At 27.3% G+C, this 57,671-nt stretch carries 56 protein-coding genes, 4 tRNA genes and 1 pseudogene (2 of these 61 cut by a window edge); 32 read left to right on the top strand and 29 right to left on the bottom strand.

The window, feature by feature from the left end:
* Nucleotides 1–1,559, top strand: partial view of a P83/100 family protein gene (locus HNR35_RS00510; RefSeq protein ID WP_183223239.1) — the 3' portion only. It extends 430 nt beyond the left edge of the window; only the last 1,559 of its 1,989 coding nucleotides appear in the window; the start codon falls outside the window, past its left edge; its stop codon occupies nucleotides 1,557–1,559.
* 74 nt (nucleotides 1,560–1,633) lie between these two features.
* On the opposite strand, the gene HNR35_RS00505 is transcribed toward HNR35_RS00510, so the two are convergent.
* Together HNR35_RS00505 and HNR35_RS00500 are read right to left on the bottom strand one after the other, a co-directional pair.
* Nucleotides 1,634–1,706 (bottom strand) — tRNA-Pro (locus HNR35_RS00505).
* Nucleotides 1,707–1,713: 7 nt separating this feature from the next.
* Nucleotides 1,714–1,787, bottom strand: a tRNA-Arg gene (locus HNR35_RS00500).
* Between the two features lie 97 nt (nucleotides 1,788–1,884).
* Between HNR35_RS00500 and HNR35_RS00495 the strand changes: the two genes are divergently transcribed.
* The gene (locus HNR35_RS00495; protein WP_183223238.1) at nucleotides 1,885–2,520 is read left to right on the top strand and encodes an endonuclease III domain-containing protein; all 636 of its coding nucleotides are present in this window, start codon (nucleotides 1,885–1,887) and stop codon (nucleotides 2,518–2,520) included.
* An 8-nt stretch (nucleotides 2,521–2,528) separates the two neighbouring features.
* Here the strand turns inward: HNR35_RS00495 and HNR35_RS00490 are convergent, their stop codons facing one another.
* Genes HNR35_RS00490 through HNR35_RS00480 form a run of 3 tightly spaced genes read right to left on the bottom strand, consistent with a single transcriptional unit; the run spans nucleotide 2,529 to nucleotide 4,834 of the window.
* Nucleotides 2,529–3,389 carry an ABC transporter permease gene (locus HNR35_RS00490; protein WP_183223236.1) on the bottom strand — a complete coding sequence of 287 codons (861 nt, stop codon included), beginning with the start codon at nucleotides 3,387–3,389 and terminating at the stop codon, nucleotides 2,529–2,531.
* A complete protein-coding gene (locus tag HNR35_RS00485; RefSeq protein WP_006433742.1) occupies nucleotides 3,389–4,369 on the bottom strand; it encodes an ABC transporter permease subunit in 981 nt (326 codons plus the stop codon). The genes HNR35_RS00490 and HNR35_RS00485 overlap by 1 nt, the downstream gene beginning before the upstream one ends.
* 6 nt (nucleotides 4,370–4,375) lie before the next feature.
* Nucleotides 4,376–4,834, bottom strand: coding sequence for a septum formation initiator family protein (locus HNR35_RS00480; RefSeq protein ID WP_183223234.1), 459 nt, complete (start codon nucleotides 4,832–4,834; stop codon nucleotides 4,376–4,378).
* Nucleotides 4,835–4,932: 98 nt separating this feature from the next.
* Here HNR35_RS00480 and HNR35_RS00475 point away from each other — a divergent pair, with 98 nt between their 5' ends.
* Complete coding sequence (locus HNR35_RS00475; RefSeq protein ID WP_183223232.1) at nucleotides 4,933–6,066, top strand: hypothetical protein; 1,134 nt, start codon at nucleotides 4,933–4,935, stop codon at nucleotides 6,064–6,066.
* A 256-nt stretch (nucleotides 6,067–6,322) separates the two neighbouring features.
* Here HNR35_RS00475 and HNR35_RS00470 read toward each other — a convergent pair whose 3' ends face one another.
* From HNR35_RS00470 to HNR35_RS00445, 6 genes are all read right to left on the bottom strand, one after another.
* Entirely contained in the window at nucleotides 6,323–7,342 is a 1,020-nt protein-coding gene (locus HNR35_RS00470) for a DUF4340 domain-containing protein (RefSeq protein ID WP_183223230.1), read from the bottom strand.
* 16 nt (nucleotides 7,343–7,358) lie between these two features.
* A complete protein-coding gene (locus HNR35_RS00465) occupies nucleotides 7,359–8,867 on the bottom strand; it encodes a GldG family protein (protein ID WP_183223228.1) in 1,509 nt (502 codons plus the stop codon).
* Between the two features lie 4 nt (nucleotides 8,868–8,871).
* Nucleotides 8,872–9,606, bottom strand: a complete 735-nt coding sequence (locus HNR35_RS00460) for an ABC transporter permease (RefSeq protein ID WP_006433723.1) — start codon at nucleotides 9,604–9,606, stop codon at nucleotides 8,872–8,874.
* A complete protein-coding gene (locus HNR35_RS00455) occupies nucleotides 9,603–10,532 on the bottom strand; it encodes an ABC transporter ATP-binding protein (RefSeq protein ID WP_006433657.1) in 930 nt (309 codons plus the stop codon). The genes HNR35_RS00460 and HNR35_RS00455 overlap by 4 nt, the downstream gene beginning before the upstream one ends.
* A gap of 12 nt (nucleotides 10,533–10,544) precedes the next feature.
* Entirely contained in the window at nucleotides 10,545–11,504 is a 960-nt protein-coding gene (locus HNR35_RS00450; RefSeq protein WP_006433661.1) for a ribonuclease Z, read from the bottom strand.
* Between the two features lie 189 nt (nucleotides 11,505–11,693).
* Nucleotides 11,694–12,761, bottom strand: coding sequence for an NAD(P)/FAD-dependent oxidoreductase (locus tag HNR35_RS00445; protein WP_183223226.1), 1,068 nt, complete (start codon nucleotides 12,759–12,761; stop codon nucleotides 11,694–11,696).
* Nucleotides 12,762–12,960: 199 nt separating this feature from the next.
* Here HNR35_RS00445 and HNR35_RS00440 point away from each other — a divergent pair, with 199 nt between their 5' ends.
* The 3 genes from HNR35_RS00440 (at nucleotide 12,961) to HNR35_RS00430 (ending at nucleotide 14,414) form a co-directional block, all read left to right on the top strand.
* Nucleotides 12,961–13,557 carry an ATP-dependent Clp protease proteolytic subunit gene (locus HNR35_RS00440; protein ID WP_006433705.1) on the top strand — a complete coding sequence of 199 codons (597 nt, stop codon included), beginning with the start codon at nucleotides 12,961–12,963 and terminating at the stop codon, nucleotides 13,555–13,557.
* Between the two features lie 46 nt (nucleotides 13,558–13,603).
* Nucleotides 13,604–14,263, top strand: a complete 660-nt coding sequence (locus HNR35_RS00435) for a hypothetical protein (protein ID WP_183223599.1) — start codon at nucleotides 13,604–13,606, stop codon at nucleotides 14,261–14,263.
* 67 nt (nucleotides 14,264–14,330) lie between these two features.
* A tRNA-Leu gene (locus tag HNR35_RS00430) sits at nucleotides 14,331–14,414 on the top strand.
* A gap of 4 nt (nucleotides 14,415–14,418) precedes the next feature.
* Here the strand turns inward: HNR35_RS00430 and HNR35_RS00425 are convergent.
* Both HNR35_RS00425 and HNR35_RS00420 read right to left on the bottom strand, forming a co-directional pair.
* Nucleotides 14,419–15,276, bottom strand: coding sequence for a DUF368 domain-containing protein (locus HNR35_RS00425; RefSeq protein WP_183223224.1), 858 nt, complete (start codon nucleotides 15,274–15,276; stop codon nucleotides 14,419–14,421).
* Between the two features lie 39 nt (nucleotides 15,277–15,315).
* A complete protein-coding gene (locus HNR35_RS00420) occupies nucleotides 15,316–15,645 on the bottom strand; it encodes a nucleoside triphosphate pyrophosphohydrolase family protein (RefSeq protein ID WP_006433675.1) in 330 nt (109 codons plus the stop codon).
* A gap of 110 nt (nucleotides 15,646–15,755) precedes the next feature.
* Here HNR35_RS00420 and HNR35_RS00415 point away from each other — a divergent pair, with 110 nt between their 5' ends.
* Nucleotides 15,756–16,643: a LysM peptidoglycan-binding domain-containing M23 family metallopeptidase gene (locus HNR35_RS00415; protein ID WP_183223222.1), complete on the top strand. Its 888-nt coding sequence runs from the start codon at nucleotides 15,756–15,758 to the stop codon at nucleotides 16,641–16,643.
* Between the two features lie 245 nt (nucleotides 16,644–16,888).
* On the opposite strand, the gene HNR35_RS00410 is transcribed toward HNR35_RS00415, so the two are convergent.
* The 14 genes and pseudogenes from HNR35_RS00410 to flgF all read right to left on the bottom strand — a co-directional run bounded on the left by HNR35_RS00410 (nucleotide 16,889) and on the right by flgF (nucleotide 29,240).
* The gene (locus HNR35_RS00410) at nucleotides 16,889–18,247 is read right to left on the bottom strand and encodes a sigma-54-dependent transcriptional regulator (RefSeq protein WP_006433691.1); all 1,359 of its coding nucleotides are present in this window, start codon (nucleotides 18,245–18,247) and stop codon (nucleotides 16,889–16,891) included.
* Nucleotides 18,248–18,249: 2 nt separating this feature from the next.
* Nucleotides 18,250–19,398: a two-component system sensor histidine kinase NtrB gene (locus tag HNR35_RS00405; protein WP_183223219.1), complete on the bottom strand. Its 1,149-nt coding sequence runs from the start codon at nucleotides 19,396–19,398 to the stop codon at nucleotides 18,250–18,252.
* Nucleotides 19,395–20,441 (bottom strand): hypothetical protein, encoded by a 1,047-nt coding sequence (locus tag HNR35_RS00400; protein ID WP_183223217.1) that lies wholly within the window; start codon nucleotides 20,439–20,441, stop codon nucleotides 19,395–19,397. Before HNR35_RS00400 ends, HNR35_RS00405 begins: the two co-directional genes overlap by 4 nt.
* 10 nt (nucleotides 20,442–20,451) lie before the next feature.
* The gene (locus HNR35_RS00395; protein WP_183223215.1) at nucleotides 20,452–20,940 is read right to left on the bottom strand and encodes a CvpA family protein; all 489 of its coding nucleotides are present in this window, start codon (nucleotides 20,938–20,940) and stop codon (nucleotides 20,452–20,454) included.
* Nucleotides 20,937–22,028: an undecaprenyldiphospho-muramoylpentapeptide beta-N-acetylglucosaminyltransferase gene (gene murG / locus HNR35_RS00390; protein ID WP_006433787.1), complete on the bottom strand. Its 1,092-nt coding sequence runs from the start codon at nucleotides 22,026–22,028 to the stop codon at nucleotides 20,937–20,939. The genes HNR35_RS00395 and murG overlap by 4 nt, the downstream gene beginning before the upstream one ends.
* Before the next feature lie 146 nt (nucleotides 22,029–22,174).
* Nucleotides 22,175–22,969 carry a PfkB family carbohydrate kinase gene (locus tag HNR35_RS00385; RefSeq protein ID WP_006433800.1) on the bottom strand — a complete coding sequence of 265 codons (795 nt, stop codon included), beginning with the start codon at nucleotides 22,967–22,969 and terminating at the stop codon, nucleotides 22,175–22,177.
* On the bottom strand, nucleotides 22,944–23,984 hold the full coding sequence (gene tsaD / locus HNR35_RS00380) for a tRNA (adenosine(37)-N6)-threonylcarbamoyltransferase complex transferase subunit TsaD (RefSeq protein WP_006433695.1): 1,041 nt from the start codon (nucleotides 23,982–23,984) through the stop codon (nucleotides 22,944–22,946). The genes HNR35_RS00385 and tsaD overlap by 26 nt, the downstream gene beginning before the upstream one ends.
* On the bottom strand, nucleotides 23,981–24,847 hold the full coding sequence (locus tag HNR35_RS00375; protein WP_006433802.1) for a divergent polysaccharide deacetylase family protein: 867 nt from the start codon (nucleotides 24,845–24,847) through the stop codon (nucleotides 23,981–23,983). Before HNR35_RS00375 ends, tsaD begins: the two co-directional genes overlap by 4 nt.
* A gap of 50 nt (nucleotides 24,848–24,897) precedes the next feature.
* A complete protein-coding gene (gene rpoS / locus HNR35_RS00370; RefSeq protein ID WP_183223213.1) occupies nucleotides 24,898–25,698 on the bottom strand; it encodes an RNA polymerase sigma factor RpoS in 801 nt (266 codons plus the stop codon).
* Between the two features lie 149 nt (nucleotides 25,699–25,847).
* The gene (locus HNR35_RS00365; protein WP_183223205.1) at nucleotides 25,848–26,168 is read right to left on the bottom strand and encodes a rod-binding protein; all 321 of its coding nucleotides are present in this window, start codon (nucleotides 26,166–26,168) and stop codon (nucleotides 25,848–25,850) included.
* Nucleotides 26,169–26,187: 19 nt separating this feature from the next.
* Nucleotides 26,188–26,844 (bottom strand): annotated as a pseudogene (locus HNR35_RS00360) (flagellar basal body P-ring protein FlgI); the annotation flags it as partial.
* 103 nt (nucleotides 26,845–26,947) lie between these two features.
* Nucleotides 26,948–27,529: a hypothetical protein gene (locus HNR35_RS00355; protein ID WP_419465730.1), complete on the bottom strand. Its 582-nt coding sequence runs from the start codon at nucleotides 27,527–27,529 to the stop codon at nucleotides 26,948–26,950.
* Nucleotides 27,530–27,581: 52 nt separating this feature from the next.
* Complete coding sequence (gene flgG, locus HNR35_RS00350; protein ID WP_006433786.1) at nucleotides 27,582–28,379, bottom strand: flagellar basal-body rod protein FlgG; 798 nt, start codon at nucleotides 28,377–28,379, stop codon at nucleotides 27,582–27,584.
* Between the two features lie 12 nt (nucleotides 28,380–28,391).
* The gene (gene flgF, locus HNR35_RS00345; protein ID WP_006433700.1) at nucleotides 28,392–29,240 is read right to left on the bottom strand and encodes a flagellar basal-body rod protein FlgF; all 849 of its coding nucleotides are present in this window, start codon (nucleotides 29,238–29,240) and stop codon (nucleotides 28,392–28,394) included.
* Between the two features lie 251 nt (nucleotides 29,241–29,491).
* On the opposite strand from flgF, the gene HNR35_RS00340 reads away from it, so the two are divergent.
* From HNR35_RS00340 to HNR35_RS00260, 17 genes are all read left to right on the top strand, one after another.
* Entirely contained in the window at nucleotides 29,492–30,052 is a 561-nt protein-coding gene (locus HNR35_RS00340) for a DUF2147 domain-containing protein (protein WP_183223202.1), read from the top strand.
* A 64-nt stretch (nucleotides 30,053–30,116) separates the two neighbouring features.
* Nucleotides 30,117–30,647 carry an adenine phosphoribosyltransferase gene (locus HNR35_RS00335; RefSeq protein ID WP_183223200.1) on the top strand — a complete coding sequence of 177 codons (531 nt, stop codon included), beginning with the start codon at nucleotides 30,117–30,119 and terminating at the stop codon, nucleotides 30,645–30,647.
* Nucleotides 30,648–30,705: 58 nt separating this feature from the next.
* The gene (gene rplU, locus HNR35_RS00330) at nucleotides 30,706–31,017 is read left to right on the top strand and encodes a 50S ribosomal protein L21 (protein WP_006433713.1); all 312 of its coding nucleotides are present in this window, start codon (nucleotides 30,706–30,708) and stop codon (nucleotides 31,015–31,017) included.
* A 5-nt stretch (nucleotides 31,018–31,022) separates the two neighbouring features.
* Nucleotides 31,023–31,343 carry a ribosomal-processing cysteine protease Prp gene (locus HNR35_RS00325; RefSeq protein WP_006433753.1) on the top strand — a complete coding sequence of 107 codons (321 nt, stop codon included), beginning with the start codon at nucleotides 31,023–31,025 and terminating at the stop codon, nucleotides 31,341–31,343.
* Nucleotides 31,343–31,588, top strand: coding sequence for a 50S ribosomal protein L27 (gene rpmA, locus HNR35_RS00320; RefSeq protein WP_002557368.1), 246 nt, complete (start codon nucleotides 31,343–31,345; stop codon nucleotides 31,586–31,588). The genes HNR35_RS00325 and rpmA overlap by 1 nt, the downstream gene beginning before the upstream one ends.
* 42 nt (nucleotides 31,589–31,630) lie before the next feature.
* On the top strand, nucleotides 31,631–32,617 hold the full coding sequence (gene obgE, locus HNR35_RS00315; protein ID WP_183223198.1) for a GTPase ObgE: 987 nt from the start codon (nucleotides 31,631–31,633) through the stop codon (nucleotides 32,615–32,617).
* Nucleotides 32,618–32,699: 82 nt separating this feature from the next.
* On the top strand, nucleotides 32,700–33,281 hold the full coding sequence (gene nadD, locus HNR35_RS00310; protein ID WP_183223196.1) for a nicotinate (nicotinamide) nucleotide adenylyltransferase: 582 nt from the start codon (nucleotides 32,700–32,702) through the stop codon (nucleotides 33,279–33,281).
* Nucleotides 33,278–34,462: an LCP family protein gene (locus HNR35_RS00305; RefSeq protein WP_183223194.1), complete on the top strand. Its 1,185-nt coding sequence runs from the start codon at nucleotides 33,278–33,280 to the stop codon at nucleotides 34,460–34,462. Before nadD ends, HNR35_RS00305 begins: the two co-directional genes overlap by 4 nt.
* Nucleotides 34,437–34,787 (top strand): ribosome silencing factor, encoded by a 351-nt coding sequence (gene rsfS / locus HNR35_RS00300; RefSeq protein ID WP_183223192.1) that lies wholly within the window; start codon nucleotides 34,437–34,439, stop codon nucleotides 34,785–34,787. Before HNR35_RS00305 ends, rsfS begins: the two co-directional genes overlap by 26 nt.
* Before the next feature lie 103 nt (nucleotides 34,788–34,890).
* The gene (gene spoVG / locus HNR35_RS00295) at nucleotides 34,891–35,184 is read left to right on the top strand and encodes a DNA-binding protein SpoVG (protein ID WP_183223190.1); all 294 of its coding nucleotides are present in this window, start codon (nucleotides 34,891–34,893) and stop codon (nucleotides 35,182–35,184) included.
* Nucleotides 35,185–35,245: 61 nt separating this feature from the next.
* Nucleotides 35,246–35,317: transfer RNA gene (locus HNR35_RS00290), tRNA-Gln, on the top strand.
* Between the two features lie 23 nt (nucleotides 35,318–35,340).
* Nucleotides 35,341–35,889, top strand: a complete 549-nt coding sequence (locus HNR35_RS00285; protein WP_183223188.1) for a 50S ribosomal protein L25/general stress protein Ctc — start codon at nucleotides 35,341–35,343, stop codon at nucleotides 35,887–35,889.
* 4 nt (nucleotides 35,890–35,893) lie between these two features.
* A complete protein-coding gene (gene pth / locus HNR35_RS00280) occupies nucleotides 35,894–36,460 on the top strand; it encodes an aminoacyl-tRNA hydrolase (RefSeq protein WP_006433344.1) in 567 nt (188 codons plus the stop codon).
* Nucleotides 36,460–37,782 (top strand): tRNA lysidine(34) synthetase TilS, encoded by a 1,323-nt coding sequence (tilS, locus tag HNR35_RS00275; protein ID WP_183223186.1) that lies wholly within the window; start codon nucleotides 36,460–36,462, stop codon nucleotides 37,780–37,782. The genes pth and tilS overlap by 1 nt, the downstream gene beginning before the upstream one ends.
* Nucleotides 37,779–39,698: an ATP-dependent zinc metalloprotease FtsH gene (gene ftsH / locus HNR35_RS00270; protein WP_006433363.1), complete on the top strand. Its 1,920-nt coding sequence runs from the start codon at nucleotides 37,779–37,781 to the stop codon at nucleotides 39,696–39,698. The genes tilS and ftsH overlap by 4 nt, the downstream gene beginning before the upstream one ends.
* Nucleotides 39,699–39,709: 11 nt before the next feature.
* Nucleotides 39,710–41,188, top strand: coding sequence for a hypothetical protein (locus HNR35_RS00265; RefSeq protein WP_183223184.1), 1,479 nt, complete (start codon nucleotides 39,710–39,712; stop codon nucleotides 41,186–41,188).
* A gap of 109 nt (nucleotides 41,189–41,297) precedes the next feature.
* Nucleotides 41,298–42,401 (top strand): thymidine kinase, encoded by a 1,104-nt coding sequence (locus HNR35_RS00260; protein WP_183223182.1) that lies wholly within the window; start codon nucleotides 41,298–41,300, stop codon nucleotides 42,399–42,401.
* Here HNR35_RS00260 and HNR35_RS00255 read toward each other — a convergent pair.
* Nucleotides 42,398–43,027: a hypothetical protein gene (locus HNR35_RS00255; RefSeq protein WP_183223180.1), complete on the bottom strand. Its 630-nt coding sequence runs from the start codon at nucleotides 43,025–43,027 to the stop codon at nucleotides 42,398–42,400. The genes HNR35_RS00260 and HNR35_RS00255 overlap by 4 nt on opposite strands.
* 13 nt (nucleotides 43,028–43,040) lie before the next feature.
* Nucleotides 43,041–43,649 (bottom strand): dTMP kinase, encoded by a 609-nt coding sequence (gene tmk / locus HNR35_RS00250; RefSeq protein WP_183223178.1) that lies wholly within the window; start codon nucleotides 43,647–43,649, stop codon nucleotides 43,041–43,043.
* Nucleotides 43,650–43,769: 120 nt separating this feature from the next.
* Between tmk and HNR35_RS00245 the strand changes: the two genes are divergently transcribed.
* From HNR35_RS00245 to infB, 8 genes are all read left to right on the top strand, one after another.
* Complete coding sequence (locus HNR35_RS00245) at nucleotides 43,770–48,134, top strand: translocation/assembly module TamB domain-containing protein (RefSeq protein ID WP_183223595.1); 4,365 nt, start codon at nucleotides 43,770–43,772, stop codon at nucleotides 48,132–48,134.
* A 17-nt stretch (nucleotides 48,135–48,151) separates the two neighbouring features.
* Nucleotides 48,152–50,617: an outer membrane protein assembly factor BamA gene (gene bamA, locus HNR35_RS00240; protein ID WP_183223176.1), complete on the top strand. Its 2,466-nt coding sequence runs from the start codon at nucleotides 48,152–48,154 to the stop codon at nucleotides 50,615–50,617.
* 23 nt (nucleotides 50,618–50,640) lie between these two features.
* Complete coding sequence (locus HNR35_RS00235) at nucleotides 50,641–51,174, top strand: OmpH family outer membrane protein (protein ID WP_006433353.1); 534 nt, start codon at nucleotides 50,641–50,643, stop codon at nucleotides 51,172–51,174.
* 138 nt (nucleotides 51,175–51,312) lie between these two features.
* Entirely contained in the window at nucleotides 51,313–53,901 is a 2,589-nt protein-coding gene (gene mutS, locus HNR35_RS00230; protein WP_183223174.1) for a DNA mismatch repair protein MutS, read from the top strand.
* A gap of 1 nt (nucleotide 53,902) precedes the next feature.
* Nucleotides 53,903–54,520, top strand: coding sequence for a ComF family protein (locus HNR35_RS00225; protein ID WP_183223172.1), 618 nt, complete (start codon nucleotides 53,903–53,905; stop codon nucleotides 54,518–54,520).
* 101 nt (nucleotides 54,521–54,621) lie between these two features.
* Nucleotides 54,622–55,059, top strand: a complete 438-nt coding sequence (gene rimP, locus HNR35_RS00220; RefSeq protein ID WP_006433366.1) for a ribosome maturation factor RimP — start codon at nucleotides 54,622–54,624, stop codon at nucleotides 55,057–55,059.
* Between the two features lie 13 nt (nucleotides 55,060–55,072).
* A complete protein-coding gene (nusA, locus tag HNR35_RS00215; protein WP_006433339.1) occupies nucleotides 55,073–56,521 on the top strand; it encodes a transcription termination factor NusA in 1,449 nt (482 codons plus the stop codon).
* Between the two features lie 2 nt (nucleotides 56,522–56,523).
* Nucleotides 56,524–57,671: the 5' end (the start) of a translation initiation factor IF-2 gene (gene infB, locus HNR35_RS00210; RefSeq protein ID WP_183223170.1), read on the top strand. Its footprint extends 1,384 nt past the window's final position; 1,148 of the gene's 2,532 nt are visible here — the first part of the coding sequence; its start codon is at nucleotides 56,524–56,526; the stop codon falls past the right edge of the window.

Genomic DNA, 57,671 nt, shown 5'->3' with positions numbered 1-57,671 from the left:
TTTATAGAGGGGATTTGGATTATTACAAAGGGTTTTATATTGATCCTGCTTTAAAGTCTTTGACTAAAGAAAATGCGGGTCTTTCTAGGGTGTACAGTCAATGGGCTGGGAAGACACAAATATTTATTCCTCTTAAAAAGAATATTTTATCTGGAAATGTTGAGTCCGACATTGATATTGATAGTTTAGTTACAGATAAGGTAGTGAAAGCTCTTTTAAGTGAAAATGAAGCGGGTGTTAACTTTGCAAGAGATATTACAGACATTCAAGGCGAAACTCATAAAGCAGATCAAGATAAAATTGATATTGAATTAGATAATGTTCATGAAAGTGATTCCAATATAACAGAAACTATTGAGAATTTAAGAGATCAGCTTGAAAAAGCTACAGATGAAGAGCATAGGAGAGAGATTGAAAGTCAGGTTGACGCTAAAAAGAAACAAAAGGAAGAATTAGATAAAAAAGCACTCAATCTTGATAAAGCTCAACAAAAATTAGATTTTGCTGAAGATAATTTAGATATTCAAAGGGATACCGTTAGAGAGAAGATCCAAGAGGATATTAACGAGGTTAATAAGGAAAAGAATTTGCCAAAGCCTGGCGATGTAAGCTCTCCTAAAGTTGATAAGCAGTTACAGATAAAAGAAAGCCTAGAAGATTTGCAGGATCAGCTTAAAGAAGCTCGTGATGAAAATCAAAAAAGAGAAATTGAAAAGCAAATTGAAATCAAAAAAAGTGAAGAAGAAATAATCAAAGGTAAATCACAGGCAAGTTCAAGTGATTTAAATAACGATAAAAATCTTATGATAATGGAGGAATCTCAAAAATTATCTGAGGATAAAAAATTAAATAGTAAAGAAAATTTAAAGCCTGTTTCTCAGGTTGAAAAAGCAGATAAAATTTCAAAGTCTAGCAATAATGAGTTTGCTAAATTATCACCGTTAGATGATTCTTCTTATAGCGACATTGATTCAAAAGAAGGCATAGATAATAAAGACGTTAATTTACAACAAACTAAGCCTCAAGTTAAAAGTCAACCTACTTCTTTAAATGAAGATTTGATCGATGTGTCTGTAGATTTTAGTAATCCTGTATTTTTAGAGGTTATCGACCCGATTACAAATTTAGGAACGCTTCAACTTATTGATTTGAATACCGGTGTTAGACTTAAAGAAAGTACTCAGCAAGGTATTCAGAGGTATGGAATTTATGAACGTGAAAAAGATTTGGTTGTTATTAAAATAGATTCAGGAAAAGCTAAGCTTCAGATACTTAATAAATTTGAGAATTTAAAAGTGATATCAGAGTCTAATTTTGAGATTAATAAAAATTCATCTCTTTATGTTGATCCCAGAATGATTTTAGTGGTTGTTAAGGATGAGAGTAATTCTTGGAGATTGGCTAAATTTTCTCCTGAAAATTTAGAGGAATTTATCCTTTCAGAGGATAAAATTTTGCCTTTTACTAGCTTTTCTGTGAGAAAGAATTTTATTTATCTACAAGATGAGCTTAAAAGTTTAATTACTTTAGATGTAAATACTTTAAAAAGAGTTAAATAATTTTTCAGTTTGATTAAATTTGTGTAAATTATTAAGAAGCTAAAAACAAAGTTTTTAGCTTCTTGAATATTTTTTCGGGATGGTGGGATTCGAACTCACGATCCCCTGCTCCCAAAGCAGGTGCCTTAGCCACTAGGCCACATCCCGAATAAAGCGCACCAATTAGGACTCGAACCTAAAACCTACAGATTAGAAGTCTGTTGCTCTATCCAATTGAGCTATTGGTGCATTTTAAATGCTAATGATGAGTATATCATTTTGGAAAATTCTTGTCAATAAAGTCTAGAAGCCTTTACTTTGTATATTTTTTTGTTTTGTGGTTATAATGTTTTATAATTTTTTTATGATTAATCTTGATTTGATTGTTGATGAAACTTTGTTTAGATATCCGGATGTTAAACCTTTTTTAAATTATAAAAATAATTATGAACTTTTAATAATGGTGATTTTAAGTGCAAGAACGACAGATAATTTGGTGAATAAAATTTCCCCATACCTTTTTGAAAGGTATGGCAATTTTGAAAGTTTATCAAGAGCAAATGTGAGAGATGTTGAAAAATTAATTTATAAGACTGGTTTTTATTCAAGGAAGGCTAAAAATATTATAAATTGTTCTATTGATATTTTGGAAAAATTTAATGGCGTTGTTCCAAACAATATTTTTGATCTTGTTAAGCTACCCGGAGTGGGTCGAAAAACAGCAAATGTTATTCTTGGATCTGTTTACAATAAGCCTGCAATTATTGTAGACACCCATTTTAGTAGAGTTATTACAAGACATGCGCTTTCTTTGGAAAATTCTCCTATTAAGATTGAGCTAGATCTTAAAAAAAGAATAGAGCCTTGCAAGCAGTATAGATTTTCTATGGCTATCAATAAGCATGGAAGAGAAATTTGCACCTCTAGAAATGTAAATTGTTCTGATTGTTTTTTAGAAAAATTTGCTCCAAGAGTTTGTTAATTTTTTAGTTAAGATGATATTAAATGTTTCATTTTTTTTCTCAGCTGTAAATTTATTATTGCCAGTATTATGTTTATACCTATTAATATGAGTAGGGGATTAATCCATATCCACAGATATTTATTGCCCATTTTCATATAATTAAGTAGTTCTCCAAGGCTGGGGTATAGAGTTTTATCTTGTTTTTGTAAAAAGCTTACTACTTCAAAAGTAGTAAGACTTCTTGCCATTTGTAATGGGATTATGGACGATATTGATGAGAATACTTCTGGAAAGATATGGCGCAATATTATTCTAATTTTGCTTGCACCCATAGCTTCACTGGCTTTAATGTAATCTAAATTTTTTATTATCAATGTATTGTTTCTTGCAATAAAAGCAAACCTAATCCACCCATGAATCAATGCCAATAGTGTTGCTGTTTGAAGCATGTTGTAAGTTTTTTGTTTTAAAAAGTAGTAAAAAACTAAAGACACAATATAAAAAAAGGGTAACGTTTGCAATGCTTCGATTGGTTTTGAAATTAGCATGCAAATTTCAAATCTAAACATACCTATTATTGTCCCAACAAAGATTCCAATTACTGCAGAGATTGTAGCATAGCTTAGTGAAAGTAAAATAGAATTTCTGGTTGCAATTATTAGTCTTGCCATAATATCTCGACCCATTTTATCGATTCCTAGTGGATTGTCTTTCGTGGGTGGCATAGGTATGTTTTTGATAGATTTTAAATAAATTTTATTTGGATCTTTTTTATAGATTGCAATTTTTGAATTTTCATTAACTAGTGCTGGTGTAATGAGCAATATTACAATAAATATATTAAAGAGTACGATATAAATTTTTTTTATTACTATATCTAGATTCATTATCTTAGCGTATCCTTATATGGGTTGATTTTGTAAATTAGTATGTCTGTTATTATATTTGGAATAAGCATAATGAAAACGCCAATAAAAATTAAATCTTTAGAAATAGCATAATCACTGAATTTTAAAGCATTTAAATATAAGGCTCCAATTCCATCGATTTCAAACATTGATTCAATCATTGATGCCCCAAAAAAAGCAGTTGTAAGAATAGGTCTCATGTTTGTAAGCAATGGTGTTATTGATGGAATTAGTGCATGTCTTAGTATTATTTGTAATTTATTTATTCCTCTTGATTTTGCAGCTTTTATGTAAAATTCTGATAAAGTTTTATCAAGAGATTGTTTAAAAATTACAGAATTAAATATGAAGAATGAAAAAAACCATGCAAATCCACCCATTATTAAATTTTTTGGATTTAAATTTAAATAGTATATTAAAGACAGTATTAAAAATACTGTTAAGTTTCTTGGCATAGAGTGGAGTAATAGCATTAAATATTCTAGAAAATTATTTATTAGGTTGTTTTTTATGTAAATTTTCCAAATTATAATAAGCACTATTGCTGCAACATAAGAGAGTAGGGCGCCTGGAATTGAGATTTTTAAAGTATTGAATAATTTTTTAAAAATTATTTTAGTTATTGGTTTTCCTTTGCTTAGCAGAGAGTATCTATAATCACCCCATAGTATTCCTTTGTTTTTTGTTTCATATATTATATATGAATTTCCAGCTATATGCTTTAAAAAGCAACTTTTTTCTAATTTTGATTTAGGATTGAAGTCATGTATGAGGGTATATCTTTCTATACTTTTGTATATTCCAATGTATTGCAAGTATCCTTTTAAGATATTTGGTTTAATAAAAGGAGTGTACTGCTGTTCATTTGAAAAAAAATTTACTAACGATATGCAAAAAAATGATGCACAAATTAAATTAATTAATAAATATATTGTATTTTTAAAAATAAATATTTTCAATAAAAACTAATCCTTAGAATTATTGGAAGTAAGTTTGCTATTTTTTGAAATTATTTTGGTTTGGATAATGCAACTTGATAAAAAATAATAAATCAAACCTATTGCTATTGATATAAAATAAAAATTTTGATTCTTGGAAAGGGGTTTTTGTAGGGTTAATATTTGCCCTTGGTTGTATTGATCTTTATTATTGTTGGTTTTTATTACTGTTGAGTTTTTTGGGTAGTAGCCTAGCTTGTTGGCTTCTTTTAGAATTTCAGATTTAGATACTTGTAAATTAATATACCTTGCTTTTAATTCTTTTTGATTTTTTTTTAGTTTTTCGATGTGATTTTTTATTAATGTTAAGTTGTTATCCAATTTTTGATAATTAACAAATCCCCTCTCTCCAAATATAGGAGCTATTATAAAGTAGCTTAGTATTCCTGAGTAAAAAGACATTGCAATTTTTTTATAAATAGTCATACAGCTTGTAATTATATTCTTAATATACTATATTTACAAGTAGTTAAAGTTGATTTAGATCGTAGTTATATTGAGTAGTTTTGGAGAGCAAGTTTGACATGAAGAAAAGTGTTTTTTTTATCAAAGAAGGTCCTAAGGAAGTTGATTTTGATATGGAAAAGGTCTTTTTAAGAAATGAGTCTATTGATATTGTTTCTACAACCGCAGATAATCTTAAAATTTTTTTAGATGAAAAGTTATTAAAACTCGATAATATCTTAAAAGAAAGACATGGCGAGTTGATTAATTGTTTAAAGGATGTTGAGCTTCGTGTTGAGAGAGTTGAAAAAGAAATGCTAGATAATGGGTCTAAGCTTGTTCAAAGAGATTTTATTACGTCTGATTCGAAAGATTTTGAAAAAAAGTTGCCTGATATTGATGATGCATTTTCTAAAAAAGAAGACAATTTACCTAATATTTCTATTGGTCAAGAAGAATTAGATGCTCTACTTGAAGGTATCAGTTATGCTCCAAAAGAAGGTGAAGGAGTTCAGAGCAATGTTGAATTTAATAGGGATAAAGATTTGAATTTAACTAGTAATTTGCATGTGGTCGATAATTTTTCTAATAGTTTTACCAAAAAAGAAGGTAGTGATAATGTGCCTGTAGAAAATATGGAATTAAATAATAATAATGATCATAATGAAAAATTAGAAAGTGTTACAGATAATAAACAGCATTTAGATTTAATTAGTAAGAATGGAAACATTGAGCCTGAGAATAGTGCTGATTCTGCAATTCTTAAGACTTCTGATAAACATCTTGAGTTAAAAGAATTTGATGACTTTGAAAACGTTTTAAAAGAGGATTTAGATTCTCAAGTTATTGAAGGCAATTTTTTAAATAATAACGAGAAGAATTTGAACAATAATTTAAGAGATGTAGCAGTTCAAGAACAACAAGACCAAAATAGTGATATTACTAATTATGAAAAGCCCAATTCTCAAAATATAACTGAGGATCATTCTTCTTCTAATATTAATTTTAATGATGTTGAAAAGGTTGTGAGTAAATTTAATGCTGAAGAATCTTTAAGTAATGTTGTGCTAAATAATGATGAAAAAAACGCATTAATAAATTTTATTGATAGGGTAGAAAATGAGCTTGAGCTAAATCCTAATAGGAATATTTTTAAAATCAAACAAGAGTATGAAGTTTTAAAAAAAGTTAAATTTTTACTTACTAAAGGTTAAAGAATCTATTTTTTAAGTTCTATTTTATTTAAGTTTTATTTTATTTTTTATAAAAATTTTTGAATTAATTTGTGGTATCTGGACAATTTTTTTAAGCTAAAAAGCTAATATTAATTTTAATTTAAAAGTAAACTATTATTAGTAAAGCTAGACAACATCTTATCTTTTGATAAAATGTTGTCTGTTAGCATGTTTATATTTTAATTATATTTATATTTATATTTATATTTATTATTCTTTTTAATACATAGTAAGCTTAATCTGTGTTGTTGTTATGCTCATGCCGACGATCTTCTTGATTATCATTGCTAGAAAGATTATCTTTTTCTTCTATGGATTTTTTTTCCAAGTTAAATACGTCAAAAAAGGTCCATTTGCTAGTCATATAGTAATATTCATCTTTATCTTTTTTGATTAATATGTCTTTGTCATTTTCTTCATTTTTGTTAAAGTAAATTTCAAGATTATTAACACTTTTATTGCTCCACTTGACTTCAATCTTGTATTGAAGTTTGTATTCATCTATTTTGGATTTATCAATTTCAAGTCCATCAGCTCTAAACTCAGCAATAATATTTAAAGGCCTTTCTTTTATTATTTTTTGATTATTTAAAAAATAAAGACCATCTTTAGTGGTAATCTCATAGTTATTATTTATATTATTTTCATTTTCTTTGTTTAATTTTCTTATTATTTTAAATGATAAATTTTCTAATTTTGTGTTTTTTTCTTGAAATAATTTAGTATCGGAAAATGTATTATAAGAATTTCCCTTATATGATAAGAAAATATTTTTTGTTAAGTAAACATTTTCGTCACTACCTTTAATGTATGCTAATCTTGAATCGCCTTCTCCTGATTTTCCAACAAAAATTTCTGTTAACAGCTTGTTATTATTATCAAATAATTTAAAGCTTGGATTTTCTTCAATTCCCAGTTCTTTGTGTTTTTTTTTATCTCTACTTACAAGTTTATTTTTTTGCAGCTCGTCTAGTGCTTTGATTAGAGAGTTGACTTTATTATTGTCAACGGGAATATTTTGTTTATTATATGTTAACACCCAATCTTTTTCAAGTTTTGTTAGTGTTCCTTCAAATTCTGTTTCAATTTTAGAAATTAAATTTAAGTCAAAGTCGAAAAATTTTTCTTCCAGAATTCTTGCTACTTTGTTTTCATTTGAAAAAATTATTCCCAATAAGAATGTAGATGTTAGCACTATTATTATTAATATTTTTATTTTTTCTTTATTGATTGAGAATATTTTTGGTTTTGTCATAAATACTCCTTTAATTTTAATTTGCTTTTCTTTTTCTGGTAAATCTAATAAGTCCAAATATTAATATTATCGTTGGAAGAATAATTAAGTTAACAATTATTAATGAAAATTTTGCATTGACCATTTCGTTTGAAGAGCTTGTAAATTTTAATTTAGCTCGTACTTCTCTAGATTTAATATTAAAAAATTCTTCCTTTTGCATTAAATAATCTGAAATTCTTCCTGACAGTTCAAAGTTTGATGGAGATCCGTTGTACATATAATCACTAAATATCATGCTTGATCCTGTTAGGATTATTTTAGAATTTTTAGAATGTTGTTCTTTATAAGGACTTTTAATTTTTCCTTCAATTGCATATCCTAGCATTTTGAGTGTATTCTCTTCAAAGTTATTTGGAACTTCAAATGCATTTAAAGATATGTTTGAAAGATTGGGTTCTTTAACTTGCCAAGATTGTTTGGAGCTTGCAAATAGAGGTAGAAATTTTACTTCAGCTTCATCTTTTTTTACAAGTTCTAATGAACTGCTCCAAGGAATTGTAGCAGCATAAAAATTTTTCAGTAATGGTATGTCTTTTTTTACAATATTACTATTGTCTATTAAGATCCATGGATAGTAAGTTTGGAAATTGCCACCTAAAAAGATTGTGGGTGCTCTTTTATCAAGAATAATATTATCGTTATATTTTATGCCATAACTTTCAAATAGATCAAATAGTTTAGATTTAATAGGAGCTATGCCATATGGATTTTGAGGATTGTAGTCAATTGTGCTTGTTGCAATAAATATTTTTCCATCATTAACAATAAAATCGTCAATTTTTTTTACAATCTCTTCATCAATTTCTTTAGCACCAATAATGAATAATCCATTTATTTCTTTTCTTATGTCTTCTAATTTTTCAGTTTTTAAATCTATTTCTTTTATTTCAATACCAAATGCTTTTTTCATTATTTCGGAAAAGTTTTTGTGTGCTTCTTTTAAAGTGTTGTCTCCAAAAGCAAGTCCTAAAACTTTTTTTGTATTGTTTATTAGCTTATCAAGTCCATTTGCAAGGTCATATTCTAAATTGCTGATTTCTGTTACAACCGGTATTATTTCTCTTTTTCCTTCGTAAATCATTTCAATTCCTGAGTATATTTTAAGTATTGATAGTTGATTAATATCTCTTAAGTCGATTTGCTGAGAAGGAATGCCAATATGCTCTAATGGTGTTGAAATTTTATCAGCATCAACTTCTTTATAAATTACCTTGCCTTTTGAAGCATCAGAAAAACTTATTAAAAAATTTTTTATTTGATTTGGAAAAGCAAAATAGTTTTCAAGGCTTCCTGAATTGTAATATGTTATATATATTGTTTCATTTGCACTTGAAAATAAATTTTTTGTAACTTTAGAGATTGTAAAAGCTTTGTGTTTTGTAAAGTCTATTTTAAAAATGAAAATAGATATATTGCAAAAAATTAAAAATATTATTGTAAGGGTTAAGGTTAGATTAAAAACTTCATTTTCTTTGCTTTTCATAATTTTATCTCCATTTTTTTAGTGTTATGCTGTATGTGCTTAGTATTAGAAATGTGATTGTGAATGTAATAAAATAAATAAAGTCTGATGAGTTTAGTATGCCCATATTAAAATAGCCAAAGTGATTAGTTATTGAAATAAAGTTAAGCATTTCTCCTATTATATTTTCTTTTCCAAAGATCATAACCAATTTTCCAGAAAATAGTATTAATATTAGTATAAATACGGTTAGAATATACGATACTATTTGACTTTTTGTAATAGATGAGATAAATGTTCCCATACTTAGCACGGAGAGAGAATAAAGAATTATTCCTAGGTATTGAAGTAATATTATCCCAAGATCAAATTCGCCCATGAAAATTGTCATTATTGTAAGAGGCAAGGTGAGTGAGAATAGTATTAAGGTAAATATTTTAAGCGTAATAAATTTACCTAAGACTATCTCTTGAGGGCTTATTGGTAGAGCATAAAGAAGTTCAATGCTTCCTGTTTTATGTTCTTCTGAGAATACTCCCATGCTAAGTGCTGGCAGTACTAACATTAAAATAATAGGCATTGAAGAGAAATAAGAGGTAAGAGATGCATTGTCTTTAATAAAAAATCCTGATAAAAAAATAAATGAAAAGTTTATAAATATTAAAAAAAATAGCATCACAACGTATGCAGTTGGAGTTCCAAATAATATTTTTAGTTCTTTTTTAGAAAGCGATAAGGATTGCTTTAAATCTATTTTCATTTTTCTCTCTCCTTGGTTAATTTACTAAATATCTTTTCAAGGCTTTCATGTTTTGGGATCATTGCTTTTAAGATTATATTATTTTTTACTATATAGCTAAAGAGATCTTCTTCTGTTTTACCTTGAGATAGTTTTAATGAAATGTTTAAGTCTTTTTCATGTTCTTCAAGTTGTATTAATGTAAAAATATCATTTTTATTATTGAAAATCTTTTTTTCATTTTCAGATCTTTTTAAGACTATTAGTTCTATTTCAATCTCTTTAAGTTTATTTTTAATAATATTTTCTTTTGTATCATCAGCAACAATTACTCCGTTGTTGACAATAATTATTCTTTTACAAATAGATTCTACTTCGCTTAATATGTGTGAAGAGAATAATATTGTACTTTCTTTTGCGAGTTCTTTTAAGAATTCTTTAAATTCAATTATTTGATTTGGATCAAGACCATTTGTTGGTTCATCGAGTATTACAAGTTTAGGATTATTTATTAAAGCACCAGCTATTCCTACTCTTTGCTTAAATCCTTTTGAAAGTTGAGAAATTAGCTTATCTTCAACTTCTTTTAATTTAAATATGCTTATTACTTTGTCAATTTCTTTTTTTAATTTTTTAACACCTTTTATTTCTGATATGAACTTTAAATATTCTTTAACAGAAAGCTCTGGATAAAGAGCTAGTTTTTCAGGAACATATCCTATTTGTTGTAGTATTTCTTTTGAATGCTCTACAATATCTTTTCCAAAAATTTTTACATTACCTTTGCTTGGATAATGAAACGATGTTAAAATTTTGATTAATGTTGACTTTCCCGCCCCGTTTGGGCCAAGTATTCCAAGTACTTCGCCTTCTTCAACTTTAAAGCTAACATTAAATAGCGCTGTAAATGAACCATACATTTTAGTAACTTTTTCTACATTTATCATATACCCATCCTCCTATTTAATAATAAAGTTATTTTTGGTTGCTTCAAGTCTCATTCCATCTTTTGTTAAAAAAATTTCTCCATCTGGATATTCCAATTTTGCCTCCTTTAGTAAGTTTTCAAGATCTTTTCTTAATGTATATCTTTCGCTAAAGTGAATAAGTCCTGTTTGTAAAACTTTTGCTTGCTTTGCAATATTTGCAGCTCCACCAGCTGTTAAGTGAAGTTTTTTATCTGCTTCTTTTTTAAGCTCATTTTTAAATGTGCTCTCAATTATTACAAGGTTGAAATTTTTGATTTGCTGTATGAGCTCTTTAAAATAGCCAGTATCTGTAATGTACGCAACTTTTAATCCTTTTTTAGATTTTCCAAGTATTTCTGATGGCTTTATAATTTTTCCGTTTATTAATATTTCTTTTCCATCTTGTAGGGTTTTTCTAATAGGCCCTTTAGGGATATTCAACTCTTCTGCTTTTTCTATATTGAATTTTCCAGGTTTATCTTTTTCTATAAATAAATATCCAACACATTCTATTGAATGTTTTAGTTTTGTGTATTCAATTTTTTTTGTTTTGTCTTCATATATTATTTTTTCAGTTTTATCTGAAATTATTTCTTTATAAATTATTTCATAGTTTTTATATATTTTAAGCATATCTATATTAGTTTTTGTATAGTTTTTTATTCCAACAGGTCCAGCAATTATTAATGGTTCTTTTCTTGTTTCTCCGCTTTGTGACATTAGCATTATTATTCCAAGTAGTCCTGTAATGTGGTCAGCATGTAAGTGCGTAATACAAATCATTTTTATTTTTTGCCAAGATATTTTTTGTTTTCTTAAAGACATTTGAGTTCCTTCTCCACAATCGAATAAAAAATTGTCTCCATTGTATTCGATTAGTACGGATGACAAATATCTATTGTGGAGCGGCCTTGTTCCCCCAGTTCCTATAATGTTGATATTGAATCCCAAAGATTATTCTCCCGGTTTGTTTTGAAAGTGTTAATTAATCTTAATTGCTTTGTTGAATCTTGCTTCACTTTTATTTTCTCTTTGGATAAGAATTATTTTAGCTTAACTTAAACATTATATTATTTTTTCATGAATTTAGAAATATTAAGAGATAAAATCGCTTGCCAGCATGAATTAAAAATTTTGATTTTAATCATGATGCAAAATATTATAATATTTTACATATCTTTTAATATTATAATGACTTGGAATTTTGTCAATTTTTTCAATATTATTAACTAATAGATTAGATAAGTATGGTGCCATTGATATACCCCTTGTACCAAAACCATTTAATATAAAGATATTTTTGTGCTCAGGGTGTTCTCCCAAAAAAGGTTCTCTATCTAGAGTTGAAGGTCTTATGTGTGCTTTTTGATCAATGACTTTGCAGTTTAGATTTGTTATTTTTTTAAATTTTTTCAATAATTCTAATTTTGCCCATTCATTTGTAAGTGTATTCCAAGTGTTCCATTCATAAGTACCCCCAAGGTAAAATTTATTGTCTTTTAAGTGAATTAAAGATGCGTGTCTATTGTAAACTTCTTTAAAATTTAATTTTTTGCATTCTAATATAATGATTTCGCCTTTTGCAGGCTCAAATGGAAGGTAAGAAAAAAATCCTTTGAGTTTTTCTTTATATCCTTTTGCAAATATTAATTTTTCAAATTTGAAATCTTCTATTTTAAAAAAACTTTCTCCAATTTTAATTTTATTTTCATCGATATTTTTTTTTATATATGATTTTTTTTTGATTAAATATTTTTTAATATTTTTTATATAAATTTTTGTATTAATCCTGGCTCCTTTTATTATCATTCCTCCGTTTGAGTCATTTGAGAAATTATAAATTTTTCCATCTTTTATTTTCAAAATAAAGTTTGTCATGTTTTTGTCATTTTTAAGTTTATCAATCAGGTCATTTTTTTGATTTTCAGTAGTAAAGGGTCTAAAGATATTTTTTTCTATAAAAAAGTTGGATTTAATGGTTTTTTCAATTTCTTGATAGTAGTTTTTTGCAAATTCAAAAATATGTGGTTCTTTCCAGGCAATGTTCATTTTTCTACCCATAATAGGATTAATAAGTCCCCCAGCTATTATTGATGCTTTTGTGTCTTCATCATCAAAAAGAATTACTTTTTTATTTCTTTTAAGCAGTTCGTAAGTAACCGTACTTCCCGCTATTCCTCCTCCAATAACTGCAAATTCATGATGCATTATAAACTCCTTTTTAGATTTTATTTATTTATAAATTTAGAGTGTTTTATGACTATAATGAAGTTTAATTAAAGATTTATTGATCTTTTGCTTTTTAGAAATTAGGCATTATTGTTTAGTTTTTATGCTTTTTTATCATTTAAAAACCTTTTATTTTTAATTATAATATATCATTATGTTTTTGTATAAGGGATGTTTTATGACTGGTAAAGAAGATGATAATATTTGCGATTTGCATGATAAATCATTTAAATTGGCTTTAAAGAGTAGATCAATAGTGATTGCTGGCGAGATTACTAAGGATGTTTCTCGTCTTTTCCAAGAAAAAATATTATTGTTAGAGACCTTAGATTTTAAAAAGCCTATATTTGTGTACATTGATTCAGAAGGAGGCGATATTGATGCTGGATTTGCTATTTTTAATATGATTCGTTTTGTTAAGCCTAAAGTTTTTACAGTTGGAGTAGGGCTTGTTGCTAGTGCTGCTGCTTTAATTTTTTTGGCTGCAAAATTAGAAAATAGATTTTCACTGCCTTTTGCCAGGTATTTATTGCACCAACCTTTGAGTGGATTTAAAGGAGTTGCTACAGATATTGAGATTTATACTAATGAGTTAAATAAACTTAAAAAAGAACTTAATAATATTATTTCAAAAGAAACAGGTCAAAATATTTCTAAAATAGAAAAGGATACTGATAGAGATTTTTGGTTAGACAGTAGTTCTGCAAAAAAATATGGACTTGTATTTGAAGTTGTTGAAACAAAGTGCCAACTTGAAGAGTTTATTTCTGCTTAGTGTTTTATTTTTTTCTTGTAATTTTGTAGATATAAATTTTAGTGTTTTGGAGCTTAAGGTTGCAAATTTTAATTTAAATAATAATTTTTCTCAAGATTTAGTAGATTCTGCTTATAATATTCTCAATCAAGGTTTTGATTTAATAATTATTAAGAATCTTGAGAATAAAAATATTCTTGATTTAATCAATAATAGAGTTTTATTTGGAACTTTTAAGAATGCATATTTTATTAATCAAGGGGAAGGGCTTTCTATTAGTATTCTTTCTAAGCGTAAAATAAATATTAAAGTTTTAAGCGTAATGCAAGATTATGACGACTTAAAATTGGGATTACTTGTTGATTTTAAATTTAAGGATAGTCGCTATGGCATTGTTATTTATAATTTAAGCAATAATTTTATTAAAAATCCCACTAGTTTGCAGATTAGTGAGCAAATTTTATATTTAAAAACTCAAATGGATAAGTTAATGTTTGTTTTAGATGAATCTGAATTTGTTATTTTTGATTTATTAATTAAAAATGGATTTTTTAGCTTAATAAATGATTCAAACAATATTTCAATGTTAGCAAATAAAATTGATTTTAGAGTTTTTTCCAATTTTTTTGCTAGGGTTTCTTTATATTCATTTATGTTTGTAATTACAGATTATTTACATAGCAATTATGCTATTGAGAATTTTCCTCAAAAAATAGTTATCAGCTGAGTTTTTAGATTTATATTCTTGGTTAACTTGACATCTTAATATATTATTATTTATTATATTATTCTATGCCGAAGTGGTGGAAGTGGTAGACACACAGGACTTAAAATCCTGAGGAGGAAGCTCCGTACCGGTTCAAGTCCGGTCTTCGGTATTTTTTATTTACATTGCTCAGCTATTTTTTTGTTTATAAGCAGTCCCAATATAAATAATGTTGCTAAAGATGTAAAAGATGTAAAGCTGATTTTAAAATTTAATTTTAAAATGATTAATATCATTTGTAGAATGGATCCAAAAATTAGGCCTTTTGATAAATAAATAAAATTATTTAAGTGATTATCTATTATTTTCTTTATTATTAATATTGATATAACTATTCCTACTGCTGCAGCTGTTGTAAATATTGCAATAAGAGCAATGTTAAATTTGGATATAATTAGTATTATTTCTTTATAAAAGCCAAGTAGTAAAAGCATCGCAGACCCCGAAATTCCTGGCAATATCATTGATGCTCCGCTTATTGTTCCAGAGGATATTAATAATAAGTAATATTTTATTGAGTGTTTGTCTTTAGGTATTGTATTTTGCAATTGTATATTAGATTCTTTGATTATTAAGAAAAGGATAATAATGGCCATACCAATAAAAAACAACAAATACTTAAATATTTTTGTATTATTTTTTATTTCTTTTATAGGTATTTCTGTTTTTAGTGTTAGCATATTTCCAAATGTTAATCCTATGAAAAATACTATTAGCAATGCTTCTATTATTCCATTATCAAATGCATAAGCTTTAAATATTTTTGCAGTCAATAATATTGAGGTTAACATTCCTGCTGCCAAAATAGTTAAGAACATTAAATTTTTTTTTATTTCTGTTAGTTTTAAGATTTCCGAAATGGAATTTATTATTTTGTAATATATTCTTAATATTAAAGCTAGTGTTCCCCCAGAAACCCCTGGGATTATATTTGCAACTCCAAGTAAAATTCCCTTGATATAAATATTAAGCATTTTTATTTTTAGACTTTAAGTGTTTTTAATTTAAATGCTTTATCTGTCATCACCTTCACCATTTATTGTTCCATTTTCATGTCGCTTTTGTATTTTTTTTAAATTTGTAAGGGCGACATCTTCAAGTGTAATGCCTAAGTTATTGCTTAAAGTTGATAAGTACCATAAAACGTCTCCCAGCTCTTTTTTAATTGATATTAAATACTCATCATCAATAATGTAATTTTTATCTCTTCCTAATTTTTTTATTTTTTCAACAACTTCTCCAGTTTCGCCAGCAAGACCAAGTGTTGTTAAAATTAATTCTTCTTTTTTATTTTGATACTTAGCAGTTTTTTTTGCTTTTTCTTGGTATTCATTTAATTCCATGCTGAGAGACAGTTTATTACAGTTTGTTATTATTTACAAGTCCAAGCGCGATTTATTTTTTTTATGTTTTTTATTATAGTTGATTGGTTAAGCGTGAAAGAATTTTTAGTATGAGTAAATTTTTTTTGTTATTTAAAACAGTTTTCTTCTTTTTAAAAATAATTTGTGTTTTTTCTTATCCAGAAATAAAAAATTTTTCAAGAAAAGATCCTATTTTTTCTGATCTTAAAATTAAAGTTTTAAAATATAATAAAAAACAGCATATTCCTTTGTTTTTTTATTTATATAAAGTTAAAAAGGGGGATACTTTTTTTAAAATTGCTAATAAAATAAATGGATGGCAGTCCGGTATTGCTACTGTTAATTTATTAGATTCTCCTTTTGTAAATGTTGGACAAGAGATTCTTATTCCTAGTAAAAAAGGGGTTTTTGTTTTTGATAGTAAAGATTATAGATTTAATAATTTGCTTTTAGCAACAAGGGATCTTACTAAAGCTGAAAAAGTCAAAATTAAAAGAAACGACAAAGTTTATGAGTTTTATTTTTTTGATTTTGCCAAAAATCCAGATTTTGGACTTTTTTCAGGCACAGAGTTACTTTTTTTTTTAAATGCCAACTTTATTTTTCCTTTAAAAGAATTTATTGTTAGCTCTGATTTTGGATTTAGAAACGATCCTTTTACTGGTAATAAAAGTTTTCATACAGGAATAGATCTTGCAGCTCCAATGAATACGGAAGTGTATTCTTCTTCTTCTGGAATAGTTATTGAAGTTGGATACAACGATCTTTATGGTAATTTTGTTGTAGTTGGTCACAAAAATAATATTAAATCTCTTTATGGGCATTTAAATTCATATTCTGTAAAGATAGGAGATTTTATTAAATCGGGCGAATTTCTTGGAAGGGTAGGGCAAACTGGGCGTTCAACAGGTCCTCATTTGCACTTTGAAATATTAAAAAAAAATATTCCTATTAATCCTTTAAAGTTTTTAAAGTAAAGCTTAGGTTACAGACAGTTAAATATAATATTATTAAATTGTATTGATTATTAATAAATAATAGTGTACAATTATTTCTAAAATAAAAATATTTTTACACTTTTGAGTCGGAATTTTAAAAGAAAGTGTTTCATTTTAATATAATTATTGATACTAAAAAATTTTTTGGTTTCAAAACTATACATTTAATTTAAAGCAACATTATTTTTTTGTATTGATTATAATTTAATAATTCAAAATAAATCTTATTGATCAATGTGATATTCAATTATTTTATTATGTAAAGTTTTTCTTCCTATTTTTAATATTTCAGCGCATTTGCTTTTATTATTTTTAGAATGAAAAAGCGTTTGTTTTATTATTTCTTTTTCAGCTTCTTTTAGACTAATTCCTATTGGTAGTGTTATTTTAAATATAAGATTTTCATTATTCTTAATTTTTGCTGGTAAATCTTCTTTAGTGATTTGCTTACCTTTAGATAATATTAATGCGCTTTCAAGTACATTTTTTAATTCTCTAATATTTCCTGGCCAATCATAATAATAAAGAGCTTTCATTGCATCATTAGAAAGGGTTTTTTCTTTTCTATTGTTTTCTTTTGCAGCGTCTTTTATTAGCATGCTTGTTAAATGTGATATATCGTCTTTTCTCTCTCTTAAAGGTGGTATGTTTATATTGATGATATTTAGTCTATAAAATAAGTCTTCTCTAAATTTTTTCTTTTTAATTTCCTTTTCAATGTTTTTGTTTGTTGCAGCCAAAAGTCTAATGTCAACTTTAATAGTAGTTTCTCCACCAACACGTTCAAAGGTTTTGTTTTGCAGTACTCTTAAAAGTTTGACTTGAATTTCAGGCGAAATTTCTGCTATCTCATCAAGAAAAATTGTACCCTTGTTTGCAAGTTCAAATCTACCTTTTTTTTGGGAAATTGCCCCAGTAAATGCTCCTTTTTCATGACCAAAAAGTTCGCTTTCAAGGATGCTTTCAGAAAGTGCAGCGCAATTTACTTTTATAAATGGTTTATCATTTCTATTTGAAAGATCAAAAATAGCATCGGCTATTATTTCTTTGCCAACACCGCTTTCGCCTGTTATAAGAACAGATGCATTTGATTTTGCTATTTTTATTACAAGTTCAAAAATTTTTTGCATTAATAGTGATTTTCCCACGATTTTTTCATAGTATTTTAAATCTTTTCTTATGAGTATATTTTCTAAATTGGCATTTTCATCATCGTTATTTTCTTTTTTATTCAATGATCTTTTTATTATTAGTAAGAGTCTTTCAAGGTCTAAAGGTTTTGTTAAAAAATCGTAAGCACCCTCTCTCATGGCGTCTACAGCAGAATCAACTGTTCCGTGAGCCGTTAAAATAATAAAAGGTATTTTTAAGTTTTTTTCTTTAACTATTTTGAGCAATTTTTCTCCAGATATCTGGGGCATTCTCAGGTCAGATATTATTACATCAATATTTTCATTTTCAATTGTTTCAAGAGCTTCTTCTCCGTCACTAGCAGTGAAAACAAAATATCCTTCATCTTCAAGATAAGTAGCAATTCCCTCTCTAATATTTTTTTCATCATCAGCTACAAGTATTTTGCTCATTTTTAATACCCTTCAATTAAAATATTTTTTTTATTTAGTTTAGGAAGTGTAATTGTAAAAATAGTGCCCTTGCCTTCTTTGCTTTCTACAAAAATTTCACCCCCAAGCTCTTTTATTATTTTATAAGAAATAGTAAGACCTATTCCACTTCCTTTTTCTTTTGTGCTAAATTGAGGCTTAAATATTTCTTCTTTTACCTCATCTTTTATTCCGTTTCCGTTATCTTTTATGTTGATATGTATTTTATTGTCTTTTTCGAAAAGAAAAATTTCTATTTTTTTTATTTCTTTTTTTGTTTCAAGTAGCGCTTCTCCTGCGTTTTTAATGATGTTTATAATAACTTGTTTTAATAGTTTCTCATCAATAAGGATATTGCTTATTTTGTTTAAATTAAGCAGTAGTTTTATGTTTTTGTTCTCTAATTCAGGATTTAACAATTCACATACGCTGTTTATTATTTGTTTAATGTCTTTTTCTTGTAAGTTAATTTTTATTGGTCTGACTGTTAATAAAAATTCTGTTACTATTTTATCTACTCTGTTTATTTCTTCTTTTATTACTTTAAAATAATTTTCAGCTTTACCATTTTTTATTTTTTGTTTTTTTATTTCCTTTTTTAGTAGTTGTAAATTTATATCAATTGCTCCAAGTGGGTTTTTGATTTCATGAGCAATATTTCTTGCATGTCTTGTAAAAGATGCTAAAGCTTCAACTCTTCTAAACAATTCTTCTTTCTTTTTTTTCTCTTTAATATCTTCTATTAAAATAATGTTGCCTTCAAGTTTTTTTTCTTTTACATAAGGCATAAATGAAATTTTAATATATATGTTATTTGAGATTGGAACCTCTAATCCTATTATTTTATCTTCTGTTCTAACTAGTTCTTTTATTAAATTTATTAAGATTGGAATTTGAATATCATCAAGAATTTCTATTTTTGATTTGGATGTTAAAGCTAAAATTTGGTATAAAATCTTGTTTGAATAGATTATGTTGTTTTGCTTGTCAAGCACAATAATTCCTTCATTAATTGAAGCAAATATTCCGTCATATATTTCTATTTTTTTGTAAATTTGTTCAATAAATTTAGTTTTTTGTTCATTAGATAATTTGTTTAGCTTTGTTAAAGCTTTTTTAAAAAAATTATTCATATCTCTTCGTAATTTAGCATCAAGTTTTCTATTATTAATTTTTTATTTTGATTATAAGGGCGATATCTGTAAATATTTTTCAAATGTTGTGTGTATTTGAGATATTGATTGATATTTATCTTGTTTTCTAAAAAATCTTTTCTAATGTTAATTGAAAGTTCGTTTAAAAATATTTTAAAGCTTTGATCATCTTTTATAAAGTCGGTTTCTTCAAGATTAAATATGGATTTTTTTTCTTTTATTATATTTAAAATTTTTATCAATTCTTTTTTTATTTTTTTGCTTTCTTCTTTGTAAAATGAGGCAAAATACTCTTCAGTTGTTATATCTTTATCTATCAGAAAGCTTTCTTTGAATCTTTGAATTTCTAACAGTCTCTCTGGTTTTGTGAAATTATATACTCTAAGTCTTGAAAGTATTGTTTTTGGTATTTTGTTTTTATTTCTTGCTGCTAAGATAAAGTAAATATTTAAAGGAGGCTCCTCTAGTATTTTTAAAAGTGAGTTATGCACATTAAACGATAAATTTTCGATTTCGTTTATGTAGATTACCTTTGGTTTTTCTTTTTCAGAAAAAATCCAAGTTTGGATTTTTTTTACATCATGAACAGTAATATTATGATTTAATTCTTTGTTTATATTTTCTATATTTTTTATAAGCTCATTTTTTATGTTTGTATTATATTCTTTTTTATAATAAACAGAATTAATGTAGTTGATATTTTTCTCTATTTTTTTCAAATTTTTTTCATTACTGAAATAACATTTGGTGAAAATTATAGTGTTAATGTATTCTAAGTATTTATTTATTATCTTATTCGAATTTGTAGAAAGATGTGCTTTTGCTTCTATTGTATCGAGATTTGAAAAAATGAGCAAATTGGGGTTTGTTAAGTTTTTTTCTTTTAATATTTTTTTTGCAAGCTCAATTGCGCTGATCTTTTTTAATGAAAACTTTTCTCCTAGTAAAAGAATTGCATTTGGCAATATTTTTTGATCATATGCATTTATTATGTCTTTGGCAATTTTTGGAAGTATTGTCATTATTGGTTCCTTATTTTGTTTTTGAGATTTTAAAGAGATAGTTTATTCCAGGGTTTAAATAATCAAGGAGTTTGCTTTCTTTTAGAAAATATTCAGGTTTAAATATTTGTTGCGAGTGTATTATGTAAACCACAATTGCAATTATTCCAAAAGCTTCAAGTAGACCAAGTACCAAGCCCAGAATTCTATTGAAGAATAATAATTTAAGTTGGCTTATTATTGATTCTATTAAGGATTGTAAGATTAAAAATCCTATATGTATGAGCAGAAAAAATACAAGCAGTGCTTGAATGTAGGATAGCTCAATAATAGGTTCAACCAGCTTTCTAAACTCTTCAGTTTTTTTATAAAGTAGTAGTATTAAAACAAAAACTTCAGCAAATCCGCTAATTTCTTTAATAAATCCTCTTAAAAATCCTCTAAATCCCAAAGATGTAAAAATTATTATTATTAATATGTCTATTATTCCGGTTATTTTTACAGGATCGTTTGTTATCATTTAGATTTTGTCTCCTTAATATCTTTTATTAGTAGTTTAGCTATTAAAGTTGAAGAATTCTTATTATTGAATTTTTTAATATTTGCTTTGAGAGCGTTGATTTTTTCTTTATTTTTTAAAGTTTCTTTTATAATTTTCAAAATATTTGTATTGAAAATTTCATCTTCATCTATATAAATGCAAGCATTTTGATTTTCTAGTAATTTTGCATTTTTAATTTGATCTCCTCTAGAGCCTTTTTTAAATGGAATCAAAATCACACATGTGCAAGCATTTGCAAATTCCTTTATTGCTCCAGCTCCAGCTCTACTGATTATTATATTGGAAAATTTAACTATACTTGCCATTTCTTCTGCGTTAAAAAATTGTCTTCTCAGGTAATTGTCTTCTCTTTGGTCGTTTAAATTTTTTCCTGATTGGTGGATAAAGTAAATTTCAGTATCCTTTTTAATACAGAGTGCAAGATTGTTTAAAGTATTAGCGCCAAGAGATCCCCCAAGTATGCTAACAATTGGTTTGTTAGTGTTTCTAGTTAATTGCTTAATGACTTTGGGATTTGGAGTTAAAAATTCTTTTCTTATGGGAGATCCCGTGTAAATGATATTTTTGTTATTTTTAAAGTATTTTTCACTTTCTTTAAAGCTTATGTATATTTTATTAGCAAATTTAGAATTAATTTTTGTTGCAAGTCCAGGATCCAGATCCATTTCATGGGTTATTCTTTTGATTTTTAGAAAACTAGATGCAATAATTGTGGGGGTTGAGACAAATCCCCCAGTTGCATAGACAATCTGAGGTTTGTATTTTTTTAAGATGTAAAAGCTTTTTATTATTCCAAGTATCACTTTAAAAAAGTCAGTAAAGTTTTGAAAAGAAAAATAGCGTCTAAGTTTTCCGCATGGAACCGAAATAAATTTAATATTATTTTGTTCTTTTATCAATTTTTCTTCTATAGAATTTTTTTTGCCTATCCAAAGAAATTCAATTTCATTGTCTAATTCTTTTAATTTTTGTATTATAGATATTCCTGGAAATACATGACCCCCAGTCCCCCCTCCTGTAAAAAACATTATTTTTTTATTTGACATATATTTATTTATCCATAAAAACAATAAAATATTTGCTTTGCAATAGATTTTTTGTACAAATCATTTTAGTAATAATTCTACTGCAATTGCCTTTGTACTAAAAAAATCGATTCAACCTTTAAAATTGAATTTAATGAAATTTAAATTCAAAATGTATTTGTTAAAAAATTTTCAATTTGAACCCCTTCTTTTTTAAAAACATTTTTTTTAATTGAATCTTTTATTATTAAGTGAATAGCTTTTGTTGTTTTTTCTAGGGCCTGTTCTATTTCGAATTTTTCTAAATATCCTATAAGCAAGCTAGTAAATAAGTCTCCTGTCCCACTGAAATTTTGTTCTAATTTTTCTAAAAAAAACTCTGAGTATTGTTTGCTTTTAGGATTATAGCAAATGTTTCCCAATAGTTCTCCTTTTTTGACGCTTGTAACAACCACTATACCTTTTGTATCAAGATTTAATATTGCTTTTATGATATCATCTTTATTGTTAAGTTGTGAGCTTTTACTTAGCATTTCAAGCTCTGTTATATTGGGTGTTATTATGTTTGCATACTTTATGATTTTTCTAAAACCACTAATTATTTTATTATCAAATATAGGGTAAATTTTTCCATTGTCAGCAAATACAGGATCAATTACAATTTTTTCAAATTTTATCAATTTAGTTATTTTTTCTATTGTTATTTGTTGTGTTTCGCTTCCTAGAAATCCCGTGTAGAGTATGTCAAAATGTTCATTTTGCTCTTTCCATATTTTTATGAATTTTTCCAAATGGTCAGTTAAATCTACTATTTCAAATTTTTTATAAGCTGTGGAAGCAGAAAGGACAGCCGTTACAAAAGGACACACTTGCATATTAAACGAAGAGATTACTGGTATACATATTGTGAGAGATGTTCTTCCCATGCTTGAAATGTCATGCATTGCTAAAATTCTTTTCATTATTTTTTCCCTTATATTGGTTTTTATAATTTTCTATTCTTGAATTTGCATCAATTTCTATTGGACTTTCTCCGTATTTTAAATACATATTAAATCCAAGTCCAGCAATCATTGCGCCATTGTCTGTGCAAAGATCAAGAGGAGGGTAGTAAGTTTGTATTTTAAGTTTATCTATTTTTTCTCTTAGGTACAAGTTACTTGCAACGCCGCCGGCTATTACTAATTTGTTGATTTGAGTATCTTTTATTGCTCTTTTTAATGGGGTGATTAGATTTTCAAAAGCAGCTTTTTGGAAGCTTGCGGCTATATTATTTTTTGTTATTGGATTATTTTTATTTTTGAATTTTTCGAGCTGGTGTATGCAAGCTGTTTTTAGTCCAGAGTATGAAAAATCATACCAGTTTTCTTTTTTTCTAAAGGTAGTAACTGGAAATTTAAATGTGTTTTCATCTCCATTTTTAGATATTTGTTCGATATTTGGGCCTCCCGGAAACCCCATATCATAATGTTTTGCTACTTTGTCAAAAGCTTCTCCACAAGAATCATCTAGAGTTCTTCCAAGTATTTCAACATCATCGAAATTTTTTTGTTTAGCAATCAATGTATGTCCACCGCTTAATAATAATGATATAAATGGATATTCTATTTTTGAGTGCATTAAAGGGGCGTAAAGATGGCCTAAGATGTGGTCAATGCAAATAATAGGTTTTTTTAATGAAATTGCTAGACCTTTGGCAAAGTTTAATCCAACTATTAAAGAACCAATAAGTCCAGGTCTAGATGTTACAGCTATTAAGTCAATTTCAGATATTTTAGTATTTGCTTTTTTGAGTGCTTTTATGCAAACAGACATAATAGTTTCAGTATGAAGTCTTGAGGCAATTTCAGGTACTACTCCGTAATATTTTTCATGTTCTTTTTGATTTAATTTTATATTGCTTAAAATATGAATACCGTTTTCTACTACAGCTACACAACAGTCGTCACAAGAGGTTTCTATTCCAAGTACTTTCATCTGATTGTTTCCTCGTAAAGATTTAATAAATTGTCAAATTCGAATTCTTGGTTTAAACTAGGGCCTTCCTTTTCAAGGACTTTTAGTGTGTTTTTAGACCAAATATGTCCTATTACCTTTACTATACCATGTTTTCTAGCAATATTTTTTGCTTTTTCAAGTTCGTTGAGTACTGCCTCTTTTGTGTCTTTACTGTCAAGAAATACGTCTCTTTTTTCTACTCTAACTCCAATTTCTTTGCCTATTATTTCTGGTACACTTCCTGCAATAGTTACGCTGTCGAAAAAATATCTGTCAATCTCTTTAAGCTTTATTAAAATAATTCTCATCAAATCTTTATTTGAAGTAATTAAACTGCCCATGTGATTATTCATTATTTTTACATCAGGATACATTTTAAATGTTTTTTCAATTTTTTTATGTATTTCTTCTTTTTTATCTTTTATGTTTATATGAAATTTTTCTATTGCATTTCTATGTTTTGATTGCATTGGAAAATGTATTATTACTGCTTTGTTATTATTTTTTAGTTTTTTGTATAAACTTGTTGATTTTGGTAAAAATGGGATAATGGCATAATTTATTTCAAGATTAAGTTTTATAAATTGTTCTAACATAAATTCATCATAACCAACATCGTCGATTATTAAGTAAAACTTAGGTTTGATTTTGGCTTTTTTATTTTCTTTATTATTTTTTATTATTAAGCTGTCTTTTTTTATTTTTTGAAAATTATCTTTAAGTGGCGAATTTACAACTTTTGAATTGTTGCTAAAATAGAAAAAACTTGTAAATGCTTGAGCTGTTGCAATAAGAAAAATTACAATAATAAACTTGTTTTTTTTAATATAAAATATAAACATTCATGACCACTGATTTAAAAGTAGATCAGAACATGTCATGAATGTCAATGTTAATTTATTTCTTCTTTTAGTTTTTTAAGAACCCTTTTTTCAATTTGTCTTACAGTTTCTGATGATATTCCAAGTTCTGTTGAAATATCTTTTAAGGTGCTCTTTTTAGGATTATTGTCTAGGTTATATCTTTTTTTGATTATATACCTTTCCTTTTCAGTTAATTTTGTTTCAAGTATGTAATTTAAATGTTTTATAGTTGAGTCTTGTTCGAGGGTAATTTCAGGGTTAAAAGAATTATCCTCATATAGATTCAAGAGTGTTGAATTTTCAGATCCCTCTATTTCTTTATCTAGAGAATATTCTTTTTCAAGATAAGGAATAATTTTTATATATTGAGCAGGAGACAGATTGAATCTTTTCATTATTTCTTCTTTTTTGGGCGATTTTTCTTCTTCTGTTAAATATTTGTTTATTTGTAGTATTAGATTTTCTTTTCTGTATGGGACTTTTACCAATCTAGTTTTAGTGTTTAATGCTCTTTGGAGCGATTGTTTGATCCAAAAAGATGCATAAGTTGAAAATTTAGTGTTTTTATTCGGATCATATTTTTCAGCAGCTCTTATTAATCCCAAGTTGCCTTCTTGAATTAAGTCCTCAATTTTTAGTCCTTTGCCCGCGTATCTTTTTATTATTTTTAAAACAAGTCGCAAATTTGCATTTATCATTTTATTTTTTGCTTGTGCGTTGCCTCTTTGTATTTGTCCTGCAAGTTGAATCTCTTCTTCGTGAGTAATTAGCTTATGTTCTCTTACCGATTTTAAATATATGTTTAAATCCTCGTTACTAAATATATTCATATGGTATATTTTTCTCCCCTTTTTTTGAACTATTGTGATTAAGTTTTTAATACTTACTTAATTTGCATGCAAAAATTGTGCCAATTTAATTTAAAACCATTTATTAAATTAAATTGGCAGCTATAATTTCAAGGTAGAGTGTTTTAGAATTATTTATTTTTATCCAATTGATTGTAAATCAAATTGGCAATTCCGAAGCTTTGAGATTGTGTTATTTGTTTTGCTCTTTGTTCGTAAAGCATGTCTTCAAAAATTTCTTCTACTTGGCCTCCGCTTAGTAGATTTTGGTCTTTGTTGAGAGTTTTTTTCATGCTATTAAGCATTTGCTTTATAAATATAGCTTCAAATTCTAAAGAGGCTTTTCGAAGTTCTTCGTTTTTTTGAAAGGATTTTTTTGTTTCTACCGGATTTTTAAAATTATTTATTTGGTTTTTAAATTTTAAATTTTGTAAATTAATTTTAGTTTCCATTAACTTCCTCCAAGATAACCGATTTGATTTTGTTGTTGATTTTTTTTGAGGCTAATATTTTATGAATTATATTTATTAATGTATAGTTTCCTTTTTTAAGAATTATATTGTAATTGTAGTTAATAATGTTTTGATTCTTATTTATTATTACACCATCTATGGTGCAATTGGGAGTGTATTCAGATCCTTTTAATTTGTTCTTATTATTTATAATTCCTGGCGCGATTGCTATTATTTCTCCCGCGTTATTTTTAAGATTTGTTTTTAAAAGTATTCCATTTGTTAAACTTTTTGAGTCTAATATTGATGCAATGTAAGCTTTATGTATTGAGCCCTTGATTGCATTGCTTTTTATTTGGTGACCGACATTGATTAGTGCAATATTTTTGCTTTCTATATTATTAAGGCTTATTTCATCTATTGTATTGTTTTCTTCTAAAATTTTATGTATAAGGTCTTTTTCTTTTAGAGAGTCTTCTTTTCCGTGAAGATTCTCTACTATTTTAATACCCGTTAAAAAATTTGTGTTTGTGGAGCAAATATTTGCAATTTCTGTTAATTTTGTGCTTTCAGGCAGATTATTGTTAAATAATTGTTCTGCTTTTAGTCTTGTTGAAGCTTTGTTTGCTTGGGCTAATGGGCTTGTCGCACATGCAATTAACATTAGTTTGTTCATTCTTTGCTCTATTTATTTTATTCTTTTAATATCTACTATTTTATATCAATTATTATAATTTAATAAAACTTTTTTAGTAAATTGAGGAAGATAAAATAAAGCATTATTCTTTTTGCACTTTGTTTAACTTTATCTCTTCATTTTTAATTGTGTTACGTATAACTTTATATTTACTATTATTTAGTTCATTTAGGCTTAAAACATCATTTATCCTGGTTGTGTTAATTTTGTATTTAAAGTAGATATTGTGTTCATTAAGGATTTCATTTTTTTTTAGATTTTCTTTTGCAAATACAATAGGTTCAATTATGTCAATATATATATTAATGTAATTATGTCTTTTATAACTTTCAAAGTTTTTTGCATAATAAACTAGAGTTTTTTGAATTGGAATATTTTTATATAAGTTGTTGCTTTTTACTTTAAATTTTATTTTTTTGAAAAATTTGTCTTCTATATTTATTTCAGATTCATCAAAGTTAAATTGAAGTATATAGATATTTTCATTTGATAGATTTTTTGTAATGTAATAAATCATTTCAAAAATTATTGATTTTTTAGTTAAATGTGGGGGAATATATATTTTTGATAAGTTTTGATTATTGCATATTTTTGAATACTTTTTTGAAAAGAAGTATGTCTTACTAGGAGCAATGTTGAAGCATAAATCACAACTAGCACCCATAATTGAGCTTGTTGTGAAAAATAAAATAAATATAAATAATTTTTTTTTTATTTTATTGCCTTTTTAAATTATTTGCGATTCCCAACATATTGTCGGAAGTTTGAATAGCTTTTGAGTTTATTTCATAAGCTCTTTGGGCTACTATCATTGTCACCATTTCTTCAGCAATAGATACATTTGACATTTCAAGAATACCTTGCCTTAGTCTTCCCATGCCCTCACTTCCCGGTATTCCGGCTATTTCTTGGCCTGATCCAGCTGTTTCTTTAAATAAATTACTTCCAATAGCATTTAGCCCTGCAGGATTAACAAATCTTGATATTTCAATTTGTCCAAGTTCTATTGGTTCGTTACTGTTATCAATTTTTACCGACACTATTCCTTGTTCAGATATTGTAATTGAGTTTTGGATATATTCTTCTGGAAAGAATATATTAGGCAATACCTTGTATCCTTGGCTTGTTACAAGCTCCCGATTAGAGTCGATTTTAAATGATCCATCCCTAGTATATGCATAAGTTCCATCAGGTAGAAGAATTTTGTAAAATCCATCTCCTTCAATAGCAATATCTGTGAGTAAATTGGTGGATTGCATTTTCCCCTGTTCGAATATTCTCTGAGTAGCAGCAATTTTTGTTCCGTGACCAACTTGATTTCCAAGCGGTCTTAAGGTATTTTCAGTTGCAGGAGTTCCTGCTCTGTTTTGGGTTTGGTAAATCAAATCCTCAAATTCTGCTCTTATTTTTTTAAATCCTGTAGTATTTACATTTGAAAGATTATTAGCAATTGTATCTACATTGTATTGTTGCGCAGTCATTCCGCTTGCTGCTGTCCATAATGCTCTCATCATAAAATATGCTCCTTAATATTTTCCAATTTCATTTATTAATTTTCCCAAAAGGCTATCTTCAGTTTGTATTGTTTTTTGGTTAGCTTCGTAAGCTCTGTTGATTTCAATCATTAAAACCATTTCCTTAACTGCATTAACATTGGAAGCTTCTAGCGCTTCTGTTTCTATTTTAGGCCTTAATGATACATCAATTTCTTGTGCTTTGCCAGATGTTTTTGTATCAATCCATAAAGAATTTCCCTGTTTTTTGAGAAATCTAGGATTTTCAAAATTTACGATTCTGATGGTATCAAGCAGTTCATAATTTTCCCAAGAATTTTCATGCTCACTAACAAGTCTTTTAGGGTTTGATGCAAAGTTTGAATTGTGAAAGATTTGTCCTTGAGGTGTTATTTTAAAATTATTTTTTTTTAGATATATATATCCTTTTTCTCCAAGAACAGGAAATCCGTTTTTTGTAACAAGAATTCCTTCTTTTCCAATAGTAAAAGAGCCATTTCTTGTATATCTTTCTCCATCTGAAGTTTGTATTACAAAAAATCCTTGATCAGTTAGTGCTAAATCTAATGGATTGCCAGTAGTTTTTAATGGGCCTTGTTCAAATATTGTATATATCTCATTTTCTTCAACCCCTGTTCCCAGCTTGCCTACAATAGGAGCTGTTTCAAGATGCCCTTTAGGAAATTTATAAAGGCCATCATCATTTAGTCTTCTTATTAGCATTTCTGGAAATGCCTTTTGAATGGATAAATCTTTTTTGTATCCAATAAGATCTATGTTTGCCAAATTATTTGACACTACATCAAGCTTTCGCCTTTCTGCCATCATTCCACTGGCAGCTGTATAAATTCCTCTTACCACGGTTAAATCCTTTAAGACAATTAACTTTATTAATACTAGCATCAATTGTCTTATATAACAATTAACTGACCCATTGTTTTTTACTTCTTTTAATATTTTTATTTAGTTTTTATCTAAGGTTTTGTCTTAATAATTAAAATTATAAAATAAGTTGTATAATGATGTTTGTGGCTAATATTTAAAATATTCATCTTAGGTTAATAATTTAAAAAAGAACTATAATTTAGAATTATTAGTTTTAAGGAGAATTAATGAATAGAACTTTTTTAAAGTTTTTTCTTTTTTTTTGTTTTGTAATGTTTTTATTTGCAAATTCAGAAGATTTAAATGAAAAGGAAATTATTGACAAAGCTGAAAATCTTAATTTTGAAAATGAAGTTTTAGGATATTGGGTTGGTTATGATGATGTGAGTAATGTAAAAAATTCTATTATTTATATTTATAAGTATAATGGAGAAGTTTGCGGTCGAATTTTAACTGTAATAAAAGACGGCAAAAAGTATGATGCTAAAAATCCTTCAGGAGATACTGTTGTTGGGTTTGAAAATCTTGCAATAGAGGGTCTTGATTTTATGTGGGGCCTTAAGTATTCTTCTGCTTCTAAAAAGTGGGATAGGGGTAAAATAATAGATCCTAAAAACGGTAAAATTTATAATTCTGAGGTGAGTGTTGATAGTAAAACCGGGAATCTTGTTACCAAGGGGAAAGTTTGGATTTTTGGCAGAAGCAAAATTTGGACAAGAGCTAAAGTTGATGAAATACCAAAAGTAGACTTACATAATCTTGTTCCAACGCCTCCTGTAAAAAAATAAATTTGGATTTTGGTTTTACTATTTTTGAAAAAATACATAAACATATATGGGATGAGAGGAGGTTATGAAAAATAAAACAGAGTATTATGATCAATTTATTGCAAAAGTACCCAATTTTCCTAAAAAGGGTATTCTTTTTTACGATATTACTAGTGTTTTGTTAAAACCCGAAGTTTATACCTCGTTAATAAATGAGGCATATTCTTTTTATAATCTTAAAAAGATCGATTGCATTGCGGTTGTTGAGTCTAGGGGATATTTGATAGGCGCCCCTTTGTCTTTAAAAATGCAACTTCCCCTCGTTTTAATTAGAAAAGAGGGTAAATTACCCAGAGAGGTTTTTACTGAAGAGTATGAGCTTGAATATGGCTTTGGGAAAATAGAGGTACACAAGGATGATGTTAGAATGTATTCCAATATTCTTTTAATAGATGATATATTAGCTACCGGGGGAACTTTAAAGTCTTCTGCAATTTTGCTAGAGAAAGCTGGCGGCAAGGTTAAGGATATTTTTTGTTTTATTGAGCTTTGTAGTATTAATGGTAGGCGCATCCTTGAAGGCTATGAGGTTAATTCTCTTGTAAGATATGATTAATTTTAATGCTTGACTTTTCTTTTTTATTAAATTTACAATATTTAGTTGAGGTAATGTAATGTATGCACTGGTAGAAATAAATGGGAAGCAATATAAGGCTGTTGAGGGCGAATTTTTAAAAATAGATAAAATTTCTCCTATTGAAAAAGAGAAGCTAGAATTTAATAGTGTTCTGCTTATTAATAAAGATGGGGAGATTAAAATAGGAAAACCTTATGTTATAAATTCTTTTATTAAATGTACCTATAAAGAAGATAAAAAAGATAAAAAGGTTATTTCTTACAGATATAGAAGAAGAAAATCAAGTGAGAGAAAAGTTGGGCACAGACAAACTTATTCTTATATTTTGGTTGATGAAATAGTTTTTTAAGTTTATTGATTAATGTTTTAGTAAAAGTAAAAGACGATGTAGTTATTTATCTTTTAGCTGATGGCCATGCTATTGGCAAGAATAATGTTAACGTTGTATGTGCTTCTTTTTCTTTTATTTTGAGAACCTTTTTTAGTGTTCTTGATCTTGAAGGTGAGGGTTTTATTGTAAAAAATTCGAAAAGAGGTTATTTGGAATTTAAACCCTTTTTTAAGGATTTGAGTAAAGAGAGCCTTTTTTATTATAGTAGATTTTTAATTAGAGGCATAAACGATTTGTGCTTTGAGTATCCTAATGATATTAAATTAGTTTTGGAGGAAAATTAATGGCAACAAGTAAAAGTGGTGGTAGTTCAAAAAATGGACGAGATTCTATATCTAAGCGACTTGGAGTTAAAAGAAGTGGTGGTCAGTTTGTTAAAGCAGGAGAAATAATTGTTAGACAAAGAGGCACAAAATTTCATAAGGGTAAAAATGTAGGCCTTGGAAGGGACTATACAATATTTGCGCTTTCATCTGGCAAAGTAGAGTTTAAAACTTTGAAGGGTCGAAAATATGTAAACATTGTTTAGTGTATAACTATTTTTAGTTTTAATTGAAAAATTGGAGAAGGTTTGTATAACTTTAAGGACTCTGTAAGTATAACAGTAGTTTCAGGTAATGGTGGTTCTGGGTGTGTTTCTTTTTTGCGGGAAAAGTTTAATGCAAAGGGTGGTCCAGATGGGGGAAATGGCGGTAATGGCGGTAGTGTAATTTTTAAGGTGAGAGAAAATCTTCGAACTTTATCTTTTTACAAAAATGGCCATATGCTTTGTGCTAAAAATGGTAAATCTGGAATGGGCTTTAGAAGAAGTGGCGCTAATGGCAAAGATTTAATTCTTTTTGTTCCCCCAAATACAGACATTTATAGTGAAAATGATGAAACTTTTTTGTGTAGGCTTGAAAATTTAAATGATGAATTTATTATTTTAAAAGGCGGCAGAGGCGGTCTTGGTAATTGGAATTTTAAAACTTCGGTTAGAAGAGCGCCAAGGTTTGCTCAACCTGGAGAATCGGGCAGTAGCTTAAATGTACGTCTTGAGCTTTTTTTGGTGGCAGATATTGGACTTGTTGGTCTTCCTAATGCCGGCAAATCTTCTCTTCTTAATAGAATAACTTCAGCAAAATCTAGGGTTGCAAATTATCCTTTTACAACAAAAATTCCCCATCTTGGCGTACTTAGATATTCTTATAATGATCTAATAATTGCAGATATTCCAGGAATAATTAAAGGTGCTAGTTTTGGAGTAGGGCTTGGGACTAAGTTTTTAAAACATATCACTAAAACTAAAATTTTAGCTTTAGTAATTGATATTTCTGAAGCAAATTTTTTAGAATCATATAACATTCTTTTAAATGAATTAAAATCTTATAGCTATGAGCTTTTTAATAAAAAAAAAATTATTATTGCCAATAAGCTTGATTTGGATAGTTCTGAGAAAAATTTTAATTGCTTGATAAAAGCTTTAAGAAAAGAAAAGATTGTTGGTATCTCTATTTATGAAAATAGGGGGATTGATGAACTTATTAAAGAATTTTTTATTTTGGCTAAAACTTTTTAATAAAATTGATTTGTATTGTGAGCTTTTTTATTTTTAAGGCTTGGTTTTGGGATGTCAAATTTGATTTAGGAAAAAATAATTTATGAGAATTGCAATATTGGGAGGTACTTATAATCCAGTTCATATAGGGCATATTTTTTTAGCCAAAGAGATAGAATATTTATTAAATATTGACAAGGTAGTATTTATTCCTACTTGCAATCCGGCTCATAAATTGATTGGGGAGGGCGTTAGTATTAAAAATAGAATAGATATGCTCAAGCTTGCATTAGAGAATGAAAATAAAATGTTCATAGATGATTGTGACATAATAAATGGTGGGATAACTTATACCGTTGATACTATTTCTTGTGTTAAAAAAAAATATAAAAACGATAAACTTTTTTTGGTCATTGGCGATGATCTTTTTCAAAATTTTGATTCATGGAAAGATCCTCAAAGTATTGCAAGCTCTGTTGATCTTGTTATTGCTCACAGAATCTACAAAGAAAGGCTTAAAAGTTCTTTTAAGCATATTTATGTAGATAATAAAATAATACCCATCTCCTCATCAGAGATTAGAAATAGAATTGCAAATGGATTTCCTGTTAGCTATTTACTACCCTTTGGTGTGTTAAAATACATTAAAGATAATAATTTATATGTTAAAAAGGTAAATGTTTGAGAAAGGATTTAATTTTTTTAGTTTTAATTGTTTTGATAATAGCGGGTGTAGTAATTTTTTTTATTAGAAGTTCGAAAAAGGAACTAGTTTACTTTGAGCTTAATACAAAGAACAATATTAGTTTTTTATTTCTAGTAGAAGATCTTAACAAAAATCTTGTAAGTATGCAAGAAATTTTTATTAATATAAAAACAGGAAATCTTGGTTTTTTAGATATTCCAATTCATACTGGATATGAAGATTTAAAAGGTAATGTATCTTGGTTTAAAGATCTTTATAAAAAAAATTCTTTTAATAAATTTTTATCTAAAATTTATACACAATTATCCCATGAATCAGATTATTATATTCGTTTTCAAAAAGAAAATTTTGTTAGACTTGTTGATTATTTAGGAGGGATTAGACTTCTTGTTAAAAACCCAGTGAAAGTTTATAGTTTTGAGGATTCTATTTTAATACCCTCTGGTACTTCCAATTTTGATGGTGATAAAGCTTATGATTATTTGAGATATTTTAATGACGTTAATCAGTTTGAAGAGAGATGCGAGTTTTTTAAAGAATTTTTTAAAAAACTTCTTTTTCAGATTTCAGATTTTGGCATTGAAAATGAAATTTTTTTTAAAATATATTCCATGTTAGATACTAACCTTTCAGAGGTTGTTTTTAAGTATATTGTTAAAAATTATAAAATAAATAATAATAAAATTATTTCTATTAATATTAAAGGTCAAGAAGAGATTTTTAAGGATCATAATAATAATTTAATAAAAGTTGTTTTTCCTTATTATGGAGGTGCTATTTTAAAAGAATCAGTAGATAAATTGAATAAAGAATTGATTAATGAAGGTTTAGAAGAGATAGTAAAGATTGTTGTTTTAAATGGAACAAAAGTTGTTGGACTTGCAAAAAAAACAGCAAATATTTTTAATTCTTTAAAATTTAAAGTTTTAAAATTTGGTAATGCAGATAAAAATTCCTATAAAAATACCTTGATTATAAATAATTCAGATAATTTAGAAATGGCTGTTAGAGTTGGGGAGGCAATTAAAACTACAAATATTAAGCCAATTTCTGAAGTTCAAACTAAAAAATTGTTAGGGCTTGATAATCTTGATATTAATCCCGATGTAATAGTTGTTTTAGGAGACGATTTTGATGGAAGATATGTTAAAAGCAAGTGACATTAATGCTTTATGTAAAATAATAAGCGATTTTAATGGAATTGATGTTATAGGTATTAATGTTAGCGATGTTTGCAATTGGACGGATTTTTTTATAATAGCTACTTTTGTATCATTTAAGCAGATGGAAGCTTTGTATCTTGATAAGATAGTTAAATTTTTTAAAGAAAAAAAAATTAATCTTAACGTTCAAGGAAAAGGATTGGTTTATGACTGGACTGTTGTTTCAGGTGGAAATTTGGTAATTCATTTAATGAGTGAAAAGTCTAGAGAATACTATGAGCTTGAAAAAATATGGTCCAAAGGAATTGTTATTTATCCTTAATTATTGTTTAATTAAAAAAACTAAAAATATCATAAAAACATGTTTACAAAAAATAGAAAATATTTTAGATTTAAGTTATGTACTTTTTGCGGGAGGCTTATAAGTGGATATTACAGACATGAGGATTAAGAAAGTTGAAGGTAAAAATTCTGGCTCTAAGTTATTAGCATATGTTGCAGTTACTTTTGACAATTGCTTAGTTCTTCATAATATTAGAGTTATTAAAGGGCAAAAGGGAGTATTTATTGCTATGCCTAACAGAAGGACCAGAGTTGGTGAGTATAAAGATATTGTACACCCTATTAGTCAGGATTTTAGAAAAACTTTGCAAACTTCTATTTTTAAGGAATATATAAGAGAAAATCCAGCTGATTTTGAGCTTGAATTAGATTTTTAGATAATTATTGACAAAGCGTGTTGTATCTTGTATGCTTGTCAATTGTAAGTATTAAGGTATTTGGGACGTCGACAAGCGGTAAGTCAACTGGTTTTGGTCCAGTCATTCGAGGGTTCGAATCCTTCCGTCCCAGTATTTTATATTAGGAGTTTTTTGGTGGAAAATAGCAGGGTTTTAAGTTGTAAGTATAGGTCAAGCTTTGGGTCTTCTAATGCTCGCAGAATAAGGGCTAAATGTGAAATACCGGCTGTTGTTTATGGACAGGGCAATGATGTTTTGCATTTAAAAATTAATAGTAGTGAATTTAATAAAAAATTTGCAAAGTTTACAGATAATACTGTCTTGATATTAGATGACGGCAAGTTTGAAAGATGTGTTTTTGTTAAAGATGTTGCAGAAAATATTGCCAGCAAGCTCATTTATCATATTGATTTTTACGAAGTAGATAAGCGAGTTGAGCTTGAAAAGTATATTCCTATTAAGCTTATTGGGGCTTCTATTGGGGTTAAAGAGGGTGGAATTTTGACTGTTTTAAAAGAGCAAGTTAAGGTAAGGTCTTTACCCTTAGATTTGCCAGAATTCATAGAGCTTGATTTAACTCCTGTTAACAAAGGAGATAGAGTCCTTCTTAAAGATCTTCTATTGCCTTCTAATGTTAGGCTTGCAGAAAGTGATGAGAATTTGGAAGTTGTTATTATAAAGTGATTTTATGGGGTTGTTAATACTTGGATTAGGAAACCCTGGATTAGAATTTTCTTTAACCAGACATAATGTTGGTTTTTCTCTTTTAGATAAAATTGTTTCTAAGAACGGCCTTTGCTTAAAGAGAAAAAAAAAATATGAATATTCAGAGTTAAGAATGATTTCTAGACGAGTAGTTTTGGTTAAGCCATTAACTTATATGAATTTAAGCGGATCTTTATTTCCTTCGATATTTTCAGATTTTTATATGTGCGTAAAGAATTTATTAGTGGTTCTTGATAATGTTGATCTTCCTTTGGGGAAATGCAGACTTAAAGAGCGAGGCAGTATGTCTACTCATAATGGTCTTAAGTCGATTTCAAGTGTTCTTGGAAGCTCTAATTACAGTAGACTTTATATTGGAGTTGGAAATAATGTTATGCGGGACATAAAGAGCTTTGTTCTTTCTAGATTTTGCAAGGACGAAATAGATAGGCTTGAAAAATTGTATGATTTTTTAAGTGATGAGGTAATTGATATTAGTGAGGCAAATTTTAAAAATAAGGTTCAAAAAATAAATTCTAGTAATTTTTAATGCATTTTTTAGACGATAATATACAAATTAAAATAGATGAATTTTATAAAAAAAATTCTTTAAATAAAAGTCGTGTTATTGTTGCTTTTTCTGGAGGGACTGATTCTACAACTTTATTGTTGAATTTAAAATATTATTTGAGAAATAATATTGTTGCATTTTATTTTGCTCATTTTATCAGAGCTGATAATGAACAAAATCAAGAAATAGAGCATGTAAAGGAGTTTTGTGATTTTTATAACATTGCTTTACAAATTAAGAAATGTGATATAGATATAAAAAGTGAAGCAATTAGGCTGGGAGTATCTATTGAAGAGCTTGCAAGGAAATGTAGATATAATGCTTTAGAAAATGCTCTTAAAGAAAATGATGCAAATTATATTGCGCTTGCTCATAACGAGAACGATCAAATTGAAACAATAATTATGAGATTTTTTCAAGGATCTTTTTTGGATGGCCTTGCAGGTATTCCTAGTGTCAATGGAAATATTATAAGACCCTTGCTAGAAGTTTCAAGACTAGAAATTGAAAATTTTTTATCTTTGAATAATATTAGAGTTTTTGTTGATAGTACAAATTCTCAAAATTTATACCTAAGAAATAGAGTTAGAAATAATTTGCTACCCTCTATAGGAAAGGTTTTTAAAGGATATGAAAAATGTCTTAAAAGGATATCTGAATTTTCAAAGGAATTTGCAAATTATTTTGAAAAAGATGAATTTTTTCCTGTTGAGAAAGGTAAATACTATTATTCTTTTGATATAAAAACTTTTTTAGATTTCCCTAAGTATTTAGTGTTTAGATTGATTTTTAAAATTTTAAATTCAGAGGGAATTGTAACTAAAATTTCTTATAAAGCTCTTAATGAAATGTTTAAAGTAGAGATTAATAGAAAGAAAAATAATGTTTTGTTAAAAACCAATGATTTTTTTTTAGAAAAAAGGCATAATAAAATTAATTTAATTTTTAAAAGGGATGAAAAATTTTACAAACCTTTTGATTTTATTTTAGAAGTTGGTAAATGGCATAGTTTATCTTTAGGTAAGATTTTGCTAAAATGTTTAGAGTGCGATACAGCTTCTGTATCAAGGTTAAAATGTTGTTCTTATGAGTTTAGACATAAATTTTTTAAGGATAAGTTGAAAGCAAAAAAGTTTTTTTCTAAGTTTATAAGGTGTAATCCGATTTATTTAATATTGTTAGCACTAGATAACAGGTTAATCGGAGTTATTGATTTAAATACTTTAAACTTAGTATGGAGTGAAAAAAGCATTCTTAAAAAAATTAGTATATCTTTGATTGGAGGGCTTTTAAAGGAATGAATGGCAATAGTAATATGAATAATAATGGAAAATCTAATAACAAAAAGAAAAATAAAAATTGGATTTTAGGGCTTGTTGTTATTTTTTTAATTTCAGCAATATTTATGTCATATTTTGTAAGGGGAGGGGAAAGCTATAAAAATGTTCCTTATAGCACTTTTCAGAGTTATTTGGACAATGGTCTAGTTGAGTCTGTAGTAATAATTGATAAAAATCTGATTCAATTTGTTGTCAAGGGTTCTAACTTTGTAAAATCTTATTTTTCTACCAGTATTCCCTATCTTGATATAAATCTACTTTCAGAACTAAAGAGTAAAAAAGTTGAGCTTAGCTCTGGTAAAAGCCAAGCTTCTTTGATTGGAGTTTTATTGCAAACTTTGCCGTGGATTTTATTTTTTATTTTCTTTTTCTTTATATTTCGTCAAACTCAAGGTGGTGGTGGAAAAGTTTTTACATTTGGGAAAAGTAATGCTCAAAAGTATGAAGCTGGAAAAAATAAAATTACCTTTAAAGATGTGGCTGGTCAAGAAGAGGTTAAGCAAGAGCTTCGTGAAGTTGTTGAATTTCTTAAAAATCCAAAAAAATTTGAAAAAATAGGTGCTAAAATTCCAAAAGGAGTACTTTTGGTTGGCTCTCCGGGTACCGGTAAGACTTTACTTGCCAAAGCTGTTGCTGGTGAGGCTGGGGTTAGTTTTTTTCACATGTCAGGTTCTGATTTTGTTGAAATGTTTGTTGGAGTTGGAGCAAGTCGTGTTAGAGATTTATTTGATAATGCTAGGAAAAATTCTCCATGCATCATTTTTATTGATGAGCTTGATGCTGTTGGTAGAAGTCGTGGTGCAGGACTTGGCGGTGGTCATGATGAAAGAGAGCAAACTCTTAATCAGCTATTGGTTGAAATGGATGGATTTGGAACGCATACTAATGTAATTGTTATGGCCGCTACAAATCGTCCTGATGTTCTTGACTCTGCTTTGCTTAGGCCTGGACGATTTGATAGGCAAGTGACAGTTTCTTTGCCTGATATTAAAGAAAGAGAGGCAATATTAAATATTCATTCTTCAAAAACAAAGCTTTCAAAAAATATTAATTTACAGGTAATAGCAAGAGCTACTCCTGGAGCTAGTGGTGCTGATCTTGCAAATTTAATTAATGAAGCAGCTTTAATAGCTGCAAGGAATAATCAAGATGAAATTTTAATGAAGGATATGGAAGAGGCCAGAGACAAAATATTGATGGGAGTTGCAAAAAAATCTATGACTATTACTGATAAACAAAAGCTTGAGACAGCTTATCACGAGGCAGGCCATGCTTTGCTTCATTATTATCTTGAACATGCTGATCCATTACACAAGGTCACTATTATTCCAAGAGGTAGAGCGCTTGGTGTTGCATTTTCGCTTCCAAGAGAAGATAGACTTTCGATAAACAAACATCAAATTCTTGATAAAATAAAGATATGTTATGGTGGTTATGCTAGCGAGCAAATAAATTTGGGTGTTACAACGGCGGGTGTTCAAAATGATTTAATGCAAGCTACTAGTTTGGCTAAAAAAATGGTTACGGAGTGGGGAATGGGCGAAGAAGTTGGGCCAATATTTTTAGTAGATGATGAAGCACCCATTTTTCTTCCAAAAGAGTTTTCAAAGTCTAAGGCTTATTCTGAGAATACTGCTGATAAAGTTGACAGAGAGGTAAAAAGAATACTTGAAGAATGTTTAAAAGAGGCATCAGATATTCTTGTAAAGCATAAGGATCAACTTGTTAAGCTTGCAAAGGAACTTGTTTTAAAGGAAACTTTAACAGACAAAGAAGTAAGAGAGCTTTTGGGTTTTGAAGCTAGTAAAGATGAATACGAGTTATTTGCGGTAGAGTCTACGGCAAAAGAAGTAAAGGAGGAAGATATAAAAGGTTAGGGTAAGTGTTTATGTTTTATTTAAAGATGATTTTGATTCTTTTTATTTCTATAAACTTAAATGCATTTTTAATCAAAGAAGATGAAGATATTTCAAATATTCTTTTCAATGAGTCTAAAAATTTTTCCAATTTCCAAAAAGGAAATGATTTAATTTATGGATCTCTTGATTTCAACTTGCTAGCCTCAGACTCTCTTTATGAGATTGCATTAAAAGAGGATATTGCTTTAATAGATAGAATTTACTTATTAAAAAAAGCAATTAATATTAATAATTTTAAAGCAATAACTCTTAAAGAAGTATACACTTGTTATTTTGCGTTGCTTTTAAGACAAAATGAAAATAAGAATATGTATAAAGAAATTATTACTTTGTATGAGAACTTAAATGAAGAATTGCAAATAGATAAAGATTTGATTTGCATGAGACTTGAAGCTTCTGGAAGACTTGAAAGCTTTGGAGATGATTTTAAAAAAATTTTATTCAAAGCTTTTTTCTTGTATGGTAATGATTTTTTATTTTTTAAGTGGTTTTTAAAAGAAGATAGGTTTTTTTTTAGCATTTTTAATACCATTAGATCAAAAGAAGATTCTTTCTTTACAACTGAAAATATTAATTATATATTTAGAAATTCAGATTTTAATTATGACAATTCTGTTTCTTTGTTTTCTTTTCTTAAGGGTAAAATTAAAGAATATAATGGGATTAATGGCATTTATTTTTTAAAATACAAACTTTTAGATCCCGTTGAAGCTTATAAGATTTTTAAAAAATTTCCTCCTGATACAATAAATGAATATAAAATGTTTTATGATCTTTTAGAGGATCCCGACATGAAGAGTAAATTTTTAGAAGATTATAAAAGAGTGTCAGGAATTTATTTTATTGATAATAAAAATAATATTGCTATACTCAAAGATGGAGTTTTAGTAGGTATTTTTTCAGGAATAGTAGATTTTGGTAATAAATTTAGTTTAAATAATAAATATTTTAATAAAGTTTATTTTAAAGACAAGTCTCCAGTTTATTATGAGAATAGTTTACTTGGTTATAAAATAAGTTATTCTGTTTATCCTTACGTTGATATGATTGAGGTTCAATATCCTGATAAAAAAGATGTTTATACTTTTGCTTTACATGCATTTAAGTGTAATATTTTTAATAATTTAGGTTACAATTTTAATAGTCTTGGGATTAGGGAGTTGTTCTTAATTAACATTAAAGATTTTTTTCTACCCACCGCTTTAAATTTATTTTTTGAAAAAATTTCTGTTTTAGATATTAGATCAAGCTTGATAAATAAAAAAAAATATTTTGGGTTTAATTTAGTAGAAATTAAAAATTATGTGCGCGGAAGTTTGGTTTCAATTTATAGAAAGGTTAATGGCTCTAAGAAATTTAATTATATTGAGATTTATGAGAAGGATAAATTAAAAACAAAGAAAGCTTTGTTGGATGATGATTGCTTTGAAAGTTATTATTCTTTTTAATGATAACTTTCAAATAAAAACCAACTATTAATTTTTAGGTTTTCAATATTAATGTTTTTTAGCTATGCTTTTTTGTATAGTTGAATTCAAGTTTACTTTAGGAGGATTTTTGGGCTTTTGTTTAGACTTTGCTAATAAAGAAGATATTAAATTTAATAACATTGTGTCTATTAGTCATTTTGACTTTAAAATCAAAATGAATTTAATCCTTGTAGTTGGACCTATGGGAAGCGGGAAAACAGAATATGCTGCAAAAATTTATAAAGATTCGCTTGTTGTAAGAAAAAAATCTTTTAAGGTGCTGGGTAATATTATTAAAGGAAATAGGAATAGAGTTAATGTATTTTTTATTAGAAATTTTCTCGACAAGAGGAGGTTTCAAGATTATCCAGAAAATGTAATACCATATAGGGGTGGTGGAAAAGATAAAATTGATGAGATTGGTTTTGCGAGTAGCTCTTTTGATATTGAAAAATTAATAGCTTCTAATCCTAATTGTGGTACTTTTATTATTGATGAGGCATGTTTTTATGATGAACGTTTAATTTTTGTTTTAAATAAAATTTCGTTAAATGAAAATATTTTATTTATATTGCCTACATTACTTTATAATTTTAGGAAAGAATCTTTTAATGATACTGCTAAACTTTTGGTAGAATATTCGGATAAGATTTATAAGCTTGGAGCTTATTGCGGGCATATTGATTGTATGGAAGAATCTTTTTTTTCATACAGGTATTATTTTTACAATAATAAAGAAATCCCAGCTCCCTATTTTGATCCTTTGCTTATTGTTGGTGGTGATGAAGAGATTGAATCTGCTATTTATCCAAATTACGCTACAAGATGCTCAATGCACCATTATCTTGTGGGTAAAGAGTATTTTTTTTCTTTTTTAAAGCCATTCGCCTTGTTGTATTCACAAGGAGATGAAAAATTTCTTGAAAATGAAATTGTATCATTAAGCAGCGATGCTGAAAATTCTAATTTTGTAAATTCTTTAGATAGTGAAAAAGGGTATGAATTTAGAGCTGAAATTTTAAGAAATATTTTAGAACTGCCTTTTTTAGCAGAAAGAGCGTTAATAACCCTTTTCTCAGAATATAGCATCTTAAGTAAAGATAATTTTAAAGATCTTGTTTTAAAGTTTTCTTTAAATAAGGATTATATAAATAAAATTTTTTTTTCCAAAGAAGGCAAAGAATTTTTTTAATAATAGTTTGGACTTTTTTCAAAAAATGCTTTAGCTTCGTCAATTCGCATGAGTTCTTTTTTAATGATGTCATAGTAATCAAACTCTTTAAGAGAAATTTTATGATATTCGTTTTCCCAGTTTGTTATTCCATCGCTTTCTAGTTTAACAGATTTGTAATTTTCAAGGTTTTTATGGTATTTTAGTGCTTCATTGTAGTAGTTAATTGCCAGTTCATACAATTTTTTTGCTTTTTCTAGATTGAGAATAATTTCATTTTTTTCTGGAGTTTTGAAAAAATATAAATTTCTTGTATCGAATAAATCTCCCAAATGTAAATTTTGCTTAACTAGGAGTAGATTTACATGCATTTTGAAGAGAAGTTTATATTTCATCCACTGCTCTTTTGTTTCTATTTTAGTTAATGAGTATTTTGGATTTCCAAATGGGTATTTTAAGGCTTTTTGAAGAAAAAATATATTTTTTTTATAGTTTTCAGGTTTTTTTTTCATTTGAGTGTTAAAGATTACATACCATTGTTCTGCATAATAAAATTTGGACGATGCATTTATTTTTAGGACTGTTACTAAAATAAGTAAAATTAAACTTATTTGGAAAGTGACACTTTTAAACATATAATTAATCATATGATTAATTATATTAGAATTTTATTAGATTAAAAATTTTTTCTACGTTTTTATCTAAGCTATCTTTTATTGAATTATCAATATAAATTACATTAATTTTTTTTTCTATTTTTTTAAATGTTTTTAAATATTTAAGAGCGATTTGTTCAAAAGTTTTGTATTTTTCAAGCTCAAAAAGATCACTTTGTGTTCTGTTTTTTTGTATTCTTTCATAAGCTATGTTTGGGTCTGTTTTAATAAAGAATACCTTTTCAGGCAATGGAAAGTTTTTATTTAATTCATATCCCAATTTTCCTTGATATGCAATTGATGAGAATAAATAGCGATCAGTTATTACTTTTATAGATTTTGTGTTTAAAATTTCGAGTATTCCACCTTTTTTATATAAATGATCGTGTCGATCTGCTGCATAAAGATACGCAAAAGTTGATTCTTTTAAAGGATTTTTGAAATTCATTAATTGTTCTTTTATCATTTTTCCAACTATTCCGCTTGATGGTTCTTTTGTAAAATAATACCTTGATTCATCGCTGCAAAGAGCTTTTAGTTTATTGATAATGCTTGTTTTTCCACTTCCATCAATTCCTTCTATGCAATAAAAGTTTTTTAATATTTTAATCACAAATATTTTTTCTTCCTTTCTTTTGGTGTCAATAATTAGGTTATTGATAATTATTATATAATAATAATTATCAATATATGAGTGTATGAATTTGTGGTTTTGAGAAATAAGACATTTTTATTGTTGATTTTACCATTTTTAGTTTTTGTTTTAATAATTTTTTCCATTAATCTATTTGTTCAAGTTCAAATTTATTCTGCAAAGTTTTTTGTTGTAAAGTATCTTGAATCAAAATTTGGCTTTAGGATCAAATATGATAAGATTTCGCCATATTTTTTATCATCCATTAAAATAGATGGCTTAGAGCTAAGTTTGGATGGAAAAGATAAAATATTAATGGATGTTGTTAGGGTAGATTTAAATCTGTTTAAATTAATTTTAGGCGATAAAAATATTATTTTAAATGTTTATGTTAAAGGGAGTAATTTAAATTTTGATATAAACGATTTTAGTTTATCTAATGATTTAAATTCTAGCGGTGTTTACGACAATGGAAATGTAATTTTAAATAAAATCTTCAATTATCTTTATAGACTAAATATTAATTTAGAGAATATCAATATTAATATTAAGCTTAATAATAAGAATAATTGGTTGAATTTTAAGGTTAGAAATTTTTCTTTAAGCACCGTAGATGAAGATTTTTTATTTAGTTCTGTAGTTGATTTTGGTGCTATTAAAAATTTAGGAATTAATTTACCGTTTGAAAAAGTTGGTGATGGAATTTTAGATTCAACTTTTTATTTTGAGGGGAAATTCAAGAAAGGCTTTGAGGATGGTTATGTAAATTTTAGTTTTTTTGAATTGAAAACAAGCTATTTTTCTTTGCTTGAGCAAGGATTTCAAATAAATTATTCAAAAGGAAATTTAAAAATTTTTAATTTACGAAGGGAGAATTTTGATTTTAATTTAAGTTATGACAAAGCTAATAGTTTTATTCGACTAGATGCTTTATTTTTCAATGTTAATCTTTTAAATTGGATTAAGTTAAACAAAAACTATGAAGTTTATAAAGATTATTTTGATATAAGCTTAAATGGGCAGTTTGCATTTTCTTATGATTTGAAAGATAAAGATTTAAGATATGCCGGAATAATAGATTCTTCTTTAAATGCAGATGCTATGGGTAAAGAAATTCAAGGTTTAAAGCTTGAAATCAAAGGGGATGATAGCGTTGTAAGTGTTAAGAATGCTTTTTTAAAACTTAAAAGGGGTGTTGTAAACTATAAAGGTTATTATTCTTTAAAAGATTTGCTCCCAATAGGACGTCTTAACTTTAAGTCTGCAAAAATTTTAAACTTGAACGATCTAAATGGATATTTGGATTTTAAGAAAGATAAAAACATTTTTTCGGTTAAGTCCGATAATTTTAGTCTTGGCAATCTTAGTTTTCAAAATTTAAGTTTAAAAACTTATTTTTTAAAGGATAAAGTTTTTTTTGACCATTTGATTTATTTAGAAAATAAAAATTCCCAAATTTCTTTAAAAGGCGATCTTGATGATAAAGAATTTTCTTTCAATTTAAGTATTAAAGAGTTTCCTTTGCTTTTTTTAAAAGAAGTTGTTCCTAGTTCTTACTTAGTAAATTTTTTTCCCAAGACTTTATTTTCAGGTAAATATTTAAATTTGGTTTCTGATTTTAATTTAAATAAATTTGATTATCATAAAAATAAATTAAAAAAATTTAATTTCATAGTATTTTCAAAGTTAGATAATTTTAAATTTATGTTTGATGCTAGTGGAGAGAAAAATTTTTACAAATCAAATAACTTTAATTTGCAATACAATGATTACAATTTGCACTCCAGCTTGATTATTGAGCTATTTGAAAATGGGCTTAATATTAACACGAATTTTTCTTATCTGGATAAAAATTATCCTTTGTATTTTAATATTAATCTTAAAAATAAGTTTATTGTTGCTGAATCCCCTCTTGGTATTAAATTAGATTTCAATTATTTTGATTCTAAAATAATTTATGCCCTTAATGTTAATGATTTTAGGGTTTGCAATAAAACTTCTGATCTTTTGATAAATATCAATTTTTATGGGAACTATTTAGGGCTTAATAATGATTTGAAATTTAGAATAGATAAGTTTAGCATAATAAAAGCTTCTAAAATACCCGCTTATAATTTTAATTTTGGTTTTAAGGGCTCATATGAATATGATAAATTGTACATTTCTGATGTTAAGTTTGTAAACAAGCTTTCAAATTTGCAAGGATATGGACAATTCAATTTAAAAGATAATTTTAATGGAAGTTTGAATTTATTTTCTAGTTTAAATTCAGAACGATATTTTTTAGGGGTTAATTCCGATGAATATGGAAGTTATTTTTTGCTTAAATTTCAAGATTTAGATTTTTACAATTTTAATTCTTTATCTCTTTTGGAAGGAAAGATTAATGGTAATTTTTTGCTAAATTTTAAAAATAATGATTTTAAAAATTATTCTTTGAGTGGATATCTTGAGACTGATAAATTAACTTTATTAGGCATTCCTATGCAGTTTTCTCTAAATTTAGGATTATTAGACAATAAGCTTAACATGTATGATATAAAAGTCAAGCGCAATAAAAAAGAGTTTCTTAGTGGTAGTCTAAGATATGATCTAAGCAGTTCTATAGGCGTATCTAATATGGTTTTTAATAGCGATTTATTTTCTTATAAGTTTAATGCAAATTTTAGAAACTTTGAAAGTAAAGATGAAGAGCGATTTGGAGTTTTGAAAACTAAAACAGAAGGTGAATTCTCTTTTAGAGATATTAAATATAAAAATGAGTTTTTATCTAATCTTACGGTTGAATTTAGTAATGATTTTGAAAAATTTAATATGGCTTCAATTGATTATGACCTTATTAATGTTTTATACCATTATGGTAGTGGAGAATATAGTTTTATTTTAAAAGATTATTTGCCTCTTAGTTTCAACTCGTCAGGTAAAATAATTAAAAATAAAATTCTTGGAAATGTTAGAGATATTAAATTTGATTCAAAAATAATCACCAAAGATTTTTTAGATTCGCATCCTTTATTTAATATTGACAATCATTTAATTCTTTATAATCTTGTTTTAAATGGTGAATTTGATATCGATGGGGATTTATATAATCCTAATATTAATGGAAGTTTAAATATTCAAAAAGGATCAATAAGTACTGAGTATTTAAGAGCTTCTAGAAAGTTTGGTGGTGATAGAACTTTAGAAATAGTTAATATGCCAGTTGAAATTCAGGATAATAAGATCATTTTTAGTAATGAGTTTATCCTAGATCGATACTCTAAGGTTTTTGTTGCTACTAGTTTAAATTTGAATTTTTTAAGTGATACTATTATTGATTATTACAAGATAGATATTAATGTGACTGGTAGAACAGGAGTTCCTATTAAGTTTGACAAAATTGCTTTAAGCTTTACAGGGTATGCTTTAGGCGATTTTTCAATTGAAGGAAATGCAGATGAAATTATGTTTAAAGGCGTTTTAAATATTTCAAATGCTTGGGTTTATTCTCTTGAAAGTTCTATTGTTAATTTATTAATAAATCCCTTCAAGAAAGCAAAAAGACCGCAAACAGTTGATATTAATGTTCGAGATTTTGATATTTTAACTCATCTTGAAATAAATTTTGACAGTGGTGTTACTTTTCATTGGCCAGATAGTAATATTTCATTTTTACAAGCTACTATTTCAAGAGGAGATAAACTTGTAATAAAATCTGATACAAAAACAGATGATTTTATTCTTAAAGGGGATTTGAATATTGCCAATGGTTTTGTTAATTATAATAATAAAAAATTTATCTTTAAAAGTGGTGCTTATATATCTTTTAATGAGAGCAGAACTAAGTTTGATCCATGGATAAAAGCTGAGGCTACAAATACTATTAAAGATAGGAATGACAAACTACTTGTTACAATAGGGATTGATAGTCCTTTGAGTTTATGGAAAATTGAGTTTATGTCTTATCCTTCTAGGAGTGAACAGGAGATTAAATATTTACTCTCAGGCTCAACAATGGGGGAGGCTGAGGGGGGATTGCGATTGGCGGGAACCAATGCTGCTGAAATGGCAATTGGAATAGTAAGTGACATTGCTCTGGATTTTTTAATTCAACCCATTGAAGATTATATGCGTTCTATATTAAACTTAGACTTGTTGAGTATAAAGACAGATATATTAAAAAATTCTATTAATAGTAATTTTTTTAAAATTGGGAATCCTACTTTTGTTGATGTTCTTGACAATACAAGTGTTAAAGTAGGGAAATATCTTGTTGAAGGTGTTTTTATTAGTGGAGGTTTTGGTTTTTTGAAAGAGCAAACGACTCCTTTTTCAAAGGATTTAAATTTTGTTATTAATTTGGGTATTGAGTTTGATTCTCCATTTTTTTTGGTTAATTATGAGTTTGATTACAATTTTATGAAAAAAGGTTTAGATGGAATAGGGAATAATATAGGTATTTCTTGGAAATTTAAATATTAAATTGTTAAGAGGTTAAGATGGGTTCAATTAGAGGTTTGTTTTTTATAAGTTTTTTAATGTTTTTTGTTGTTTTTAGTTTTGCTCAAGTTGAAAATTACAAAGGTAAAATAATAAAGGATATTAATTTTGAAGGACTTAAGAATAAAAAAGAGGTGGATTTTATTAATATTTTAAAACCTTACATTGGCGCGGCATATTCTAATGAAATTTTTGATAAATTGCAAATTGATCTTTATTCTCTTGATTATTTTTCTGGCCTTATTAAGCCGATTTTTAAAATAGATGGCGAGAATCTTTTTATTACATTTATTGTAAAAGAAAAATCTTTAGTTAATTCTGTTGTTTTTGCTGATAGCAGTAGAGTTTTTTGGAATAGTGAGCTTGTTGAGAAGGTAAATATTAAGGCTAATGAGCCTTTAAATCTTGCAAGTGTTAATAAAGGTGTTAGCAAGCTTGAAGAGATGTATAAAGACATGGGATATCTTGAGGTTTTTGTAAATTTTGAAATCAAAGAAGAAGAAAATTTGGTTGATATTATTTATAATATAGCAGCTGGACCTAGATATGTTATCAAAGGTATAGACTTTGAAGGAAATCTAAGTTTTAAAAGTAGCACTTTGAGAAAATCTTTAGCATCAAGAGTAGTATCTCTTTTTTCAGATGGTAAATATTTAAAAAGCAATGTTGACAAGGACAAGTATCAACTAGAGTCTTTTTATAAAAATAATGGATATATTGATGTTAAGATTATCAATAGTACTATTGATATTAAAGATTCTCTTAAAGATTCTCAAAGGTTAGAAAAGGAGGTTTTTCTGAAATATTTTCTTTCCGAAGGCAATGTTTTTAGATTTGGGAAGCTTGAAATTTTTGGTAATTCAGTTTTTAGTTTGGAAGAATTAAAAAGGTTTATTACCTTTAAGGAAGGTGATATTTTTAATAATTCTAAATTTGAGCAGGATTTTACCAAAATCAAGGAAAGTTATTTTAAGGAGGGGTATATTTTTACAGAAATTATTCCTTCACAAAATGTAAGAGGAGAGTTTATTGATATTTTAATTAAAATTTCAGAAAAGGATAAAGCCCATATTGAGTCTATTACTGTTTCTAAAAATAAAAATACAGCTTCTCATGTAATACTTAGAGAGATCCCACTTCAAGAGGGAGATGTTTTTAGTTTGGATAAGTTTAAGATGGGTATGGTAAACCTACAACAGCTTGGTTATTTTTCAAATGTAGTCCCCGATATTGTTCCAAGCAATACGGAAGGGCTTATGAAAATAAATTTAAACATTGAGGAGCGAGCAACAAGTAATTTTGGATTTGGTATGAATTTTGGAGGCAATGCAAATTCTTCGTTTCCATTCTCAGTATTTGGGCAATGGGAGCTGTCTAATTTTTTAGGCGAAGGCTATTATTTTGCTGCAAGGCTAAATTTATCTTTTTTAGAGCAAAGTCTTAGTTTGACATTTAGAGATAATTGGTTTTTTCAGAAAAGATGGACTGTGGGTGGATTTGTAGATTTTTCACATTCTGTTAATACCGCTTATCAGGATATTAATGGGCCTATTTTTTCTGGCAAAAGGGAAGTTCCAGATCCATTTACAAGTTGGGAAGAATATCGAGATGCCAAGAGTTTTTCCGATTTTAATGCTATGAATTACTCTTTACTTAAACTTAGTTTTGGAGGGTTTACAGGCTATACTTTTTCTAATTATCTTGGCAAGCAAACTCTTCTTGGCACTTTGCAAACCGCTTTAAAGTATGTTTTTTATGACAATGAAGTTAATAGACCTTCAAATTATTATTTAAGAGATAATTATAAAACTTTTAGATTTGAAAATTCTCTTAGTTTGAGTGCTGCTTGGGATACGAGAAATTCTACTTCTTTGTCTAATAATGGATTTTTGCTCAAACAACAGTTTGATTTTTTCGGCGGATTTTTATTTGGTCAGAGTCATTTTATTAAATCTGCTACAACCTTTGAGAGATATTTTTCTCTTTTAGGATATGAGGATGTATTTACTCCTTATTTTGATATTATTTTGACTTTAAGAAGCGTTTATTCAAATATATTGCCGCCTCTTGGCAATGGTTTTGAAATTGAAATTCAACCCCATCATCACATAATTCTTAGTGAAAATTTTATGCAGGCTAGAGGTTGGGGGATTTTGAAAAATATTTACAGTTCCTTTGTAAATACTGTCCAAATATCTATTCCTTTATTAAGAAATTTTTTAGTGTGGGATGTTTTTTTTATAGATTTTGCTTCTTATTCTTTAGAAGGGCAAGAAAATTCTTTATTTAGGCCTTTTAGTAGTTTTGCTTTTAGCTGGGGAACTGGAATTAGAAGTCTTTTACCTCAGTTGCCATTGTCTTTCATAATAGCTTATCCTTTTTATTTTGACAATGATAAAGTTAATAGTTATTATAAATATTTTTCTGGATTTAAATTTTTCTTAGGAATTGAAATGAGATATTAATATAAACTGCTATGGAGAAATTTGTGTTTTTTTTGATTTTACCATTGTTTTTCTTATTATCTTTTAATGTTTTTTCGATAGATGTTGTTAAAATAGGTATTGTTGATTTTGATAGAATTGTGATTGAAGTTTTAAATCCTCAATTGAAAGCTAATCTTGATCAAATAAAGAATCGGTATCAAGAACAAATAAATGGGTTAAATTTAGAGCTTAAGAATTTAAGGCATATGTATGATAAATCAATTGCTGATAATGACTTAGATAATGCAAGGTCTTTTGGGAACCAATATAATTTGAAAGTTGATGAGTTAAAAAGAGTTTCTAGTTTAGCAAAAAATAATTTAGAACAGCAAAGATTGGCCAATATTAATAGTTTAAATAATAACAGTGAATCTTTAAGCAAAATACTTCATGGTATTCAATATATTGCAGAAATTAATGGTTTTTCTTTGATTATGAAAAAAAGTAATCCGTATATTCTTTACCATAACAGCACTGTTGATATAACAGACGATGTTGTTAAGTATCTTTTAGAAAAGGACAATAAAAATCCTTAAGACGACTTTTCTTTTAAGGCGTTACTTTTTTTAATCTGTAATTAGATTGCAAAATCCCTTTTTTATATTCTTTATTTTTAATTGAATTATATTTATTTTATAATATCAATTATTATTCAATATTATTTTAGGAAACGTATGGAAAAAAATGTTACCCCAATGATGAGGCAGTACTTAGATATCAAAAAAAAATATAAAGATGCTATCATTTTTTTCAGAGTAGGAAGTTTTTATGAAATGTTTTTTGATGATGCAATTGAGGCAAGCAAGCTTCTTAATTTAACATTGACAAAAAGAGAAAATGTTCCAATGTGTGGAGTGCCTTGCCATACTAGTAAGGAATATATAAGGAAATTAATTTTATTTGATAAAAAGGTTGCAATTTGTGAACAAGCGTCTAATTCTACTTCTGGGGGGCCTTTAGAAAGAGAAGTTGTTGAGGTAATAACCCCAGGTGTTATTATTGATGAAGATTTTTTAAATGATGATGTTAATAACTATTTAGTTGCTATTAGTGATTATAAAAATTATTATTCTTTTTCTTATATAGATTTATCTACTTCTAGTCTTGGGATAATGTTTTATGAGAGTAGCTTTTTTGAAAAACTTAAAAGGGATCTTGAGAAATATTCTCCTAAAGAGATAATAGTTTCTGAAAACTTTTATTATGAATACTCAGAGAAGCTTAATCTTAGTCGGTTTTTAATTAACAGAGTGCCTGCTTGGCATCTTGATAAGGATGTTGCAATAAAAACTATAAAGGAACATTTTAACATACTTGGATTGAGCTCTCTTGGATTTGATGAGGAAAAACCTTATTACATTTCAATTTTTCTAATTATAAATCATATAAAAAATAATTTAAAAAATTTATTAAGTAACATTGATAAAATAGATATTAATAATGATTCTTTGTACATGTTTCTTGATGATGTAACTCAAGTGAATCTTGAACTTGTAAAAAATAATAATGATTTTTCTTCTCAATACTCATTATATTCTGTGTTAAATGATTGCAAAACTGCAATGGGAAAAAGGCTTTTGCGGGAATTTATTTTAAATCCAATTTTAAATATTTCTGAAATTAATACTAGGCTAGATCATGTTGAATTTTTTTGTAAAAATATTAGCTTAACTATGACTTTAAGAGAAGCTTTTATTAATATATGGGATATTGAGAGAATAGTGTCTAGGATTCAGATGAAAAGATATATTAAAAAAGATTTTTTATTTATTGAAAAAGCCCTTTCTGTATTTTTTTTGGTGAAAAAGTTATTTGACAAACATAATTTTGATTATTGGAATTTTGATAAGTTTGAAGAGGATAGTGTTTCTAAAGTTTATTTTTTGATAAATAGTGCAATTTCAAGCTCTTCTGATGAGCTTATTAAAAGGGGCTATGATTTAAAGCTTGATGGTTTAAAAGATTTAAAAATTAATGCAAATAAATATATTGATGAATATCTTGAATCAGAGAAAAGGCTTAGTAAGATTAATAATTTAAAGATTAGAAAAACTAATAATAGGGGATTATTTTTTGAGGTTACAAAGAGTAATTATGCTCAAGTGCCACCTTATTTTATGGAAAGTCAAACTTTAAATTCTTCAAAAAGATATAAAACAGAAAAACTTATTTCTCTTGAAGTGAATATTAATAATGCTGAAGACAGTGTGGTTTCTTTTGAGCAAGAAATTTTTGATGAAATAGCGTCAAATGTTGTTAAGCATAATAAAGTTCTTAAGAAGGTTGCAGAATTTTTTGCATATATTGATTTAGTTGTTAACTTTGGTTATTTGGCAAAAAAAAATGAATATAAAAGACCCGTTTTGACATGTGATAAAGAAATTTTTCTTGAAAAGTCTCGACATCCTGTTGTTGAGCATTATGTTAAAAACACTGAGATTTTTACTGAAAATTTTGTAAGGATTAATAAAGAAAGGTACTTTTGTTTAATTACTGGTCCTAATATGGCAGGCAAATCAACTTATTTGCGTCAGGTGGCTTTAATTACTTTAATGGCGCAGATAGGATCTTTTGTGCCGGCTTCCAAGGCCGTAATAGGTATTACAGATAAAATTTTTTGTAGAATTGGAGCAAGTGATAATCTTGCTAAAGGGGAATCTACTTTTTTAGTTGAAATGAATGAAACAGCTAATATTTTAAGAAATGCGACAGAAAAAAGCTTAATAATTATGGATGAAGTTGGAAGAGGCACTAGTACAAATGATGGACTTGCTATTGCTTATTCTATTATAGAATATATTTTAGAGTATATTAAAGCTAGAAGCTTGTTTGCCACACATTTTCATGAACTATCGGCTATTAATCATGAAGCTTTTATTAACCTTTCAATGAAAATTGAAAAGCAAGGCAATGATCTTGTTTTCTTAAGAGAAGTTGAAGAAAAACCATCTCTTAATTCTTATGGGATTTATGTTGCTCGCATAGCAGGACTTCCTTTAAGGGTGGTAGATAGAGCTAATGTTATCTTGCAAAGTTTAGGAAGTCGAAAGGATAGCTCTTGTTTAGAATTTCCTCCTTGTATTTCTTCTGATAATCATAATATAGAGGTTTTGAAAAATGATACTGATGTTCATGTTAAATTAAATGAGTATTTAGATTTAAAAAAATTTATTTCTAATATAGATATTAATAATATTACCCCTTTTCAATCGATTGAGCTACTAAATCAAATTATTTTAAAAGTTGTTTCTCAACCTGGTTAGTATGAGCTATTTAAATGTTCTAAAAAGTATATTTTTACCCTTTTGTGTTTTTTGTAGGAAAAGATATGTATCTTCCAATGCTCTTTGTGATCAATGCAAGTTGCTTTTTAATTTTAAAATTAAATTTGATGAGAATTTGCTTTATTTTTTTGAATATAAAGAGCATTATAAATCTTTAATTTTGTCATATAAAAGAGATGGTCAAAAGTCAATTGGTAGATTTTTAGCAAGCGGAATTGCTAAATGTTTGATTGATATTAATTTTGATCAAATAGTAACCGTTCCTTGTAGCTTTAAAAGAAAATTATTTTATGGATTTGATCACATGGAATATATTGGTATTTTATTAAGCCGTTTTGGCTTTAATTATATGAATATTTTTTCAAGAAAATATGGGAAAAGTCAGAAGTTAATGAAAGGAAATCTTAGATTTAGAAATCTTGAAAATAAAATTAAATTAAGATCAAAGTATAAAAATTTTCAATTTAAAAAGATTGTTTTGCTTGATGATATTATTACTACAGGAACATCTATGTGTATTTGTGAAGATCTTATTATACAATTTGGAGCTGATAAAGTTATAAAGCTTTCGTTGGCTAAATCTTATAATTTGGTTTAATGTTGACATTATTTTTTCTAAGTGTTAACCTTGATTTAAGGTTTAGTTTATATATTTAATAAGGTTCTTTTAAAAGAACCTTATTAATTTTAGGAATATATTTGATTAAATGTTTTGACAAAAATAATGAAGTTTATAATTTGATAAAAAATTTAACAGAACGTTTAAATGTTGAAATATTAGAAATTAATATCTTTAGAAATAAAAATGGCGGGAAAATCCAAATAGTTCTTTATAGCAAAAATTTTTCTTTGGGTGTTGATTTGATGACCGATTTGCATAAGATGATTTTATTAATTTTGGAGGCAAATTTTAAATATAGTTTTACTTTAGAACTTTCTACACCAGGAATAGATAGAAGAATAAAAAGTGACAGAGAGTTTCAAATTTTTGAGGGCAAAAAGATTAAGTTAATGCTAGATAATGAATTTGAAGAAGGTTTTATATTAAAATCAAAATCAAAAAGTTTTATTTTTAAAACAGATAGTAAAGAATTAAATGTTTTTTATAGCGATGTTAAGAAGGCTAGATTAGTTTAAGGAGGAAGTTTGGATGATAAAGGGCACGGGACATATGATTGTAAGTATTGCAAATGATCGTAGCATGAGTATAGAGTCTATTAGAAAAACAATTAAAGAATCGGTATTGATAGCTTATAAAAAGTATTTTGGAAGCAATGAGAATGCTTTTATTAAGTTTGATGATGATACGGGAGATTTGGTAGTTTATGCTAAAAAGAAAATTGTAGAAGAGGTAAAAGATTCTTTTTTTGAAATATCAGAAAAAGATATTTCAAGGGAAAATATTGTAGAAGGTGATTATGCTTACATTGAAATTAATCCTAAAGTTTTCGATAGGCTTTCTATTCAGGTTGCAAAACAAAGAACCAAGAATGATTTGCAAGGAATTGAAGATAATGAGATTTTATCAGAATTTAAAAGCAAGTTAAATAAAGTTGTTATTGGATATGTTCAACAAAATAGAAATGGTGATCTTTATGTTAATCTTGGCAATACAGATGGTATAATTCCCAAGAAGTATCAGTCGCCAAGAGAAGTTTATAGTCTTAATGATAAGATTAGAGTTTTAGTTTATAATGTTAAAAAAGGTAAAAATGGCATTGAAGTTATTCTTTCTAGAACCCATCCAAAGTTTATTGAAGAGCTTTTGGCTCTTGAAATTCCAGAAATTGAAGAAGGTATTATTAAGATTCATAAAATAGTTCGTGATCCGGGTTACAGAATCAAGGTTGCTGTTTATTCTGAGAAGGAAGAGATTGATCCTGTTGGTCCTTGTATAGGGCAAAAAGGAGTCAGAATTCAATCTATAATTAAGGAACTTGAAGGAGAAAAAATCGATATTATCCCTTATAGTAAAGACATTAAAGAATTTATAAAGGATGCTTTGACTCCTTCTAAGATAGAGCATGTTTATATTATTGATGAGGATTTACATAAGGCTTTAGTAGTTGTTAGCGATGATCAACTCTCTCTTGCTATAGGAAAAATGGGTCAAAATGTTAGACTTGCTAATAGACTTCTTGACTGGGCTATTGATGTTAAAACCAGCAGTCAGTTTGCAGAAATGAAAGCTAATTCAGAGTTTAAGCAAGAAACACTCGAAATGTTTGATAAAGTTATGCAAGATGTTGTTGAAGAGGAACAATTTGAAGAGATTAGTAAAATAAGTGATCTTAAATTACTCGATTCTTCTGTAATTTCTAATTTATCAAAAGAGGGGCTTGATGATATTAACAATTTTTTACAAGCAGATGAGGGATTGCTTTTTAATCTTGGAGTAAGTTATGAAAAACAAGAAGAAATTAATAAAATATTAAAAGAGGGAATGATAATAATTGCTAATGACAGTGGTGAGTCTATGGAAAAGGCAGAAGAAGATGAAGAACTTCTTTGTCCTGAATGTGGTGTTGTTATTAATGAAAATATGACCTCCTGCCCAGGTTGTAAGATAGGGCTTAGTTTTGAGTTTGAGGAGGAATAAGTTTGTCGAAAGATATTGATGATATTAAAAATGAAGATGGTAAAAAAATTAAGATTGTTAAGTTAAGGAAGAAGGTAGTAAAAATTCTAACACATAGTGATTTAAGTAATAAAAATAATTTAAGTAGTTCTACTAATTTGCATAAGTATAACAACAAAGGTGAATATTCACAAAATAGAGATAGTAGAACTGGTGGGTATTCACAACAAAACAGAGACAGTAGAGCTGGTGGGTATTCGCAACAAAACAGAGACAGTAGAACTGGTGGGTATTCGCAACAAAACAGAGACAGTAGAACTGGTGGGTATTCGCAACAAAACAGAGACAGTAGAACTGGTGGGTATTCACAACAAAACAGAGACAGTAGAACTGGTGGGTATTCACAACATAGAGTCAACAGAACTGGTGGGTATTCACAAAATAGAGACAGTAGAGTTGGTGGATATGCACAAAACAGAGACAGTTTAGCCTCTCAATATCAAGGTACGACGAAAAAAACATATGTTACCAAAAATAGTTCTCAAAATAAATATACCCCCCCCGTGTCTTTTAGAAGAGTTATAAAAACCAAAGTTCCTACTATTGTTAGCAGTGCATCTTCAGCTGATTCTGAGAATATCAAAGAGTTAAATCGTAAGCTTGGGGAGAAGAAAAAGCAGCAACAAGAAAGTCAGAAAAGCTATAAGAGGAAAAAAGCAGAAACTGAGAGCAAAACAATTGAGCAAAAGGTTTTTGAACAACTTCAAAAAAAGAAAAGGGAAAATTTAGCCAATCCTATTCCAAAGTCAATTGATATTATGGGTAGCATTACTGTTTCTGATCTTGCAAGAAAGATGAATTTAAAATCTTCTGATTTGATTGCTAAATTAATGGCTTTAGGTGTAATGGTGACTATTAATGAGAAGATAGATTCTGATACGGCAACTATTTTAGTTGAAGAATATGGTTCAAAAGTTAATGTTGTTTCTATTTATGATGAAACGGTTATAGAAGAAGAGGTGGAGGATCAGAGCAAAAGAATTGAAAAACCCCCTGTTATTACAATAATGGGACATGTTGATCATGGTAAAACTAGACTGCTTTCTGTTCTTCAAAATATAGATATAAATCAAACAGAGTCTGGCGGTATTACTCAGCATATTGGAGCTTA

This window comes from Borreliella spielmanii (assembly GCF_014201705.1).
GTDB classification, from domain to species: domain Bacteria; phylum Spirochaetota; class Spirochaetia; order Borreliales; family Borreliaceae; genus Borreliella; species Borreliella spielmanii.
The sequence above is the reverse complement of the archived record's forward strand: the minus strand, read 5'-3'. Positions and strand labels throughout refer to the sequence as shown.

Bases quoted from the DNA above. Each gene is read 5' to 3' on its own strand.
- HNR35_RS00495 (WP_183223238.1), top strand. From the start codon at position 1,885: ATGTTTTATAATTTTTTTATGATTAATCTTGATTTGATTGTTGATGAA.
- HNR35_RS00490 (WP_183223236.1), bottom strand. From the start codon at position 3,389: ATGAATCTAGATATAGTAATAAAAAAAATTTATATCGTACTCTTTAAT.
- HNR35_RS00480 (WP_183223234.1), bottom strand. From the start codon at position 4,834: ATGACTATTTATAAAAAAATTGCAATGTCTTTTTACTCAGGAATACTA.
- HNR35_RS00475 (WP_183223232.1), top strand. From the start codon at position 4,933: ATGAAGAAAAGTGTTTTTTTTATCAAAGAAGGTCCTAAGGAAGTTGAT.
- HNR35_RS00470 (WP_183223230.1), bottom strand. From the start codon at position 7,342: ATGACAAAACCAAAAATATTCTCAATCAATAAAGAAAAAATAAAAATA.
- HNR35_RS00465 (WP_183223228.1), bottom strand. From the start codon at position 8,867: ATGAAAAGCAAAGAAAATGAAGTTTTTAATCTAACCTTAACCCTTACA.
- HNR35_RS00460 (WP_006433723.1), bottom strand. From the start codon at position 9,606: ATGAAAATAGATTTAAAGCAATCCTTATCGCTTTCTAAAAAAGAACTA.
- HNR35_RS00455 (WP_006433657.1), bottom strand. From the start codon at position 10,532: ATGATAAATGTAGAAAAAGTTACTAAAATGTATGGTTCATTTACAGCG.
- HNR35_RS00445 (WP_183223226.1), bottom strand. From the start codon at position 12,761: ATGCATCATGAATTTGCAGTTATTGGAGGAGGAATAGCGGGAAGTACG.
- HNR35_RS00440 (WP_006433705.1), top strand. From the start codon at position 12,961: ATGACTGGTAAAGAAGATGATAATATTTGCGATTTGCATGATAAATCA.
- HNR35_RS00425 (WP_183223224.1), bottom strand. From the start codon at position 15,276: ATGCTTAATATTTATATCAAGGGAATTTTACTTGGAGTTGCAAATATA.
- HNR35_RS00420 (WP_006433675.1), bottom strand. From the start codon at position 15,645: ATGGAATTAAATGAATACCAAGAAAAAGCAAAAAAAACTGCTAAGTAT.
- HNR35_RS00415 (WP_183223222.1), top strand. From the start codon at position 15,756: ATGAGTAAATTTTTTTTGTTATTTAAAACAGTTTTCTTCTTTTTAAAA.
- HNR35_RS00410 (WP_006433691.1), bottom strand. From the start codon at position 18,247: ATGAGCAAAATACTTGTAGCTGATGATGAAAAAAATATTAGAGAGGGA.
- HNR35_RS00405 (WP_183223219.1), bottom strand. From the start codon at position 19,398: ATGAATAATTTTTTTAAAAAAGCTTTAACAAAGCTAAACAAATTATCT.
- HNR35_RS00400 (WP_183223217.1), bottom strand. From the start codon at position 20,441: ATGACAATACTTCCAAAAATTGCCAAAGACATAATAAATGCATATGAT.
- HNR35_RS00395 (WP_183223215.1), bottom strand. From the start codon at position 20,940: ATGATAACAAACGATCCTGTAAAAATAACCGGAATAATAGACATATTA.
- murG (WP_006433787.1), bottom strand. From the start codon at position 22,028: ATGTCAAATAAAAAAATAATGTTTTTTACAGGAGGGGGGACTGGGGGT.
- HNR35_RS00385 (WP_006433800.1), bottom strand. From the start codon at position 22,969: ATGAAAAGAATTTTAGCAATGCATGACATTTCAAGCATGGGAAGAACA.
- tsaD (WP_006433695.1), bottom strand. From the start codon at position 23,984: ATGAAAGTACTTGGAATAGAAACCTCTTGTGACGACTGTTGTGTAGCT.
- HNR35_RS00375 (WP_006433802.1), bottom strand. From the start codon at position 24,847: ATGTTTATATTTTATATTAAAAAAAACAAGTTTATTATTGTAATTTTT.
- rpoS (WP_183223213.1), bottom strand. From the start codon at position 25,698: ATGAATATATTTAGTAACGAGGATTTAAACATATATTTAAAATCGGTA.
- HNR35_RS00365 (WP_183223205.1), bottom strand. From the start codon at position 26,168: ATGGAAACTAAAATTAATTTACAAAATTTAAAATTTAAAAACCAAATA.
- HNR35_RS00355 (WP_419465730.1), bottom strand. From the start codon at position 27,529: ATGGGTGCTAGTTGTGATTTATGCTTCAACATTGCTCCTAGTAAGACA.
- flgG (WP_006433786.1), bottom strand. From the start codon at position 28,379: ATGATGAGAGCATTATGGACAGCAGCAAGCGGAATGACTGCGCAACAA.
- HNR35_RS00340 (WP_183223202.1), top strand. From the start codon at position 29,492: ATGAATAGAACTTTTTTAAAGTTTTTTCTTTTTTTTTGTTTTGTAATG.
- HNR35_RS00335 (WP_183223200.1), top strand. From the start codon at position 30,117: ATGAAAAATAAAACAGAGTATTATGATCAATTTATTGCAAAAGTACCC.
- rplU (WP_006433713.1), top strand. From the start codon at position 30,706: ATGTATGCACTGGTAGAAATAAATGGGAAGCAATATAAGGCTGTTGAG.
- rpmA (WP_002557368.1), top strand. From the start codon at position 31,343: ATGGCAACAAGTAAAAGTGGTGGTAGTTCAAAAAATGGACGAGATTCT.
- nadD (WP_183223196.1), top strand. From the start codon at position 32,700: ATGAGAATTGCAATATTGGGAGGTACTTATAATCCAGTTCATATAGGG.
- rsfS (WP_183223192.1), top strand. From the start codon at position 34,437: ATGGAAGATATGTTAAAAGCAAGTGACATTAATGCTTTATGTAAAATA.
- pth (WP_006433344.1), top strand. From the start codon at position 35,894: ATGGGGTTGTTAATACTTGGATTAGGAAACCCTGGATTAGAATTTTCT.
- tilS (WP_183223186.1), top strand. From the start codon at position 36,460: ATGCATTTTTTAGACGATAATATACAAATTAAAATAGATGAATTTTAT.
- ftsH (WP_006433363.1), top strand. From the start codon at position 37,779: ATGAATGGCAATAGTAATATGAATAATAATGGAAAATCTAATAACAAA.
- HNR35_RS00265 (WP_183223184.1), top strand. From the start codon at position 39,710: ATGTTTTATTTAAAGATGATTTTGATTCTTTTTATTTCTATAAACTTA.
- HNR35_RS00255 (WP_183223180.1), bottom strand. From the start codon at position 43,027: ATGATTAATTATATGTTTAAAAGTGTCACTTTCCAAATAAGTTTAATT.
- bamA (WP_183223176.1), top strand. From the start codon at position 48,152: ATGGGTTCAATTAGAGGTTTGTTTTTTATAAGTTTTTTAATGTTTTTT.
- mutS (WP_183223174.1), top strand. From the start codon at position 51,313: ATGGAAAAAAATGTTACCCCAATGATGAGGCAGTACTTAGATATCAAA.
- HNR35_RS00225 (WP_183223172.1), top strand. From the start codon at position 53,903: ATGAGCTATTTAAATGTTCTAAAAAGTATATTTTTACCCTTTTGTGTT.
- nusA (WP_006433339.1), top strand. From the start codon at position 55,073: ATGATAAAGGGCACGGGACATATGATTGTAAGTATTGCAAATGATCGT.